This is a genomic window from Streptomyces sp. NPDC103540, from assembly GCF_055584445.1.
In genome coordinates, this window is record NZ_JBVJMA010000011.1 from 227,281 (window position 1) to 273,124 (window position 45,844).

A 45,844-nucleotide genomic window follows, 5' to 3' on the forward strand; every position below is an offset into this window, starting at 1 on the left:
CCGCGCCCGGTGCCGCCGGCGGTGGCCTCGATCACGCCGCGACGATGTTGGCCGGTCCCGCCGTGGTGGGCCCGCCCGGTCCGCCCGGCGCTCCCGGTGCGCCCGGCGCTCCCGGTGCTCCGGGTGGTGGTGCGCCGCAGCACGCCGCGACGATGCTGGCCGCTCCGGGTGCGCAGCAGCCGCCGGCTCCGCCCGGTCCGCCGGGCGCGGCGCCGGCGCCGCCGCGCGGTGGGCCCGCGCAGCCCCCGGCGCCCTCCGGGGTGCCCACCGTCGGCCCCGGCTACCAGGCGGTGCTCCGCTACCGCGCCCCCGACGGCTCCGAGCAGCAGCTGATCCGCCGCTCGGCGCCCGGCACGCCGCACCCCGAGTGGCAGATCCTGTACGAGCTGCGCGCCATGAACGTGCCGCCGCAGCAGGTGCTGGAGCTGCACACCGAGCTGGCCTCCTGCGAGCTGCCGGGCGGCTACTGCGCCCGGATGATCCGGGAGACGTGGCCGCAGGTGCGGATCACGAGCGTGGCCCCGTACGGGACCGACCACGCGGGACGTCAGCAGGGCATGAGGCACCTGCTCACCCATCAGGGTGAGCTGCACCAGGTGGCGGACGGACCGGCGCGCCCCGCGCCGGTGCGGGCGCCGCTGCCCCAGGTCCCGCTCCAGCCGGCGATCCCGATGGACGCCATCGCGCAGGAGCTGGCCGGCGCCTTCGGGCCGCAGGGGGTGTTCCGGTTCGACCAGCGGGCGGTGTCCCGGCAGGGCGTACCGGAGATCGTGGCGCAGACCCTGATGTGGGCCGGCCTGCCGGTCGACTTCGGGCCGTTCTTCTGGGCGCAGGCCGTCCCCGGGCAGCCGGTGCCGACCCTGGCCGAACTGGCCGCGCAGCGGGGGGTGCAGCCGGCCTCCGACGCGGGCTCGTACCTGGTCGTCGGCAGCGACTTCGGCAAGGCGCTGTGCGTGCAGTACGGCACCGCGCACATCGTGGCGGTGCCGGTCGAGGCCGGGCCCGGCGGGACGCCCGTGGCGCCGCAGTTCGTCAATTCGAGCCTGCCGCAGTTCGCGCGCTCGCTGGCGATGCTGGGTCACATGTGGCGGCTACGGCAGCACTTGACGCCGGAGCAGGCCGGCCGGTGGACCGTCGATTTCCAGGCGAATCTGGCGGGCCTCGACAGCGCGGCGCTGGCCTCCCCGGAGAGCTGGTGGTCGGTGCTGCTGGAGCAGATGTGGGACGGACTGCTCTGATCAGGTGATCGGATCATTGGCCGGGCCGGTGCCCCCGAACGGGGTCGCGGCCCGGCCATTCCGGCTTCGGGGAGCAAATGACGCATCCTTGACGGGAATCCCCGCGAGAGAGGCGCTTCCAGGATGAGTGCACCCATGTCACCTCACGGACCTCAGGGTTTCTCGACCGTACGCGGTCGCGGTTACCGGATGGAGGACGTCGACCGGTACCTCGCACGGCTGGCCGGCAGCCGCGACGAGGCCTGGGAACGCGTGGCACGGCTGACGGTCCTGGCCAAGCAGCTGGAGGCGGAGGCGGACCGGCTGCGGGAGGCCGTGGCCGCGCTGGCCCCCCAGACCTACGACGAGCTGAGCGAACGGGCCCGACGGATCCTGGCGTTGGCCCAGGAGGAGGCCGAGGTGCTGCGCGCGGACGCGCGGGCCGACGCCGTCGAGGCGGCGGGCGCGGCGGAGGCGTACGCGGACCGGGTGGCGGAGTCGGCGCGCCACGACGGGGAGGCCGTGCGCGAGCAGACCGAGGTGCGGGCCCGGCAGGGCCTGCTGCGGGCGCAGCGGGAGGCGGACGAGGCGCGGGCCGAGGCCCGCTCCGACGCGGCCGGTTGGCGCTCGGAGGCCCAGGCGGGCCTCGTCGAGACGCGGCGGCGCGCGGAGGCGCTGCTGGCGGAGCGGGAGCAGGAGCACACGGAGCGGTGGGACGCCGCCGAACGCGAGGCGGCGGCGCGCGAGGCCGAGCAGGAGGCCCGGCAGGCCGAACTGGAACGGTACGCGCAGGCCCGGTTGTCGGAGGCCCGGCGCGGCTTCGCGGAGGCCGAGGAGTCGGCGCGGCACGGCCAGGAGGACGCGGAGGCGCGGGCCGCCGAACTCCTCGCGCAGGCACGGGTGCGCGAGGAGCGCACGGGCCGGGAGACGGACCGGATCCTGCGCGAGCACGAGGAGGCGCAGGAGGAGATGCGGGCGCACATGAACCACGTCCGCTCCAGCCTGGCGGCGTTGACGGGCCGGGCGCCGGCGGAGGGCTGACCGGGGCGGCTGTCACCGGCGGATCCTAGGATCGCGGCATGAGCACCGCGTTGAGTCTGTACCTGCTGGAGACGGAGAGGACCCGGGCGTGGGTCGGGTCGGGGGACCAGGGGTTCCTGCGGGCGATCCGCGCCGAGTTCGCCGCGGAGATCGCCGATGACGACGACTGGTTCGCCGACGCGATAGCCGCCGGCGCCCCGACCGCCGCGCAGGCGCTGGAGGCGGTGGTGAACGGGGGGCCGTACGAGGCGGAACACGCCTTCCAGTACGGCTACGCCTACCGGCGGATCTGCGCGATGGGCGGCCCCTTCCTCGACAACTCCTCCTTCAGCCCCTACCGGGGCGACTGGCTGTCGATGGTGGACGAGGGGCTGCGCGCCGTGAACGTCACCGCCGTCTCCGTGGCGGCCTTCGACTCCTGCCGGCTGCCGTCCGGTCTGCCGTACACGCACGTCCCGGGTTGCGGCGCGTGGTCGCCCGAGGAGTGCGAGCGGGCGCTGGAGCAGTTCGAGGAGGGCCGGCGCCTCGGCCTGGCCCCGGTGGCGGATCGTGACGTGGCCGAGGCGGTCGAGCAGGTCGTTGGCTGGCTGCGGCGCGTGCCGCGCGGTGCGGGGTACGGGATCGTCGGCTTCCGGTCCTGAGCCGCGACGCGGGCCCGCGTCCGGGCCGCCGCCGGGGAGGGGGCCGGGGGTACGGGCGGGGTCACGGGCGGGGGTCGTCGGCCGGTCGGTCGGGTGTGGGCGGGGCGGGAGCCGGTCCGGCCGAGGGGGTCGCGGGTGCGGGGCTCCCGGGCGCGGGCACCGGTACGGACACCGACACGGGCGAGGGCGCGGGCGCGGCGTCGGCCGGGCCCGCGTAGGCGTACGGGTCGCTGCGCAGGCCGCGCGAGGTGACGACCACCGTGAACGGGGGGCGGAGCGAGGGCGGCAGCGCGGCGGTCAGGGCGCCGGTCGCGGGGTGGACGTCCGCGACCAGGGGGGTGTCGTCGACGGTGAGGCGGGGTTCGGTGAACCCGCCGCCCTCGACGGTGAGCAGGCCGCCTGTGGCTCCGACGCGGGTGATGACCGGATTGGCCCGGGTGGCCATCTTGTTGACGAGGTAGGCGCCGGCCGGCGCGCCCGTCAGGGCCCAGATCTCGGAGGGCAGTCGGGGCAGCCCGGCGGTCGGGTCCGCGAGGAAGAACAGCACCACGTAGAGCATGGTGACCGCGCTCAGGGCGACGTACTGGAGGTCGACGAGGTCCACGCGCCCGCCGTCGCCCGCGATGAGTTCCCGCAGGGGGCGGCGCCCGTCGGCGGAGGGCTTCGGGGCGGGCTTGGCCATGCTGCCGTGTTCCACGCGCAGGCCCACGACGGCCTTCGCCCCGATCAGGGCCAGGTACGGGCCGCCGAGCAGCGGCAGGTACACCGAGGTCAGGGGGGACAGGGGGCCGTCGGGGCCCCGGAACCAGGAGACGCCGCCGCCCGCCGTCAGCCCGTGGGCGAGGATCGCGAGGAGCAGCCAGACCAGGATGACGGTCCAGGCGAGCGCGAGGGTGGTGGAGGTCGACAGGCGGCCGTCGCGGCCGGTGACGAACCCCGGGGAGCGGCGCAGGCGCAGGCCGACCGGCAGGGTCAGGGCGGCGAGTAACGCCAGGGCGAAGAACGTGGCTGTCATGGGGTCCCCCCGGTGCGGTCCGTGGGTAGAGGGTCACCCACCGGCTCCGTGCATGACAAGCATGACAAGCGAGCGTGACCAGCAGGCGTGGCAGGCGTGACGGGCTTCAGCGCTGTTCGGGGAGGACCGGGAAGCGGCGCGGGGCGATCAGCAGGAGCGCCAGCAGGGCCGCGAGCGCGGCGGCGGTCGCGCCGAGGAAGATGTGGTCCACCGCGGCGGCCACCGCGTCGCGCAGGTGTCGGGCCGCGGCGGGGGACAGCTCGCCCGGCGCCGCCAGGGCCCGCGACACGTCGTCCAGCGTCGTGGGCAGCCCCGCCCCCGGGGCGCCCGCCAGCCGGGCCGCGACGGTGGCGTTGGCCACGGCGCCGAGCAACGCGGCCCCCACGCTCTGCCCGACGGTGCGGCAGAACAGCACCGAGGCGGTGGTGGTGCCCCGCTCGGCCCAGCCCACCGTGGACTGCACCCCGACGATGAGCGGCAGTTGGAACAGTCCGAGGGCCGCGCCCAGCAGCAACATGACCAGCGCGGGCTGCCAGGCCCGGGCGGGGTGGGGCAGCAGGGTGAAGGAGAACAGGACGACGGCTGCCAGGGACATGCCGAGGACGGCGGTGTCGCGGAAGCCGATGCGCCGGTAGACGTGTTGGCACAGGGCGGCCGAGACGGGCCAGCTCAGGGTCATGAGCGCCATCAGCAGGCCCGCGCCGACGGGTCCGAGGCCGAGCACGGTCTGCGCGTACGTCGGCATGAACACCATCGGGGCGATCATCAGCAGCCCCAGCGCGCCCAGGGCCAGGTTGACGGCGGCGATGGTGCGCCGGCGCCAGACCCAGCCGGGCAGGATCGGCTCCTCGGCCCGACGCTCGACCCGGACGACGACGACGGCCGCGACCGCGCTCGCGGCCAGCAGCCCGAGGGAGGGGGCGGACAGCCAGGGCCAGGCGACCCCGCCCTGCACCAGGGCGAACAGCAGCAGCCCGCCGCAGACGAACACCCCGAGCGCCCCGGCCCAGTCGACGGGCCCCCGGCGCCCGGGGGAGCGTACGGGCTCCACGAGCCGGCGGGCGGTCAGCCACAGGGCGAGGCCCGCGAGCGGGACGTTGATCAGGAAGGTCCAGCGCCAGCCCGCGTACTGGGCGAGCAGTCCGCCGAGGGCCGGGCCGACGAGGGCGGACGAGGCCCACACGGTGGTCATCCGGGCCTGGATGCGGGGGCGGTCCTTGAGCGGGTAGAGGTCGGCGGCCAGGGTCTGCACGGTGCTCTGGAGGGCGCCGCCGCCCAGCCCCTGCACGATCCGGAACGCGATGAGCGCGGCCATGTTCCAGGCGAAGGCGCACAGGATCGAGCCGACGAGGAACAGCGCGGTGCCGAAGAGGAGCACGGGCTTGCGGCCCAGGGTGTCGTTCAGCTTGCCGTAGACGGGGAGGGTGACGGTGACGGCGAGGAGGTAGCCGGAGAAGACCCAGGAGAAGACGGAGAACCCGCCGAGGTCGCCGACGATCTGAGGGACGGCGGTGGAGACGATCGTGCTGTCGAGGGCCACCAGGGCCATGCACAGCATCAGGGCGACGACCACGGCGGTGGGCGGCCGCCCCGGCACGCCGGTGACGCCGCCGTCGCCGGCGGTCGTGGCGCCTGAGGTCGCCGCGCCCGCGGGCGCGTCCAAGCCGGCGGAAACCTTTCCCCCGGCCGCCGCGTCGGGGCCGGTCGCGTCCTCGTCGCGGGCGCGCGCCCCGTGCTCGGCTGTCCCCACCCCTGCCTCCCCCGTCCGAAGGAAACACCATCTCACCGGGGGTGCGCCGGAGGGTATCCCCGACCCCGGACGGTCCGAAGGGTGGACATCCCCTAGGGGTGGGTCAGCATTCCGGCCCAGGGGTCTTTCGTCCCGGCGGAGGAGGCCGAAGGTCCTTTCGGGTCTTTAACTGATTCCTACGGGCGGGGCGCCGGGGGGTGGGGTTAACCCCCCGGCGGATACGGCGACGGGCACCAGCGCGTCGGCCGGCCCCGCCGCGCAGACTTCGAGGCGGCGACGCGCGCGCACGCGGGCGGACACGGCCACAGGCACCACGAACAGGGGAGAAGACCGTGACATCGGCGATGACCGAAACCAGGCACGGGGACATCGGCGGCCACGGCGCCGTCGCGGCCCGGGCGCGCAAGGTCGTCAAGGCCTACGGATCCGGCGAGACCCGCGTCGTCGCCCTCGACGAGGTGGACGTCGACATCCACCGGGGGCAGTTCACCGCGATCATGGGTCCCTCGGGCTCCGGCAAGTCCACGCTGATGCACTGCCTGGCCGGACTGGACACCGTGACGAGCGGCCACATCCACCTCGACGACACCGAGATCACCGGCCTGAAGGACAAGAAGCTCACCAGGCTGCGCCGGGACAAGATCGGCTTCATCTTCCAGGCCTTCAACCTGCTGCCGACGCTGAACGCCCTGGAGAACATCACGCTCCCCATGGACATCGCCGGCCGCAAGCCCGACCCGCAGTGGCTCGACCGCGTCGTGGAGACCGTCGGCCTCGCGGGCCGCCTCAAGCACCGGCCCACCGAACTCTCCGGCGGACAGCAGCAGCGCGTGGCCGTCGCCCGCGCCCTCGCCGCCCGCCCGGCGATCATCTTCGGCGACGAGCCCACCGGAAACCTCGACTCCCGCGCCGGCGCCGAGGTCCTCGGCTTCCTGCGCCAGTCGGTGGACTCCCTCGGCCAGACCATCGTGATGGTCACCCACGACCCCGTCGCCGCCTCCTACGCGGACCGCGTCATCTTCCTCGCCGACGGCCGCATCGTCGACGAGATGCACGCCCCCACCGCCGACCAGGTCCTCGACCGCATGAAGGACTTCGACGCACGCGGGCGGACCTCGTGACCGTCATGAAGACGGCGCGACGCAACTTCGTCGCGCACAAGGGGCGCATGGCGCTCTCCGCCATAGCCGTCCTGCTGTCCGTCGCCTTCGTCTGCGGCACCCTCGTGTTCACCGACACGATGAACACGACCTTCGACAAGCTGTTCGCGGTCACCAACTCCGACGTCACCGTCAGCCCGAAGCAGTCCGACGTCGGCGAGGAGATCCCCGACACCGGCAGGCCCCCGACCCTCGACGCCGCCGTCGTCGCCAAGGTGGCGGGCGCCGAGGGCGTGAAGTCCGCCGAGGGCGGGGTCGTCTCCACCGCCGTCACGGTCGTCAACGCCAAGAACGAGAACATGGGCTCCACCACGGGCGCCCCCACCCTCGCGGGCAACTGGAACGACAACGAACTGAAGTCCATGAAGATCACCTCGGGCAAGGCCCCCCGCGGCCCCACCGAGGTGATGATCGACAACGACACGGCGAAGAAGCACCACCTCGCCCTCGGCGACGAACTGCGCACCATCACCTTCAACGGCGACCTCCGCTCGAAGATCAGCGGCATCGCCACCTTCCAGGTGACCAACCCGGGCGCGACCCTCGTCTACTTCGACACCCCCACCGCGCAGACCGGCCTGCTCGGGTCCGCCGGGGCCTTCACCCACGTCAACGTCACCGCCAAGGACGGGGTGAGCGACGAGCAGCTCAAGCAGAACGTCGCGAACGCCCTCGGCGCCGGCTCCCACAAGCTCCAGACCGCCAAGGAGGCGGCCGACGCCAACCGCAAGGACGTCGGCGCCTTCATGGACGTCCTGAAGTACGCGATGCTCGGCTTCGCCGCCATCGCCTTCCTCGTCGGCATCTTCCTGATCTTCAACACCTTCTCGATGCTGGTCGCCCAGCGCACCCGCGAGATCGGCCTGATGCGCGCCATCGGCGCCGACCGCCGCCAGATCAACCGCTCCGTCCTCCTCGAGGCCTTCCTGCTCGGCCTCGTCGGCTCCCTGCTCGGCGTCGCCGCCGGCATCGGCCTGGCCATCGGCCTCATGAAGCTCATGGGCCTGCTGGGCATGGAGATGTCCACCGGCGACCTGACGGTGGTGTGGACGACCCCGGTCGCCGGCCTCGTCCTCGGCATCGTCGTCACCGTCGTCGCCGCGTACGTCCCGGGCCGCCGGGCCGGCAAGGTCTCCCCGATGGCCGCCCTGCGCGACTCCGGCAACCCCGGCGACCGCAAGGCCGGCATGGTCCGCGCCGTCCTCGGCCTCGTCGTCACCGGCATAGGCGGCGCCGGCCTCTACCTCGCGACCGCCGCCGAGAAGGCCGGCGCGGGCTCCCTGTGGCTGGGCGTCGGCGTGCTGTTCACGCTGATCGGCTTCATCATGATCGGCCCGCTGCTCGCCGCCGGCGTCGTCCGCGTCCTCTCCGGGGTCGTCCTGCGGCCCTTCGGCTCCGTCGGCCGGCTCGCCGAGCGCAACGCGCTGCGCAACCCGCGCCGCACCGGCGCCACCGCCGCCGCGCTGATGATCGGACTGGCGCTGGTCGCCTGCCTGTCGGTGGTCGGCTCCTCCATGGTGGCCTCCGCCACCGACGAACTCGACAAGTCGGTCGGCGCGGACTACATCGTCGCCTCCGAGACCGGTCAGCCCGTCATGCCCCAGGCCGAACAGGCGATGCGCGGCAGCACCCGCCTCGACCACGTCACCGCCTACCGCCAGGTCACGGCCAAGGTCACCGCCCCCGACGGCTCCACCGTCGACGAGCGGCTGAGCGTCACCGACCCCACCTACGCCGAGGACATCCGGCGCAAGACGGTGGCCGGCGAGCACGCGGCCGCGTACGGCACGAACGCCATCTCCGTCGGCTCGCTCTACGCCGACGCCCACCGCGTCAAGCTCGGCGACGAGCTGACGGTGGCCCTCACCGGCGGCAACACCGTCCGGCTGAAGGTGGCCGCGATCACCCTCGACGAGGGCAACCTCGACAAGGGCGCGAAGTACGTCAGCACCGCGCTGGTGCAGGCCAACCTGCCCGCCGACCGGATGCCGCGCCCCTTCATGCTGCTGGCCACCGCCAAGGACGGGCAGGCGGCGAGCGCCTACGAGGACGTCAAGAAGGCCCTCGCCGAGTACCCGCAGTACAAGGTCCGCAACCAGGCCGACTACAAGGAGGCCCTGAAGGACCAGGTCGGCCAGATGCTGAACATCGTCTACGGGCTCCTCGGCCTCGCGATCATCGTCGCGGTGCTCGGTGTCGTGAACACCCTGGCCCTGTCGGTGGTCGAGCGGACCCGGGAGATCGGGCTGATGCGGGCCATCGGCCTCTCGCGCCGCCAGCTGCGCCGCATGATCCGCCTGGAGTCGGTGGTCATCGCCCTCTTCGGCGCCCTCCTGGGCCTCGGCCTCGGCATGGGCTGGGGCGCGACCGCGCAGCAGCTGCTGGCCCTCGAAGGCCTGAAGGTGCTGGAGATCCCGTGGCCGACGATCCTCGGCGTGTTCGCCGGCTCGGCCCTGGTGGGCCTGTTCGCCGCACTGGTCCCGGCCTTCCGGGCGGGGCGGATGAACGTCCTGAACGCGATCGCGAGCGAGTAGCCGGCGCGGCGGTCGTACGGGGGGAAACCGCCGGCCCCGGATCGTCCGCGAGGACGGCCCGGGGCCGGCGCCGTGCGCGGGGCGGGTGCGCGGGTGCGGGTGCGGCTGCGCGGCCCGGGGCCGGCGCCGGTCAGACGCGGGCGAGCAGCACCACGCCGCCCGCCTCGCCCACCAGGGCGAACCGGGCCCCGGGGTGCAGCCGGGCCGCGTACTCGACCGGGTCGCCGGCCCATTCGTCGGAGTTGTCGAAGGTCAGGTACGCCGGCAGCACCCCCCGGGTGTCACCGATCCACATCACCCGGCAGCGCGAGGTCAGCCGGCCGAGCGGCCCGTTGTCGGCCTCCACCCAGGCCCCGTCCGGGATCGCCGTGAGCAGCTCCTCGACGGCGGCCACCCGGGCCGGCGTCGTGTACGGGCTCCGCTCCCCGAGCCGGGCCAGCGGCAGGGTGGTGGCGCTCAGGGCGAGGGCGGCGGCGAGCAGGGCGGCGGGCAGCTGGAGGGCGTAGGAGCGCAGCCACGGCCGTCCGCCGCGGCGGACGGTGTCGAGGGCGTCGGCCAGGGCGAGGGCCACGACCGGCATCAGGACGGCGCTGTAGTGCCAGTCGGTGGACCAGTAGTGCGGCTCGCCCGACACGAAGCGCCAGCCGAGGGTGGGCACGGCGACCAGCAGCAGCGGGGAGCGCAGCGCGAGCAACCCGCTGGTGGGCAGCAGCACCCAGGCGAGGGTGGCGATCTTCGTGCCGAGTCCGCGCAGCGGGCCGCCGGGGCGGTCGAGCTTCTCCCAGTAGGCGTAGCCCTCGCCGGCGAAGGAGGGGATCACCACGGTGAACACCAGCGCGGCCACCAGCACGCCCGCCGCGGCCACCGCCACGGCCAGTCGGGCGGCGCGGCGGTCGTCCGCCCGGGCCCGCCAGGCCACCACCAGGGCCAACGCCGCCAGGGTGACCCCGAGGTCCTCCTTGACCAGCAGCAGCGGCGCCCCCCAGGCGAGCGCGGCCCGCCAGCGGCGCGCGAGGAGCGCCTCCAGGGCGAAGGCCAGCAGCGGCACGGCGAAGCAGATCTCGTGGAAGTCGAAGTCGACGGCCCGTTGGACCCCCCAGGACAGCCCGTACGCCGCCCCGAGGGCGAGCCCCCGGGCCTGCCCGAGGAGGCGGATCGAGGCCCGGGTGACGGGCAGGGCGGACAGCGCGAACAGGGCCGCCTGCGCCACGAGGAGGGTGACGGGGCTCGGGTGGAGCCGGTAGAAGGGGGCGATCAGCGCGACGATCGGGCTGAAGTGGTCGCCGAGGATGTTGAAGCCCGGCCCCTTCAGGTCGGCCACGGGCGCCCGCAGCCAGGCGTAGGACCGCACCACCTGCTCGAAGATCCCGAGGTCCCAGGAGTACTCCTCCATCCGCCGGTGGCGGGCCAGGGAGAGCGTCGCGTACGCGAGGAACAGCAGGACCGTCAGCGCGTACGGGGCCAGGCGGGCCGCCCGTCGCCGGTACGGGGCGCGGCCGGTCGCGGCGAGGGGTGCGCGGGACGCCGAGGAGCCCGCGGCCTCGGCGGCGGCGGGCTCCTCGGGGATCGGGGGCGTCCCGGGGGGTATCGGCATACGGACGGATTTTCGCACCCGAACGGGTGAGGCCCCGGACCCGCCCCCGGACCCGCCCCCGGCCGGGCCGTGCGCGCGCCCCCGCCCCCGGCCCGCCTTGGAGCCGCACCCTCCGCTTCCGCCGGTCGGCGCCACCCGCCCGACGCCCCGTCCCGCCCGCGCGCCGGCCCGTGCCGCGACCTGTGCCCCGACCCCGTGCCCGACCCCGTGCCTCGGCCCGTGCCCGGTCGTGCGCCCCCCGTGCCCGCCCCGGGCGCGGCCCCGGCCGCTCCGCCGGCCCGACCGGCGGGGCGGGCGGCCCGGCGTGTCGGGGGTCGGAATCCTTCGCGCGCGCCCGCCGGCCGCGTCGTAGGGTGGGAACCCCCGGCCCGTTCCACGTGTCGGGTCCTTCGCGTTGCCCCTCCGCACTCTTCCAGGACGGAAAGCCCCCTTCATGAGCCTGCACGGACTGCTCGACGCCGTCACCCGGGACCCGGCCCTCGCCGAGGCGGTCACCGCGGCCGGGGACGGCAACCGCATGCACGTGGACCTCGTCGGCCCGCCCGCCGCGCGGCCCTTCGCGATCGCCGCGCTGGCCGCCCGGACCGGGCGGACCGTCCTCGCCGTCACCGCCACCGGACGGGAGGCCGAGGAACTCGCCGCCGCGCTGCGTTCCCTGCTGCCCCCCGACGAGGTGGTGGACTACCCGTCCTGGGAGACGCTGCCCCACGAGCGGCTCAGCCCGCGCAGCGACACCGTGGGCCGCCGCATCGCGGTGCTGCGCCGGCTGACGCACCCGAGCCCGGACGACCCGGCGGCCGGTCCCGTCTCGGTGGTGGTCGCCCCCATCCGCTCGGTGCTCCAGCCGCAGGTCAAGGGGCTCGGGGACCTGGTGCCGGTGAGCCTGCGCCAGCGGGAGAGCGTCGACCTGGGCGACGTGACGCGAGCGCTCGCGGCGGCGGCGTACGCCCGCGTCGAGCTCGTCGAGAAGCGCGGCGAGTTCGCCGTGCGCGGCGGCATCCTCGACGTGTTCCCGCCCACGGAGGAACACCCGCTGCGCGTGGAGTTCTGGGGCGACGAGGTCGAGGAGATCCGCTACTTCAAGGTCGCCGACCAGCGCTCCCTGGAGATCGCCGAGCACGGCCTGTGGGCGCCGCCCTGCCGTGAGCTGCTGCTGACCGACGAGGTGCGCGAGCGGGCCGCCGCGCTGGCCGAGGCCCACCCCGAGCTGGGCGAACTGCTCCACAAGATCGCCGACGGGATCGCCGTCGAGGGCATGGAGTCGCTGGCGCCCGTCCTCGTCGACGACATGGAACTGCTGATCGACGTCCTGCCCGCGCGGTCGATGGCCGTGGTCTGCGACCCGGAGCGGGTCCGCACCCGGGCCGCCGACCTGGTGGCCACCAGCCAGGAGTTCCTGATGGCCTCCTGGGCGGCCACCGCCGGCGGCGGCGAGGCCCCCATCGACGTGGGCGCCGCCTCGCTGCGCGGGATCGCGGACGTCCGCGAACACGCCCGCGAGCTCGGCATGATGTGGTGGTCGGTCTCCCCGTTCGCGGCCGACGAGGCCGACCTGGTCGGCGGGGACACCCTCAAGCTGGGCATGCGCGCCCCCGAGGCCTACCGGGGCGACACCGCCCGCGCGCTCGCCGACACCAAGGGCTGGATCGCCGACGGCTGGCACACCGTCTACCTGACCGAGGGCCACGGCCCGGCCGCCCGCACCGTCGAGGTCCTCGGCGGCGAGGGCATCGCCGCCCGCCTGGAGGCCGACCTCGGCGCCCTGGAACCCTCGATCGTGCACGTCGCCTGCGGCTCGATCGACAACGGCTTCGTCGACCCGGCCCTGCGGCTGGCCGTCCTCACCGAGACGGACCTGACCGGACAGCGCACGGCCACCAAGGACCTCGGCCGGATGCCGACCCGGCGCCGCAAGTCCATCGACCCCCTCACCCTGGAGGTCGGCGACCACATCGTCCACGAGCAGCACGGCGTCGGCCGCTACATCGAGATGGTGCAGCGCACCGTGCAGGGCGCCACCCGCGAGTACCTCCTCGTCGAGTACGCCCCCGCCAAGCGCGGCCAGCCCGGCGACCGCCTCTACATCCCCACCGACCAGCTGGAGCAGGTCACCAAGTACGTGGGAGGCGAGGCCCCGACCCTGCACCGGCTCGGCGGCGCCGACTGGACGAAGACCAAGGCGCGGGCGAAGAAGGCCGTCAAGGAGATCGCCGCCGACCTCATCAAGCTCTACAGCGCGCGCATGGCCGCCCCCGGTCACACCTTCGGCCCGGACACCCCCTGGCAGCGCGAGCTGGAGGACGCCTTCCCGTACGCGGAGACCCCCGACCAGCTCACCACCATCGCCGAGGTCAAGGAGGACATGGAGAAGTCCGTCCCCATGGACCGCCTGATCTGCGGCGACGTCGGCTACGGAAAGACGGAGATCGCGGTACGGGCCGCCTTCAAGGCCGTCCAGGACGGCAAGCAGGTCGCCGTCCTCGTCCCGACCACCCTGCTGGTGCAGCAGCACTTCGGGACCTTCTCCGAGCGCTACAGCCAGTTCCCGGTCAACGTGAAGGCGCTGTCGCGCTTCCAGTCAGACACCGAGTCCAAGGCCACCCTGGAGGGGCTGAAGGAGGGCTCGGTGGACGTGGTCATCGGCACGCACCGGCTGTTCTCCCGGGAGACCAGGTTCAAGGACCTGGGCCTGGTCATCGTCGACGAGGAACAGCGCTTCGGCGTCGAGCACAAGGAGCAGCTGAAGAAGCTCCGCGCCAACGTCGACGTGCTGACGATGTCCGCGACGCCGATCCCGCGCACCCTGGAGATGGCGGTGACCGGCATCCGCGAGATGTCGACGATCACCACCCCGCCGGAGGAGCGCCACCCGGTGCTGACCTTCGTCGGCCCCTACGAGGAGAAGCAGATCGGCGCCGCGATCCGCCGCGAACTGCTGCGCGAGGGGCAGTGCTTCTACATCCACAACCGGGTCGAGTCGATCGACCGGGCCGCCGCCAAGCTGCGCGAGATCGTGCCGGAGGCGCGGATCGCGACCGCGCACGGCCAGATGTCCGAACAGGCCCTGGAGCAGGTCGTCGTGGACTTCTGGGAGAAGAAGTTCGACGTGCTGGTGTCCACGACGATCGTCGAGTCGGGCATCGACATCTCCAACGCCAACACCCTGATCGTGGAGCGCGGCGACAACTTCGGCCTCTCCCAGCTCCACCAGCTGCGCGGCCGCGTCGGGCGCGGGCGCGAGCGCGGGTACGCGTACTTCCTGTACCCGCCGGAGAAGCCGCTGACGGAGACGGCGCACGAGCGTCTCGCGACGATCGCCCAGCACACCGAGATGGGCGCCGGCATGTACGTGGCGATGAAGGACCTGGAGATCCGCGGCGCGGGCAACCTGCTCGGCGGCGAGCAGTCCGGGCACATCGCGGGCGTCGGCTTCGACCTGTACATCCGCATGGTCGGCGAGGCCGTGGCCGACTACCGGGCCGCCGTGGAGGGCGGGGTGGAGGAGGAGCCGCCGCTGGAGGTGAAGATCGAGCTGCCGGTCGACGCGCACGTCCCGCACGACTACGCGCCCGGCGAGCGGCTGCGCCTCCAGGCGTACCGGTCCATCGCCGCGGCCAACTCCGAGGCGGACATCAAGGCCGTGCGGGAGGAGCTCACCGACCGCTACGGCAAGCTGCCGGAGCCGGTGGAGAACCTGCTGCTGGTGGCGGGGCTGCGGATGCTCTCGCGCGCCTGCGGGGTCGGGGACATCACCCTCCAGGGGCCCAACATCCGCTTCGGACCGGTGGAGTTGCGCGAGTCGCAGGAGCTGCGTCTGAAGCGGCTCTACCCGGGCACGGTGCTCAAGCCGGCCACCTCGCAGGTGCTGGTCCCGCGCCCGAAGACCGCCCGGGTCGGCGGCAAGCCGCTGGTCGGCCGCGAACTGCTGGCGTGGACGGGCGAGTTCCTGACGACGATCCTGGGCTCGTGACCGCGCCCCCGGAGGGCCCGGGGCTCCGGGCCCCCCGGGGCGGTCGCCTTCCTCAGGAAGGCTGTGCGCTCGTGCTCGGGGCGGCGGCGGGCTCCCTGGAGAGGCCGGGGAGCCCGAGGTAGTCGGTACGCCCGAAATCGGGCCCCCCGATCTGTCGGTCCACCAGATAGGGGATGCCGTCCATCACCACGCGGTCCGTGATCTCGACCCCGTCGGGCGTGGTCGACTTGAAGACGGCCACCCGCCACTGGTCGTAGGAGCTGTCGGCCTCCCGCCGGACGTTGCGGGTCTCGGGGAAGGCCGTGGCCGGCCGGGCCTGCTCGCAGAGGGCGCGCAGGTGCGCGACCGAGGGGTCGGAGGCGTCGGTGGGCGTCCACCCGTTGGGATCGACCTCGGGCCGGGGGGCGTCCTTGAAGAGGTCCTGGAGGAAGCCCTCGTCCGCCTTGAGGGCGAGGACGTCCTCCTTCAGGTAGAGGTCCGCGGCCCCGGCCTTCATGACGGTGACCTGGCCCTGGCACACCTCCCCCTTGACGCCCAACATGGCCGAGATCCGGCGACCGCCGCTCGTCTGCCCGATGTGCAACTCCTTGACGGAGACGCGTCCCGTCTCCTCGTACGCGGCGCGCAGCACGGCGGCCGGGTCCTTGCCCGCGAACGGGTCGGGTGCGGGCGGCGAGGAGGGCGGGGCGGTGGTGCTCGGGGACGGCTTCGGCCGCGCGGTGTCGGCGGACGGTCCGCATGCCGTGAGGGTGGTCAAGGTCGTCGCGAGTGCCGCGCAGGCGAGCGCGGTGGTGACGGTCGTCGCGGTGGTGCGCACGTCGGTTCCCCCTGGGAATGTTCGAATTCCCAGAGGGTAGCCACGGCGGCGCGGGCGCCGACCGGACGGGGCGGGTCAGGACTTCTTCCAGGGGGCGCAGCCCGTGGTCTTGAAGTAGCCGTCGCCGGCGGTGATGGTGACGACCGCCGGGCCCTCCGGGTTCTCGTTGGCGATGATCGAGTCGATGGTGTGGGCGGCGTCCTTGGAGCGTTCCCAGTAGCAGCCCGTCGAGCCCTCGGCGGGGCCGGTCGACTTGTAGGTGCCGGGCGCGAGGTCGAGTCCGACCTTGAACATGCCGCCGTCGCCCGCCGCCTCGGCCTTGGGGGAGCCGCCCGCGGCCTTGGGGTCGACGGCCTCCCAGTCCTTGCAGCCGCTGGACTTGAAGAGCTTGTCGGTCGCCGCGACGGTCACGTAGCTCGTGCCCGTCACGTTGTCGTTGGCGATGATCGACTCGACCTCGCCGGAGGCGTCCTTCAGGCGCTCCCAGTAACAGCCCAGCTCCTTGTTGCCGGTGGTGCGGTAGGTGCCGGGCTTGACGTCCGAGCCCACCTGGAAGGTGCCGGCGCCCTTGAGGGCGGCCTTCTTCTTCTCCTCGGCCGGCTTGGAGCTCTGGCCGCCCTGGCTCGGCTGCGCCCCGGCCGAGGGCTTGCCGGCCGGGGCGGAGGAGGCCGCCGGCTTCGCCTCGGCGGTGCTCTTGCCGTCCTTCGGGGTGTCCGTGCCGCCGCACGCCCCGACCAGGACGAGGGTGAGGACGGCGCCGCATCCCGTGAGCACCTTGTGACGGGCGATCCAACCGGTGCGCGGGGTGTGGGACTGGGACATGGGAGTGCTCCTGTTCCTGCCGTGTGCGGGGCCCCGGCCGGGTCCCGCGACTGCTCGCCGCCGTTTGACGGGCTCATCACAACAGAGCTTGTGAACCGAGTCAACGGGGTTCACGCGGAATCTCATATTCACGCTGTGAAGGGATCTCTCGCGTGTGTACGGGTATGCTCCGGCCATGCAGGAGGACAGCGCGGCCCCCCACGCCGCAGGCAACCCCGGGCCCACCGCCGAGACCGCCCCCGAGCCGGCCGCCGAGGTCACCGCCGCGGGCATCGCCCGCCTGGCCGGCGTCGGACGGGCCGCCGTCAGCAACTGGCGGCGCAGGCACCCCGACTTCCCCAAACCCGTGGGCGGCACCGAGACCAGCCCCTCCTTCGCCCTGTCCGAGGTGGAGGACTGGCTGCGCTCCCAGGGCAAACTCGCCGAGGTCCCCCTGCGCGAACGGCTCTGGCAACAGGTCGCCTCCCACCCCGGCGGCGCCGTCGCCGCCCTCGTCGACGTCGGCGCCGCCCTGCTCGTCGTACGCGACCGACCCGCCCGGTGGCTGGAGCTCGCCGCGGGCTCCGACGCCCGCATGGCCGCCCTGCTGCCCGACGCCACCGCCGAGGTGCTCACCGACCGCCTCGGCACCGACCGGCCCCCGACCCTCGGCCCCCGCCCCGACGCCACCCCCGTCCCCCTGCTGCGCGCCGCCGCCGAACTCGCCGCCGGCCACCGCGCCGACGGCGCCCGCAAGGCCTTCGAGTTCCTCCTCGGCCGCCACCTCGACGCCAACCCCCGCCAGTACACCCTCACCCCCGACGGCTGCGCCGAGCTGATGGCCGCCCTCGCCGGCCCCGGCGTACGCACCGCCCTCGACCCCGCCTGCGGCACCGGCGGCCTGCTCCGCGCGCTGAAGGGGGCCGACGCCCTCCACGTCGAGGACTCCTCGCCCGAACTGGCCGCCCTCGCCGCCCTGCGCCTGGCCCTGCACGGACCCGCCCGGGTCCGCGCCGCCGCCGCCGACAGCCTGCGCGCCGACACCTTCGCCGGCGCGGCCGTCGACGCCGTCCTGTGCCACCCCCCGTTCAACGAACGGGGCTGGGGCCACGAGGAACTGGCCTACGACCCCCGCTGGGAGTACGGCCTGCCCGCCCGCACCGAATCCGAACTCGCCTGGATCCAGCACGCCCTGGCCCACCTGCGCGAGGGCGGCACCGCCGTGCTCCTCATGCCGCCCGCCGTCGCCGCTCGCCGCTCCGGCCGCCGGATCCGGGCCGACCTGCTGCGCCGGGGCGCGCTGCGGGCCGTCGTCTCCCTGCCCGCCGGGGCCGCGCCCCCGTACGGGATCCCGCTCCAGCTGTGGGTGCTGCGCCGACCCGCCCCCGGCCCGGCCCCGGCCGGGCTGCTGCTCGTGGACACCGCCGGCCTGGTGCCCGAGGGCCCCGGGCAGGCCCCGGGGCAGGCGCGGGCCGCGTGGCCCGCCGTCCAGGAGGCGGTACTGGCCTCCTGGACGGCGTACGACCGCACCGGAACGGCCCCCGAGGTGCCCGGAGTCAGCCGCGTCGTGCCCGTCGTCGAGCTGCTGGACGACGAGGTCGACCTCACCCCCGCCCGCCACCTGCCGCCCCCCGGCACCGCCGGCGGCCTCGCCGAACTGGCCGCCGTACGCGAACGGCTCGACGAGACCCTGACCCGCGCGGCCCGCCTCACCCCGCCGCCCGGCGCGCCCGCCGCCGAGACCGCGCCCAAGGCCGCGCAGACCACCATCGGCGAACTCGCCCGCGCCGGCGTCCTCCTGCTGCGCACCGGCACCGCGAGCCCCTCCGTCGAGGGAACGCTGCCCCTGCTCACCGAACACGACGTCCACTTCGCCGGCCCGCCCTCCGCCACCACCACCGCCGCGTCCGGACCCGGAACCGAGGAGCCGGTCGTCGTGCGGCCCGGCGACGTCGTCGTGCCCGTCGTCGGCGCGGCCGGCACCGCCCGCGTCGTCGGCACGGACCCGGCGAGCGGCGCCGGCGCCGTCCTCGGCCGCAACCTCCAACTGCTGCGCCCCGACCCGGCCGCGCTCGACCCCTGGTTCCTCGCCGGGTTCCTGCGCGGCACCGCCGGCACCCGCCGCGCCAGCAGCCACGCCTCCACCGCCACCCGCCTCGACGTGCGCCGGCTGAGGCTGCCCCGCCTCGCCCCCGCCGAACAACGCCGCTACGGCGACCGCTTCCGCGCGCTCGCCGAGTTCGAGGACGCGCTGCGCCAGGCGGGACGGTTGGGGGAGCGCCTCGTCCAGGGGCTCTACGACGGCCTGTCCGACGGCTCGGTCGCCCCCGACTGAGCCCCGACCGACCCCGCCCCGGCCCCGCACCGACACCGCCCCGCCCCCGGCCGCCCCCGGTCGCCCCCGACCCGGTGGGCTTCGCGACGGGGATGTGCTGCGACCTCGCAACGGTTGCGTCCATCCCCTCACGAACGGCCGGAAAGGCTGTATACGCTCAGACGTCGACCCCTTCCGTACGCCCCGTCAGGAGCAGCGATGCACGCCCCCGGCCTCCCGCCGCAGCAAGGCCCCTACGGCCACCGGCCCGTGTCCGGGGCCGCGATGACGCTGCGCGTGGTGTTCACGGCTCTGCCGGTGCTCACCTGCGGTTTCTTCGCCTGGGGCGCGCTGCTGCGGCTCGCGCTGCTCACCCGCAGGGGCCGCGACTGGGCGCTGTTGGTCCTCAGCGGACTGCTGTCGATCGTCTGGATCGTCTTCATCGAGCTCGACCCGACGGCCGAGACCAACGGCTGGCAGGGCAACGTCGGCGCCGGTGGCTCGATCCTCACCGGCTTCGTGGTCTGCGCCTACTACCTCGTCTGCGACATCCGCCACCACGAGGCGAAGGCCGCCGCGGCCCTCGCGCCACCCGCGCACTGGTACCCCGCCCCGCAGGACCCGTACGCCGGACACCGGCAGATGCCGCAGCAGGCGCCCCAGCCGCAGCACCGGCCCCTGCCGCCCCAGCAGACCGGCCCGTCCTACGGCTACCCGCAGGCCTCCGCGCCCACGCCCGTCCCGCCGCGGCCCGCACCGCCCCAGCCCGGCCCGCCGCAGCCCACGCCCGCCCCGCGCCTGGGCCAGGTCCGCGCCGAACTCGACGAGCTGAGCGAGCTGCTGCGCAAGCAGACCCCGGCGCAGCCGCCGCAGCCGCCCCAGCCCGGCGGCCCGTACCGCGACCCCCATGACACGACGCCCCGCGGACCCGAGCAGTGAGCGAGCCCGAACGCGTCATCGGCGAGCGCTACCAGCTCGCCACCATCCTCGGCCAGGGCGGCATGGGCCAGGTGTGGACGGCCTACGACCGGCGCCTGGACCGGCGCGTCGCCGTCAAGCTGCTGCGCCCCGACAAGGTCGCCGGCCCCGGCACCGTCGCCGAGGAGCTGCGCCGCCGCTTCGTGCGCGAGTGCCGGGTCACCGCGCAGGTCGACCACCCGGGCCTGGTCACCGTCCACGACGCCGGCAGCGACGGCGACGAGCTGTTCCTCGTCATGGGCCACGTCGAGGGCTCCGACCTGGCCGACCACCTCGCCGAGCACGACCCCTACCCGTGGCCCTGGGCGGTCTCGGTGGTGGCGCAGCTGTGCGCGGTGCTGTCGGCCGTGCACGCGGTGCCGATCGTGCACCGCGACCTGAAGCCCCGCAACGTGATGATCCGCCCCGACGGCACCGTGCTGGTGCTCGACCTCGGCGTCGCCTCCGTCATGGACACCGACACCACCCGCCTCACCAGCACCGGATCCCCGATCGGCAGCCCCGCCTACATGGCGCCCGAGCAGGCCATGGGCGGAGCCGTCGGCCCGTACACCGACCTGTACGCCCTCGGCGTCCTGCTGTACGAACTCCTCAGCGGGAACGTCCCCTTCGCCGGCTCCACCGCCCTCGGCGTCCTGCACCGCCACCTGTACGAGCCCCCGCAGCCCGTCCGCGGCGCGCGCCCCGACGTCCCGCCGGAGCTGGAGGCGCTGCTGATGCGCCTGCTCGCCAAGGACCCGCAGGACCGCCCCGGCTCCGCGCAGGAGGTCTACGAGGCCCTCGAACCGCTGCTGCCGGCCCGCGGCGCCCGCCTCCCCACCGGCCCCCTCGACCCGACCCGTCCCTTCCTGCGCCCGCACGCCCCCTGGCCGGACCGGGCCGCCGCCGTCCCGCCCCGGCCGACCGCGCCGCCGACGCCGGCCCGCCCGGACATCCCGGGCGCGGTGGACGAGGCCCGCAAGCTCCTGGACCAGGGCCAGTTGACCCGGGCCGTGGACATCCTCGGCGGGATCCTGCCGGCCGCCGCCGCCGAGCACGGGGAGCACTCCCCGGTGGTGCGCAGCCTGCGCAAGCAGTACGCCGCCACGCTCATGGACGACGGCCAGTACCGCCGGGCCCTGCCCGAACTGCGGCGCCTCGCGGACGAGTTCCCCGCCGGCGACCCGCAGTCCCTGCGCTTCCGCTACGACGCCGCCCAGTGCCTGGAGCAGCTCGGCGAGCCGGCCGCGGCCCTCGCGGAATACCGCTCGCTGCTGCCGCTGTTCGAGAACCACTACGCCAACCCGGACCCGGGCCTGCCCCTGGAGGTCCGCCGCCGGATGGCGCACCTGCTGCTCTCCCTCGGCGACCGGGCGGCGGCCCACGACACCCTGGTGCGCCTCCTGTTCGACGCGGACCGGCTGCACGGGCCCGGCCACCCCCTGCCGGTGGAGGTGCGCCGCACGCTCCAGTGGCTGGGGCAGGTGCGGTGAGCACCCGACCCCCGCGCCCCCGCGCCCGGGCCGGCGCCCTGTTCCTCCTCGACGCCTCGGACCGCCTCTTCCACCTCTTCCCGGGGTGACCTCCGGTTCTCTCGGGCGCCGGCACGTACGAGGCCTTCGGGGGATCCCCGTTCGGCGGCCCGGACGCCGAGGACCACTACGTCGCCCCGGTGGTCGCCCCGCTCGCTGCGGCGGACGCGCCCGCCGTCGGGGCCTGACGGGGCGGCGCGTCCCGCTCCCGCGACCGCCGGCGCGTGAGGGCCGCCCCCGCCACCGCCAGCAGCGCCAGACCCGCCACGGATCCGCCCGCGAGCAGTCCCGGCGGCCGGAACGAGCAGCTCACGCCGGTGTCCCCGGCGTCCAGCGGCACGGCGAGCAGGCCCAGGTGCGCCGAGGCGGGCCGCCCGTCACAGCTCCAGCCGGCGACGGCCGGTACGGAGACCACCGCCGTGCGGGCGCCGCCGGCGGGCAGGGTGGCCCTCAGGCCCGCGTCCGACACGGCCACCGACGTGGCGGCGGAGGCGCGCAGGGTCGCCACCGCCGCGTCGAGCCGGTCCGCGTCCAGGCAGCCGAGCGTCCAGGACGCGGGCGCCGGCCGGTCGAAGATCAGCCTCGACGCCGGTCCGCGCGAGCGCCCCATCGGCTGGAGCGCCGCCCGGTTGCGGGGGGCGTTGCCGTTCAGGCGCTGGGGCCGGCCGTCGGCGAGGCGGGCCGTGGCGTTGTACTCCGGGGCCCACAGGAAGACCTCCGTCCCCGCCCGGCAGACGCCGGGCCCGACCGGTTCCTCGTAGACCCGCGCGCCCAGCAGCAGCTCCTGGTTGGCGAAGGGCGAGTCCCCGAAGGCCGGTACGGGACCGGCCGGTCGGACGGTGACCAGCGGCAGGGCGTTCGCGCGCACGACCGTGCCGTCGGGCCGCAGCCGCGCCCCGACCGCGAACAGGGCGTCCGTCACCGGGTTGTCGAGGCTCTGCACGTTGCGGCCCCGGGAGGTCCAGCCCGCGCCGAGCGCGGCCATCGTGCGCGTGAACACGTCCGGGGTGTGACTGCTGTAGTAGGCGCCGCCCTGGCCGCCCAGCAGCATCGGGTCGTTGCCCGACAGGGCGGGCCGGCCCGCGTCGGTGCGGTACGCGGGCCAGCCGTCGGCGCTCGCCAGCGCGGCGGCCCGCGCGCCGTGGGCGGCGCCCCACGCGGGGTAGTCGTCCAGCCCGGCCAGTTTGCCCCGGTGGCCGTGGGCCGTCGTCGCGGCGGCCTGCGCCACCAGGACGACGCCGAGCACGGCGGCGGCCGGGGCGATCAGCCGGCGGCGTACGAGGGCCCACCAGGCCAGGCCCGCCAGGAGCAGCCCGCCGCAGAACAGGCCGGTTCCCCACGGGGTGGCCAGGGGGCTCGCCGCCGACCACAGGGCGGCGATGGTGAGCAGGCCCGCGCCGCCCGCGAGGGCGCGCGGCGCCGGCGGGCCGCAGGCCAGTCCCGTCCAGGCGGCGATGACCACGATCCCGGCCAGGACGAAGGTCTGCCGGTAGGCGCTGCCGTTCGGGGTGGCGAAGACGTGCCAGGCCAGGTGGGTCGGCGCCCACTGCAAGGACAGGGCCACCGCCACCACGAGCCCGGCCCACCACCACCGCACCCGCGCCGGCGCCGCCCGGTGGAAGGGCAGCGCGGCCACCAGCAGCAGCGTCCCCGTCCCCACGAAGACGGCGGGGGAGTTGAAGGAGTACGTCGCCGGCATCAGCCGGGCGAACAGGTCGGCCCACGGCACCGGTCCGAACTCCCGCGACCACCCCGGGTAGGCCTGCTTCGAGCTGAGGAACAGCGGCACCAGCACCGGCGCCGCCAGGGCGATCCCCAGCAGGCAGGTCACCGCCCCCCGGGCCGTCACCCGGGCGCGCTCGCGCCACCCGTCGCGGGTCAGCACCACCCGTACCACCAGCACCAGGGCGGCGCCCAGCGTCGCCATGTAGGCGGTGTAGAAGTTCGCCGTCCAGCACAGGGCGACCACCAGCGCCCCCGTCACCGGCCGCCGGTCGCGCAGGGCCCACTCGCCGGTCAGGCACAGCAGCGGGAAGGCGATCAGACCGTCCAGCCACATCGGGTTGTAGGACGCCTCGATCACCGACCAGCCGCACAGCGCGTACGAGGCCGCCAACAGCCCCGCCGCCCACCGCGGTCCGCGCCGCTGGGTCAGCAGCAGCCGGGCCATCACGGCCGCGGCGACGGCGATCTTGAGGACGGTGACCACGTACACGGCGAGGTCGATGTCCTCGCGCGGGAACAGCGCGACGAGCACGGCGAAGGGGCTCGTCAGGTAGGTGCCCCAGTCCGGCAGGAAGGAGCTGCCGAAGCCGGACTGCCAGTTGAAGAGGAGACCGCCGTCGGCCCGCCCGTGCAGCAGGTCCCACAGGTGCGCGTGGAAGGGCACGAACTGGTTGCCGAGGTCGTTGACGCTGCGGTGGCGCGGACCGTACGGGAACACCCGCGCGACCGCGTCCCCGGCGCAGACGGCGACCGCCGCGAGCAGCGCGGCCAGGGCCGGGCCCGAGGCGCCGGCCAGGAGGGTGGCCGGGCGGCCGGCGGGGCGCGGGGGTCGGGCGGTCGCGTCGCCTCGGGCGGAGTGGTGCGGGGAGAGCTGCGAAGTCGACATGGTGGTCCCGACCATCGCAGCAACGGAGGGCCCGGCGGTAGCCGGAGGGTGAACTCGCACCCCAACACCCCCGTAATCGTTGGTCGAACCGGTGGCCCGTACCACCCTGACCTCATACCATCGATCACCGCACGGCCTTGTGCACCGACGCACAATCTCCCGGCCCTGGAGGCTCCTTTGCACCGTCGCACAGCGCTCTCCGTCTCCGCCGCCCTGCTCGTGGCGGCCCCCCTGCTGTCCGCCTGCTCCGGCGAGACCCGCCCCGGCACCGCGGCCGTCGTCGGCGGTGAACGCATCACCACCTCCGCCCTCCAGGCCCAGGTCAACGACGTCCGCACCGCGCAGAACCGTTCCGATCAGAGCGCGCAGCTGATCGGGGCGACCGCCGGTCTGGAACGGCTCAAGCTCAACAAGATGATCCAGACCGCCGTCCTGGAGCGCGCCGCCAAGGACGCCGGGGTCAAGGTGAGCACCAAGGAGATCGAGGACGTCCGCAAGGCGCAGCTCGAACAGGCCGGCGACGAGAAGACCCTCGCCAAGGCCGCGCTGGAGCAGGCGCAGCTGGCCCCCGGCCAGATGGACGCCGACACCCGCTTCAAGCTGCTGCGCGACAAGCTGTTCGCGCACTACGGGAGCCAGGAGGCGGCCCTGGCCAAGCTGGGCGAGGCGGCGAAGGCCCTGCACATCGAGGTCAACCCGCGCTACGGGCGCTGGGACGCGCGGCAGATCATCCTGGGCGACCAGCAGACCCCCTGGATCACCCAGCGGACCGTGCCCGAGGAAGCGGCCCCCGCCGGAGCCTGATCCCGCCGGCCGGAGGTAGGTTCGGAGGGTGACCGACCACACCGCCGAACCCGCCCCCGTCCGCGTCCCCGCCGACACAGACACCGACGCCGCCACCGCCACCGCCCCCGACGCCCCGGCCGGCGCGGACACCGGCCGGATCGTCCTGCTGACCGCCAGCCACCGGGTCGCCCCGGGCCTGCTGTCCTGGCCGGCCTGGCGGACCCTGCACGCCGCGGACCGGGTGCTGTGCGCGGACGCCGACCACCCGCAGCTGCCGTACCTGCGCGAGGCGGGGGTGGAGGTGGCGCACGAGGCGCCCGACGCGCACGCGCTCGTCGAGGCCTGCGCCGGCGGTCGCACCGTCGTGGTGATCCCGGGCGGCGAGGGCGACCGGCACCTGACCGACGGGCTGGCCCGCCTCGCGGGCTCCGGCCGCGTCGACATGCCGGACCTCGAGCTGCTGCCCGGCTCCTACGACCTGCCCGGTGCCCGGCTGCTCGACCTGGTCCAGGTGATGGACCGGGTCCGGCGCGAGTGCCCGTGGACCTCGCGGCAGACGCACGAGGGACTGGTGAAGTACGCCATCGAGGAGGCGTACGAGCTGGTCGAGGCCATCGAGGACGGGGACCGGGCGGCGCTGCGCGAGGAGCTCGGGGACGTCCTGCTCCAGGTGTTCTTCCACGCGCGCATCGCGCAGGAGGGCGCCCCGCTGCGCGGCACGGCCGGGCCGGACGCCGAGGCGGCGGGAGCGGGAGAGGAAGAAGGGGAGGAAGGGGACGCGGACACGGACGCGGACGCGGCGCCGTTCTCCATCGACGACGTGGCCGGGGACCTGGTCGCCAAGCTGATCCACCGCCACCCGCACGTCTTCGGCGACGCCGAGGCCGAGTCCCCCGAGGACGTCAACGCCCACTGGCAGGCCACGAAGGCCGTCGAGAAGCGGCGCGAGTCGGTCACCGACGGCGTCCCGCCGGCCCAGCCGGCCCTCGCGCTCGCGGCCAAGCTGGCCGGCCGGGCGCGTACGGGCGGCGTGGAGGTGGAGCTGCCCCGGGGCGAGGGGGTCGGGTACGAGCTGCTGGCGCTCGCGGCACGCGCCGAGGCCCGGGGGATCGACCCCGAGACCGCGCTGCGCGGCGCGGCCCGCGCCTACCGGGACGCGATCCGCGCGGCGGAGGGCGTCGGCCGCTGACGCGCCCGCCGGAGGCCCGCCGCGGCGCCCGGATCCGTCGGGGCCCGGTCGGATCCGTGGGGCCCGGTCGGGGCCCCTTTCGGCTCAGCGCGGGCGCGGGGCGCGGGCCGAGGGGTTGTGCCACTGGGGGGCGGGCCGGTTCAGGAACCACTCGCCGAAGCCCACCGGCCGGGCGCGGCCGACGGCGGCGGCCGGCAGGGCGTCGTGGAAGAGGCGTTCGGGGAGGGTGCCCAGCTCCTCCAGCAGGTGGGCGGTCTCCTCGACGAACTGCGGGGGCCCGCTCAGGTAGACGTCCTGCTCCGGCCACATGCCCCGGTGGCCGAGCGCGGTGGCCAGCCGGTCGGTGGCGTGGTTGCGGTGCTGCCCGGGGGCGGGGGTGATGTAGGTGACGGCGAGCCGCCCGAGGCCGGCGGCGTACGAGTCGATCAGGGGCCGGTCGTAGAGGTGGGCGGCGTCCCGGGCCACCACGAAGAGGCGTACGTCGTGATCGGGAGGGTGCTGGACCAGGTCCTCCAGCATGGCCCGGATCGGGGCCCAGCCCGTCCCGGCCGCGATGAGGGTGACGGGGCGGCCGGTGCGGCGCAGGGTCAGCGCCCCGCCGGGGGCGCCGAGCCGCAGCACCTCGCCGGGCAGCGTCTCGCGGACCAGGGCGTTGCTGAGCCGGCCGCCCTCGATGCGGCTGACGTGGAGGTCGACGGTGCCGTCGGGGCGGGGCGCGTTGGCGAGGGAGTACGTGCGCCAGGTGGTCGGCACCCGGGTGCTGGCGACGCTCACGTACTGGCCCGGTACATAGGGGAGCGGCGTGCGCGGGAGCAGCGTGAGGACGCCGATGTCGCGCCCGTAGCGCAGGTGGCGCACGACCTCCGCTTCCCACCAGGGCGGGTCGGTGCTCTCGGCGGCGCCGGCGGTCATGGCGTCGGCGATCATCGCGTAGGCCTCGGTCCAGGCCTTCTCCACGGTCGGGGTCCAGGTCTCGCCGGAGGTCTCGGCGAGCGCGGCGAGCAGGCTGGCGCCGACGGCGGCGTAGTGCTCGGGGCCGACGAGGAACTTGCGGTGGTCGCGGCCGAGGTCGCGTAGATAGGGGACGAGGGTCTCGGTCTCCAGGTGGGCGACGACGTGGGTGAGGGCGGCGAAGAGCCGGTCCCGCTGCCGTTCCATGTCCTCCAGGGACGCCGGGAAGAGTTCACGTATGCCGGGGTTGTGCCAAAAGAGGTGCGAGTAGAAGAACTTGACCGCGTGCTCGGCCCGTCTCTCCACCACCGCGAAGCTGCTTTTCAAGATCCTCACGTCCACAGAACCGAAAGTAGGAGCGTCGAGGAAGCCGAGGTCAAGCGATGGCCGATCTACGGACAGCCGCGACGAACAGCGCATATGGGGTGGGCGGCGCGGCCCGGGATACGGTCGTCGGGTGCATGAGCAGACCTCCGCGAACCAGCCCACCGCCCCTGACGGGGCCGACGTCCCCGAGGCGCCGACCCTCTTCGACTGGGAGTTCGCCACCGATCCCTACCCGGCCTACGCCTGGCTGCGCGAGCACTCCCCGGTGCACCGCACCCGGCTCCCGAGCGGGGTCGAGGCCTGGCTCGTGACCCGGTACGCCGACGCCCGCCAGGCCCTCGCTGACCAGCGCCTGAGCAAGAACCCGGCGCACCACGCGGAGCCGGCGCACGCCAAGGGCAAGACCGGGATTCCGGGGGAACGCAAGGCGGAGCTGATGACGCATCTGCTGAACATCGACCCGCCGGACCACACCCGGCTGCGGCGGCTGGTGTCGAAGGCGTTCACCCCCCGCAGGGTCGCCGAGTTCACCCCGCGCGTGCAGGAGCTGACCGACCACCTCATCGACGGGTTCTGCGCGAAGGGGGAGGCGGACCTCATCCACGAGTTCGCCTTCCCGCTCCCCATCTACGCCATCTGCGAGATGCTCGGCGTACCGCGCGAGGACCAGGACGACTTCCGCGACTGGGCGGGGATGATGATCCGCCACGGCGGCGGGCCGCGCGGCGGGGTGGCCCGCTCCGTGAAGCAGATGCGCACCTACCTCGGGGAACTGATCCACCGCAAGCGGGACGATCTGGGCAACGACCTCATCTCGGACCTGATCCGGGCCAGCGACCACGGCGACCACCTCACGGAGGCCGAGGCCACGGCGATGGCCTTCATCCTCCTGTTCGCCGGCTTCGAGACGACCGTGAACCTCATCGGCAACGGCGTCCACTCCCTCTTCATGAACCCCGACCAGCGCGCGCGCCTCCAGACCTCCCTCGCGGCGGGGGAGCGGGCCCTGTTGGAGACCGGGGTGGAGGAGCTGCTGCGCTACGACGGTCCGGTGGAGCTCGCCACGTGGCGGTTCGCCACCGAGCCGCTGACCCTGGGAGGCCGCCGGATCGAGACCGGGGATCCCGTGCTGGTGGTCCTCGCGGCGGCCGACCGCGACCCCGAACGGTTCGCCGAACCGGACATCCTGGACCTTTCCCGAAGTGACAATCAGCACCTTGGATACGGGCACGGAATCCACTATTGCCTCGGCGCCCCGCTCGCCCGTCTCGAAGGGCAGACGGCCCTGGCGACTTTGCTGACGCGTCTGCCGGATCTGGAACTTGCCGTTCCCCCTACGGACCTGCGCTGGCGCGGCGGACTGATCATGCGTGGCCTGCGCACCCTTCCCGTCCGCTTCACACCCCGAAACGGATGAGCGGAGCGGCAGGCTCCTGACGGAGGGCGGATCGGGAGCCTCCGGGGCGGCGGTTGACCGTAAGTCAGTCACCGATCGAACTTGTGACATCCGTTCGAAGGCGGCTAGGTTCTGCCGTTACCCCGCCGTTATGCGAAAGGTGCAGCCTCATGCTTCCCGGGAACGGCCGCCACAGACGCCCCCGCCAGGTACCCGCACTGGTGGTCACCGCAGGAGTGACCGGCTCCGCTCTGGCCCTGCCGCTGCTCGCCGCCACGAACGCGAGCGCCGCCGACACCGCCACGTGGGACAAGGTCGCCGACTGCGAGAGCGGCGGCACCTGGAGCGCCAACTTCGGCAGCGGGGCCTACGGAGGCCTCCAGTTCACGCTGGAACAGTGGAAGAACGCGGGCGGACTCGCCTACGCGGAGCGCCCGGACCTCGCCAGCCGCTCCCAGCAGATCGCGGTGGCCGAGCGCGTGCTCGCCTCCCAGGGCCCCCAGGCCTGGCCGCTGTGCGCCGCCTCGGCCGGGCTGACGCAGAACGGTCCGGCCGCCGCCGTCGACCCGGGCGACGCCAAGACGCCCGCTCCGGTGGCCCCCACCCCCTCGCGCCCCGACCACTCGGTGCCGGTCACCGGAACCGACCGGCCGACGGACTTCGGCGCCCCGACGCAGCAGCCGGGCCAGGGCCCGCTGGCGCCGAGCCCCAGCGTGCTGCCGGACTACCCGCTCGGCCCCTCCAGCGGACTGCCCGTCATGCCCGATCCGGACTACACGACGCCGCCGACCACCCCGACGGTTCCGCCGACCACCGCGCCGGTCACCCCGACCGCGCCCGTGGACCCGGCGAACCCGACCGCGCCCGTCACCCCGACCACCCCCGCGGACCCGGCCAACCCGACCGGCACCCCGACGCCCACCGCCCCGGCCGTCCCGGGCGTCACTCCCGCGCCGGGTGCCACGCCCGCCCCGGGCGCCACGCCCACCGCGGGCACCGAGGCGACCGACGGCGCCGGCAAGCACCGCGGCCCGGCGGCCGTCGAGGTCCCCGGCGCCCCTGGCGCCCCGTCAGCGGCCACCCCCACGCCCACGTACACCGTGAAGGCGGGCGACAACCTGGCCACCATCGCGAACGCCAACGGCGTCAAGGGCGGTTGGAACCAGATCTACAAGGCCAACGAGCAGGTCATCGGTGGGGACGCGGACCTCATCAAGCCCGGCCAGAATCTGGATCTAACCAAGAAATAGGGGCAGTTCGGACACCCGTAAAGAGTTGAATGTCCGTTATCGGTAAATGAGACATGCGTCTCTTCCGGTCAACTGGCGTGTCACGTTCCGGAACTTCCGCAAACCGGGCTCTCACCTGCGAAAACACGCCTCTCCGGAGGGCAAGTAGGCCGGTTTCTCCCTGATGTCACACGTTGAACATCGGGGAGAGACCTGTCTACCTTCTGAATCGCTCACCACCGTGGGCACCTTCGACCGCATCGCCGAATCCTGCCGGCGGACGGGGGGAACAGTCGTCGCGCAAGCGCCGAAGGCAGGAGCGGGGGAACCAAGGTAGGCGCCGGAACGGCTCGTCCTCGGACGGGACTTGACCGGCTAGGGGTTAAGCCGTGCGCTCGACGCACGACCGGGCAACTCATCCGCCCGAACCCGACAGCTCACCTCGAAGGCGTCGGTGAGGAGAACCTCATGCTGCTTTCCGGCAAGGGCAAGCACCGCCGCGGCTCCAAGGCCGTCCGCATCGTCACGCTCGCCGGTGTCGCCGGTGTCGCCGTCGCCGCCCCGCTGATGACCGCGGGCACCGCCAGCGCCGCCACCGCCTCCGAGTGGGACAAGGTCGCGCAGTGCGAGTCCGGCGGCAACTGGGCCATCAACACCGGCAACGGTTACTACGGCGGTCTGCAGTTCTCCGCCTCCACCTGGGCCGGCTACGGCGGCAAGGCGTACGCCGCCACCGCCAACAAGGCCACCAAGGCCCAGCAGATAGCCATCGCCGAGAAGGTCCTCAAGGGCCAGGGCAAGGGCGCCTGGCCGCACTGCGGCGTCGGCCTGTCCAAGTCCGCCTACAACGGCGGCGGCTCGACCACCACCCCGGCCAAGCCGTCGAAGCCGCAGACCAAGCCCGAGACCTCGAAGCCGGCGCCGGCCAAGCCCGCGAAGCCGGCCACGCCGAAGGTCGAGAACCAGTCCTCGAAGCCGTCGACCTCGAAGCCGGCCACCCCGGCCCCGAAGCCGTCGACCCCGAAGACCGAGGCCGGCACCGGTGCGGGCACCGTGCAGACCGGCAACGGCTCGTACGTGGTGAAGGAGGGCGACACCCTCGGCACCATCGCCGCCGCGAACAACATCAAGGGCGGCTGGGAGAAGCTCTTCCAGCTGAACAAGGACATCGTCTCCGATGCCGACCTGATCTTCCCGGGCCAGAAGCTGAAGCTCAGCTGAATCCCGGCGTAACGGCCGCCCCGACCGCACCGGTCGGGGTGTCCGGAGCACCACGACGCCCGGCGCGCGAGCACTCGCACGCCGGGCGTTCGGCGTGTCCGCACACCCGGCCCGCACACCCGGCGCGCGTGCCCGTTCCGCACCCGGATCGGAGCCCGATCGGACCGGTTCGCGCCCGCGTCGCTCCCGTCGCGCTCGAAAGAACGGGAGACCTATGTCCGGGAAGAAGGGTATTCGGGCCCTTTTTCGTCCCAGGACCCGGGCGGTCGGCGGGCCCACTGCCCGGAGCCGGTTAGGCTCTAGTCGGCAGGGGCCGTCCCACGGCCCGACACGCCACCGCACACCCAGCGTCACATCCCAGAAGGAGATGCTCGTGCCGTCCATCGACGTCGTCGTAGCCCGGGAAATCCTGGACTCCCGAGGCAACCCCACGGTCGAGGTCGAGGTGGGCCTCGACGACGGCAGCACCGGCCGTGCTGCCGTTCCGTCCGGTGCCTCCACCGGAGCGTTCGAGGCCATCGAGCTCCGTGACGGTGACCCCAACCGTTACCTCGGCAAGGGTGTCGAGAAGGCCGTCCTCGCCGTCATCGAGCAGATCGGCCCGGAGCTCGTCGGCTACGACGCCACCGAGCAGCGCCTGATCGACCAGGCCATGTTCGACCTGGACGCCACCGACAACAAGGGCTCCCTCGGCGCCAACGCCATCCTCGGCGTCTCCCTGGCCGTCGCGCACGCCGCCTCCGAGGCCTCGGACCTGCCCCTGTTCCGCTACCTCGGCGGCCCGAACGCGCACCTGCTGCCCGTTCCGATGATGAACATCCTCAACGGTGGGTCGCACGCCGACTCCAACGTGGACATCCAGGAGTTCATGATCGCCCCGATCGGCGCGGAGACCTTCTCCGAGGCCCTGCGCTGGGGCGCCGAGGTCTACCACACCCTCAAGAAGGTCCTGCACACCAAGGGCCTGTCCACCGGTCTCGGTGACGAGGGCGGCTTCGCCCCCAACCTGGAGTCCAACCGCGCCGCGCTCGACCTCATCATCGAGGCCATCAAGCAGGCCGGCTACACCCCGGGCAAGGACATCGCGCTCGCGCTCGACGTCGCCGCGTCCGAGTTCTACAAGGACGGCAAGTACGAGTTCGAGGGCCAGTCCCGCTCGGCCGCCGAGATGACCGACTACTACGCCGAGCTCGTCGAGGCGTACCCGCTCGTCTCCATCGAGGACCCGCTGTTCGAGGACGACTGGGCCGGCTGGAAGACCATCACCGACCGCCTCGGCTCCAAGGTCCAGATCGTCGGCGACGACCTCTTCGTCACCAACCCCGAGCGCCTGGCCCGCGGCATCGAGGAGGGCTCCGCGAACGCCCTGCTCGTGAAGGTGAACCAGATCGGTTCGCTGACCGAGACCCTCGACGCCGTCGAGATGGCCCAGCGCAACGGCTTCAAGTGCATGATGTCCCACCGCTCCGGCGAGACCGAGGACGTCACCATCGCCGACCTCGCCGTCGCCGTGAACTGCGGTCAGATCAAGACCGGCGCCCCGGCCCGCTCGGACCGCGTCGCCAAGTACAACCAGCTGCTGCGCATCGAGGAGATCCTCGACGACGCCGCCGTCTACGCCGGCCGCAGCGCCTTCCCGCGCTTCAAGGGCTGATTGCCGCCTCGCGGCGCCGGCCTCCGTACGTCCCCGCACTCGGTCCCGTACCGTGTGCGGGGACGTATTGCGTAGCGCGCACCAGGGGAGGCGGGACCATGGCCGGGAACCGGGATCGGTTCTCCACCTTCTCGACGGCGACCCGGCTCCGGCAACTCGGGGAGCGGACCGCCGCGCACGTCTACCGCTCGCAGTCCCGCCGGCACATCCGCCGCAGCCGGCTCACCGGCCGCGCGGCCCTGTTGGTGCTCGTCCTCTGTACGCTGGTCGTCGCCCTCGCGTATCCGATGCGCCAGTACGTCTCCCAGCGCTCGGAGATCGCCCGGCAACAGCGGTCCGCCGACGACGCGCGCAAGCGCCTCGAACAGCTCCGCGACGAGAAGGCCCGCTGGCAGGACCCGGCCTACGCCGAGCAGCAGGCGCGCAGGCACCTGCACTTCCTGCGCCCCGGGGAGACCGGCTACATCATGACCGACCCCGCGGCCGAGGCCGCGGAGCACCGCCGCGCCGGGCAGGCCGGCTCCGACCGCCCCTGGTACTCCAACGTCTGGGACGGCGTCGACAAGGCCGACCGCCCCGGCGACTGACCGACCCACACACCCCGTACGACCGAACGAAGAGACTTCCTCCAGGCATGCAGACGCCCCCGCCCCAGACCGACCGGACCGAGCCGACCGACGCGGACATCGACGCGTTCAAGCAGCAGCTCGGCCGCCCCCCGCGCGGGCTGCGCGCCATCGCGCACCGCTGTCCCTGCGGCCAGCCGGACGTCGTCGAGACCGCCCCGCGGCTGCCCGACGGCACCCCCTTCCCGACGCTGTACTACCTGACGTGCCCGCGCGCGGCCTCCGCGATCGGCACGCTGGAGGCCAACGGCGTGATGAAGGAGATGCAGGCCCGGCTCGCCGACGACCCGGAGCTGGCCGCCGCCTACCGGGCCGCGCACGAGGACTACATCACGCGCCGCGACGCCATCGAGGTGCTCCAGGGCTTCCCGAGCGCCGGCGGCATGCCGGACCGGGTCAAGTGCCTGCACGTGCTGGTCGGCCACTCCCTGGCCGCCGGTCCCGGGGTGAACCCCTTCGGCGACGAGGCCCTCGCGATGCTGCCCGAGTGGTGGGCCAAGGGCGCCTGCGTCACGCCGTGCGCGCAGGAGAAGGCAGAGGTCGACGCGTGACCCGGGTCGCGGCGATCGACTGCGGTACGAACTCCATCCGCCTGCTCGTCGCCGACTGCGACCCCGTCACCGGCGAGCTGGTCGAGCTCGACCGGCGGATGACCGTCGTCCGGCTGGGCCAGGGCGTGGACAAGACCGGCCGACTGGCCCCGGAGGCCTTGGAGCGCACCTTCGAGGCCTGCCGCGCGTACGCGGAGGTGATCGAGGGGTTCGGCGCCGAGCGGATCCGCTTCGTGGCCACCTCGGCCTCGCGCGACGCCGAGAACCGCGACGACTTCGTACGGGGCGTCGTGGAGATCCTGGGCGTGGAGCCGGAGGTGATCTCCGGGGACCAGGAGGCCGAGTTCTCCTTCACCGGCGCCACCCGGGAGCTGGTGGGCGCCGACCACCTGGAGCAGCCGTTCCTGGTCGTGGACATCGGCGGCGGCTCCACCGAGTTCGTGGTCGGCGACGCGCATGTGCGGGCGGCCCGCTCCGTGGACGTGGGCTGCGTCCGGATGACCGAGCGCCACCTGGTCGTCGACGGGGTCGTCACGGACCCGCCGACCCCCGACCAGGTCGCGGCCATGCGCGCCGACATCGAGGCGGCCCTGGACCTGGCCGCGCGGACGGTCCCGCTGGCCGAGGCCCGCACCCTGGTGGGCCTCGCCGGCTCGGTCACCACGGTGGCCGGCATCGCGCTGGACCTGCCCGCGTACGAGAGCGCGGCGATCCACCACTCCCGGATCCCCTACGACCGGGTGCGCGAGATCAGCGAGCGGATGCTGACCTCCACGCACGCCGAACGCGCGGCGATCCCGGTGATGCACCCGGGCCGGGTGGACGTGATCGGCGCCGGGGCCCTGGTCCTGCTGGCCATCATGGAACGCACCGGCGCCCGCGAGGTCGTCGTCTCGGAACACGACATCCTCGACGGCATCGCCTTTTCGATCGCCGAGGCGGCCGGGGCCGACCAGCGGCGCGTCTGACCCGCCGGATCACAAGACGGTGGTGCCCCGGTCGATCGACCGGGGCACCACCGCCGCCGGCGGGAGTCGGACGTCGGCTCAAATACCGCGGTGGACGTCGCGCCGGTCGCCGACCTTGACGACGAGGACGTCGGCTCGCTTCCCGGTCCCGTGGGGGGCCGCCCGTCGCGAGCGGAAAGGGCCGCTCCGGGCCCTGAGCGGGGCTGGATCGGGGCTGGACGGGGTCTGTCGGGAGGCTCGTTCGGAGGCCGAAAGTCCTCTCGTCCACACGAACTTCGTGAAGTTCTTCACAAGGAAAAAGAGTCCACGGGCCCGGCGAAGGGGTCCTTCGGGGCGGTTGTGGGGGTCGGAAGACCGTTTCGGCGCTCGTTTGTGCGATGAACGGAGGCTGCGGGTTTCGTATCGGAGGTAAGGACGAAGCTCGTCCGTGGACTCCGTTTGGGGGGCTACGGGCCAGTTCAGACCGGGTGAACAACGACTCCCGTTGCGGTGTGGTTCCCGTTGCGCGTCATGATCTGGGTCACGTGGGCGGCGGAGTGTAGCAGAGACCCCCCGGCACCTTGTGAAGGGGCTCACGAGCATCACCCCTTGGGGTGCTGGATACTCATTCTCATGAGCACCACGGAGCGTCCCAGGATCCTCGTTGTAGGAGGTGGGTACGTAGGCCTGTACGCAGCCAAGCGCATCATGAAGAAGATGCGCTACGGCGAGGCGACCGTCACGGTCGTCGACCCGCGCTCGTACATGACCTACCAGCCCTTCCTCCCCGAAGTGGCCGCAGGCAGCATCTCGCCTCGGCACGTCGTCGTCCCGCTGCGACGCGTGCTGCCCAAGGCTGAGGTTCTCACCGGCCGGGTCACGACCATCGACCAGGACCGCAAGGTCGCCGTCGTCACGCCGCTGGTCGGCGAGGCGTACGAGCTGCCCTTCGACTACCTGGTGATCGCGCTCGGCGCCGTCTCCCGCACCTTCCCGATCCCCGGCCTGGCCGAACAGGGCATCGGCATGAAGGGCGTGGAAGAGGGCATCGGCCTGCGCAACCACGTCCTCGAGCAGCTCGACAAGGCCGAGTCCACGACGGACGAGAACGTCCGCCGCAAGGCCCTCACCTTCGTCTTCGTCGGCGGCGGCTTCGCCGGTGCCGAGACGATCGGCGAGGTCGAGGACATGGCCCGCGACGCCGCGAAGTACTACTCCACGATCAAGCGCGAGGACATGCGCTTCGTCCTGGTCGACGCGGCCGACAAGATCCTCCCCGAGGTCGGGCCCAAGCTCGGCACCTGGGGCAAGGAGCACCTCGAGTCCCGCGGCATCGAGATCTACCTCAACACCTCGATGGACTCCTGCGTCGACGGCCACGTCGTGCTGAAGAACGGCCTCGAGGTCGACTCCAACACCATCGTGTGGACCGCGGGCGTCAAGCCCAACCCGGCGCTGGCCCGCTACGGCCTGCCGCTCGGCCCGCGCGGTCACGTGGACACCGCCCCGACCCTCCAGGTCCAGGGCAGCGACTACATCTGGGCCGCGGGCGACAACGCCCAGGTTCCGGACGTCGCGTCCCGCAAGGCCGGCGTCGAGAACGCCTGGTGCCCGCCGAACGCCCAGCACGCGCTGCGTCAGGCCAAGGTCCTCGGCGACAACGTGGTCTCCGGCATGCGGGGCTTCCCGCAGAAGGAGTACTCGCACTCCAACAAGGGTGCGGTGGCGGGCCTCGGCCTCCACAAGGGCGTCGCGATGATCGTCATGGGCAAGATGAAGATCAAGCTCAAGGGCCGGCTCGCCTGGTACATGCACCGTGGCTACCACGGCATGGCCATGCCGACCTGGAACCGCAAGATCCGCGTCTTCGCCGACTGGACCCTCGGCATGTTCCTCAAGCGCGAGGTCGTCTCCCTCGGAGCACTGGAGACCCCCCGCGAGGAGTTCTACGAGGCCGCCAAGCCGGCGCCGGCCCCGGCCGCCGCCGCTGCCCCGGCCGAGAAGGCCAAGGCTTCCTGACCCGGGTCCGGCTTCGCCGGCACCTCCACCGGGTCCGGCTTCGCCGGAACTGGAGCTTCAACGGAACCTCACCGAAGGGGCCGTCCGCCATCCGTGGTGCGGACGGACCCTTCGGCATGTCCGGCGCGCGCACCGGGTAGGGCGTTCGATCGGAGCTTCCAGGAGGTGCCCACCATGACCGACGCCGCGCCGCGGCTGGCCGCGCTCGCCGAAACCCTGCTCGGCGCCCCCGTGCCCGTACGCATACGGGCCTGGGACGGCAGCGAGGCCGGCCCGCCCACCGCCCCCACGCTGGTGCTGGCCCACCGCCGGGCCCTGCGCCGGGTGCTGTGGAAGCCGGGGGAGCTGGGCCTGGCCCGCGCCTGGGTGGCGGGCGACCTGACCGTCGAGGGCGACTTCTTCGACCTCCTGGACCGGGTCGGCGGCCTGCTCTGGGAACGCGAGGCCGCCGCCGCGCCGGGCCCCGCCCCCGAGCCCCGCGGCCGGCTCGACGCCCTGCGCCCCCGTCTGTCCCCGCGGGCCGCCGGCACCGCCGCCCTGCTGCGCGATCCGGCCGGCCGGGCCGCCGTACGGGAACTGCTCGCCCTGGCCCGGCCCTGGCCCGCGCCCGCCCCGCCGGCCGAGGAGGTCGCGGGCCGCTCCGGCGCGCGCCACTCCAAGCTCCGCGACCGCGCCGCCATCAGCCACCACTACGACGTCGGCAACGAGTTCTACGGCCACGTCCTCGGCCCCTCGATGGTGTACTCCTGCGCCTACTGGACCCCCGGCGGCACCCTGGAGGAGGCCCAGCGCGACAAGCTCGACCTGGTCTGCCGCAAGCTCGACCTCGGGCCCGGCGACCGGCTCCTCGACGTGGGCTGCGGTTGGGGATCCATGGCCCTGCACGCGGCCCGCTCGTACGACGTCCGCGTCACCGGCATCACCCTCTCCCGCGAGCAGGCCGCCTACGCCCGCAAGCGCGTCGCCGAGGAGGGCCTGGCCGACCGCGTCGAGATCCGGGTCCAGGACTATCGGGACGTCAAGGACGGTCCGTACGACGCCATTTCCTCGATCGGGATGGCCGAACACGTCGGAGCCGACCGGTACCGCGAGTACGCCCGCACCCTGCACGCCCTGCTGCGCCCCGGCGGCCGGCTGCTCAACCACCAGATCGCGCGCCCGCCGGAGGCCGACGAGGAGGCGTACCGGATCGACGAGTTCATCGACGCCTACGTCTTCCCCGACGGGGAGCTGTCCCCGCTCGGGACCACCGTCGGCGAGCTGGAACGGGCCGGCTTCGAGGTCCGCGACGTCGAGAGCCTGCGCGAGCACTACGCGTTGACCCTGCGGGCCTGGGTCGCGCGGCTGGAGGAGCGCTGGGAGGAGGCCGTACGGCTCACCTCGCCGGGCCGGGCCCGGGTGTGGCTGCTCTACATGGCGGCGTCCGCGCTGGGCTTCGAGCACGGCCGCCTGGGGGTCAACCAGGTGCTGGCGGTGCGCCCCGGCCCGGGCGGCGCCTCCGGACTGCCGCTGCGGACCCGGACCTGGGGCGCGTAGGGGTGTGCAGGGGCGCGTGAGAGCGCGTCAGGGCGCTTAGGGGCGCACAGTGGTGCGTCAGGGCGAGTGCGAGGTCGTACGGGGCCCGTGGGGCCTGCGGGGCCGTGCCGCGGGGCCCCCGGGATCCGGGAACGCGACAGGGCCCCGGGGGTGTGCCCCGGGGCCCTGCCGTATCGTTCCCGCGCCTTTCGCCGGGCGGGCTACTCGGTCTTGATGGCGGTCAGCATGTTCAGCCGGGCGGCGCTGCGGGCCGGCCACATGGCGGCGAGGACGCCGACCACACCGGCCAGCAGGAGGAAGATGCCGATCCGGTCCCACGGCAGGACCAGCGCGTAGTTCGGGACCGACTTCGCGAAGGTGGTGCCGACCGCCCAGGCGAGGAAGATGCCGATGGCCACGCCGAGGACGGCGCCGAAGAGGGAGATGACCACGGCCTCCAGGCGGATCATGTTCTTCACCCGGGAGCGGTCCAGGCCGATGGCCCGCAGCATCCCGATCTCCTGGGTCCGCTCGAAGACGGACATCGCGAGGGTGTTGACGACGCCCAGCACCGAGATGATCAGCGCCATGCCGAGCAGGCCGTACATGATGTTCAGCATCGTGTTGATGATGCCGCCCAGCTCGTTGCGCATGTCCTGCTGGGTGGCGACGGTCATGGCCGGGTTCTTGCCGAGGGCGTCGACGACGGACTGCTGGGCGGCCTTCGAGGCCCCGCCGGCGGCGTTGACGTACACCTCGCGGATGTACTGCTCCTCGCTGTGCTCCGCGAGGATCCGGTTGTCGAGGACGTAGGGGGACAGCAGCCCCTCCAGGTCCTTGTAGACGCCGCCGACCTTGAGGGTGCCCTTCTGGCCGTCGTCGAACTGGATCGGGAAGGTGGAGCCGACGGTGAGGTTCTGCTTCTTCGCGGTGGACTCGGCGACGAGGACCTCGCCCTTGGTGAGGGAGTCCACCGAGCCGCTGACGGTCTCGATGTTCAGCAGGCGGCCGATGGCGGCCGGGTTGACGCCGGAGGCGGCGCGGTAGCTCTCGCCGACCTTGAAGTAGCCGTCGGCCTGCGGGGAGACGTCCTTGATCGCGGGGGACTTGGCCAGGGTCTCGGCGACCGACTTGTCGAGGCTCATGCCGTCGGCGGCCATGGAGACCCGGTAGTCGGCCTTCAGCTTGTCCGTGCTCATCCGGTCGACGGCGTTGCCCATGGTGATGCCGAGCACCGACAGGGTGGTGACCAGGGTCAGGCCGATGGACAGGGAGGCCGCGGTGACGGCGGTGCGGCGCGGGTTGCGCACGGCGTTCTGCGCGGCGAGCTTGCCGGGGACGCCGAACACCTTCTGGAGCACGGGGCGGACCGTCGCGATGACCGGCTTCGACAGCAGCGGCAGGATCACGATCAGGCCGACGAGCAGCAGGAAGGCGCCCCCGCCGATGACCATGCGGCCGTCACCCTTCATGGACACGCCCAGGAAGACCACGCCGATGCCGCCGAGGCTGATGATCGAGCCGAGGACGTTGCGGACGACCAGGGACTTCGCACTGGCCGGCAGGTGGGCGCTGCCCATGGCGGCGACCGGGGCGATCCGGCCGGTGCGCCAGGCCGGCAGCAGGGCGGCGAGGGTGGTGACCAGGACGCCGATGACCAGGGCCGCGATGATCGTGGCCGGGGCGATCACGAGGTCGCCGGCCGGGAGCTTGGCGCCGAAGGACTCGATGACGGAGCGCATGCCGACCGCCAGGCCGACACCGGTGACCAGGCCGATCGCGGCGGAGACGACACCGACGACGAGGGCCTCGGCGAGGACCGAGCGCATGACCTGGCCGCGGTTGGCGCCGACGGCGCGCAGCAGGGCCAGCTCCTTGGTGCGCTGGGTGACCAGCATGGTGAAGGTGTTGTAGATCAGGAAGACGCCGACGAAGAGGGCGATGCCCGCGAAGGCCAGGAGCATCTGGTTCATGTTGGTCATCCCCTTCTCCACGTCCCTGGCCTGCTCGGCGGCGAGCGCCGCGCCGGTCTGGGCCTTGGTGGTCTTGGGGTCGAGCAGCGGCTTGACGTCGGCCAGCAGGCGGTCGGCGGAGACGCCGGCCTTGGCGCTGATCGAGAGCTCCTCGTAGAAGCCGGGCTTGAGGTACAGCTCCTGGGCGACCGCGGTGTCGAACAGGACGAGGCTGCCGCCCGCGCTGACCGCGCCGTCCTCGGTGGTGAAGACGCCGGAGAGGGTGTACTCCTTCACCGGGCCGTTGGTGGCGACGCGGACCTTGTCGCCGACCTTGTAGCCGCCCTGGGTGGCGGTCTCCTTGTCGAGGGCGACCTGGTCGGCCTTGGCGGGGCCGCTGCCCTCGGTGAAGGCGTAGCGCGGGTCCTTGCCGTCCTTGACGGGGGCGTAGTTGGAGCCCTTGTTGGACCAGCCGGAGCCGATCAGCTTGCCGTTCTCGTCGCCGACGCCGGCGAAGCCGGAGACCCGGCCGGAGACGGCGTCGACGCCGCCGAGGGCCTTGACCTTGTCGAGGGTCTGCCGGCTGATGCCCGGCTCGCCCTCCTTCTGGCCCTCCTCGTTGCGGGTCTGGCCCCAGGAGGTCACGGAGACGGCGACGCCCTCGTAGCTCTTGGCGGACTGGCTCGACAGGGCCTTGCTGAGGGTGTCGGTGAAGACGAGGGTGCCGGAGACGAAGGCGACGCCGAGTGTGACGGCGAGCACCGTCATCAGCAGCCTGGCCTTGTGCGCGAGGACGTTGCGCAGGGCGGTACGGAACATGGGGATCTCAGTCCTGGGGCTGGAAAGTCTGGAGGAAGCCCCGCTGCGGCCTCGGCGGCAGGGGGTGGTCAGGGGCTTCGGAGGGCTTCGGGGGCGCGGGCCTCGCGGCCGGTCGGGCCCGGATCAGCTGGTGCGGCCCTTGGAGTCGAAGGCCTTCATGCGGTCGAGGACGCCGTCGGCGGTGGGGTGCGCCATCTCGTCGACGATGCGGCCGTCGGCGAGGAAGATGACGCGGTCCGCGTAGGAGGCGGCGACGGGGTCGTGGGTGACCATCACGACGGTCTGGCCGAGCTCGCGCACCGAGTTGCGCAGGAAGCCGAGGACCTCGGCGCCGGAGCGCGAGTCCAGGTTTCCGGTGGGCTCGTCACCGAAGATGATCTCGGGGCGGGAGGCGAGGGCGCGGGCGACGGCCACGCGCTGCTGCTGACCGCCGGAGAGCTGGGTGGGGCGGTGGGAGAGGCGGCCGGACAGGCCCACCATCTCGATGACCGTGTCGAGCCACTGGCGGTCGGGCTTGCGGCCGGCGATGTCCATCGGCAGCGTGATGTTCTCCAGCGCGGTCAGGGTCGGCAGCAGGTTGAAGGCCTGGAAGATGAAGCCGATCTTGTCCCGGCGCAGCTGGGTGAGCTGCTTGTCCTTGAGGGAGGACAGCTCGGTGTCGCCGATGCGCACCGAGCCGGAGCTGAAGGTGTCCAGGCCCGCGACGCAGTGCATCAGCGTGGACTTGCCGGAGCCCGAGGGGCCCATGATCGCGGTGAACTCCCCCTGGGCGAAGTCGACGGACACGTTGTCCAGTGCGACCACCTGGGTCTCGCCCTGGCCGTACACCTTCGACAGCTGCGTGGCGCGGGCGGCCACGGCCTGGGTGGTGTGCGGGGCGTAGTTCATGGCGGTCACGGGGTACTCCTGTCGAGCGGCTGCTGCCTGGGGCGGGACCTTTCCATCCTCACCGGCGCCCACCCCGCCGGGGATCAGCCGCGGTGCCCGTTCCCGGGCCCACTGGAGTCTGATCGCGGCGGGCCGCGCATCCTCCTCTGGTATGACGGGACCGGGTCTGGACCGGTGCCTGGACCGGTGCCGGGACCGCCGCCCGGACCGGTGCCGGGACCTTCGGGCCGGGGCCGGCGCGCCGGAGTGGGTGCAGGAGTGCGTGCAGGGCGGCCCCGGGGTGGCGCGCGGGGTGGCGCGGGGCGGCGAAATTCCGTCAATCCCTGGTCGACGACGACTCGTGTCCGGAAGGGGGCCGACCGTGACTTATCGGGTCTGACGCCCCCTCAATCACCAATAAAATCAGACAACATCGGATAGACGTCCGTCTGGGTGCCCGGAGGTTGCGGATAGGCTCCGCATAGCGTTCAAGGCTTTTCTGCAGGGGCCCGCCGCGCCTTGCCCGGATGGTGGAATGCAGACACGGCGAGCTTAAACCTCGCTGGCCCTCGGGCCGTGCCGGTTCAAGTCCGGCTCCGGGCACTTCAGCACATCCTCCTTTTATCCTCCGCGCCGCGCCGCGTCTTCTCCTAAGATCCTCCTCCAGCAGTAGGGTGCTTTCTTTGCGAGCGCATTACTCTTGACGCAAGGCTGCGCAAGGTGGCCATGGAGGAGTGAGATGAGGAGCAGTAACCCGGTCTTCTCGCGACGGGGGTTCAGCCGCGACAACGGCGGCTACGCGGGCTTCGAGGCGCAGACCGCGCAGGCCGGGACCGCGACCAACCCGTACGCGACGAATCCTTACGCCACCGACCCGACCACCGGCATGCCGGCGGCCCCGGTCCGCGGCAACGCGATGACCATCGACGACGTCGTGACCCGTACGGCCATGACGCTCGGCACCCTGATCGTCACCGCGACCATCGCCTGGATCGCCCTGCCCGTCGACCCCGCCCGCATGGGCGTGTCGTACGGCATCGCGATCGTCTCGGCGATCGTGGCCTTCGTCCTCGCGATGGTCCAGAGCTTCAAGCGCAAGGCGTCCCCCGCGCTGATCCTGGGCTACGCGGCGTTCGAGGGCGTCTTCCTCGGCGTCATCAGCATGGTGACCAGCACCTACATCAGCCCCGGCGTGGTCGTCCAGGCCGTCCTGGGCACGATGTGCGTCTTCGCGGCCGTGCTGTTCGCCTACAAGATGCGCTGGATCCGCGTCACGCGCCGCTTCACCGGCTTCGTCATGGCGGCCGCCCTCGGCTTCGTCCTGCTGATGCTCGCCAACTCGCTGTTCGCCCTCTTCGGCGGCGGTGACGGCCTCGGCTTCCGCAGCGGCGGCCTCGGCATCGTCTTCGGCATCGTCGGCGTCATCCTCGGCGCCTGCTTCCTCGCCCTCGACTTCAAGCAGGTCGAGGACGGCGTCACCTACGGCGCCCCGCGCGAGGAGGCCTGGCTGGCGGCCTTCGGCCTCACCCTGACCCTGGTGTGGATCTACCTGGAGCTGCTGCGCCTGTTCCAGATCCTCTCCGGCGACGACTAGTCGACCCGGCCGGCCCCGCCGGCACGCGGCACCACGCATGGGGAAGGCCCCGCGAGCACACCGCTCGCGGGGCCTTCCCGCGTAGAGGGTCGGATCGGGCGGGGCTCAGCCGAACCTGCGTGCCGCTCTGCGCAGGTCGTACTCGTGGATGATCGCCTTGGCCTGGCCGTACGACAGCTCGTGCGCGCCGCGCAGCCAACTGACCTTCTCCTCGAACCGGACGAGCGAGGGACCCTCGTCGACGGTGCGCAGCCAGTCGGACATGGCACGACCGGTGGTCTGGGGGATTCTGTCGATCATGTTGCGATGGGTCTGCTCGGAGAACTCTACGGACATGGGCGCCTCCGGAACGTGTCGCCGTGCTGTTCTCTTCACGTCACCGTGCCGGAGAGTTCGCCCGTTGGCAATGGTGCCCGGGCGCCGCGTAGGGTCGGCCGCGTGCTCGATACCTCACCGCTGACCGACGCCGTCGAACGATTCGCCGACCGGCTGCGCGCCGCCCCGCAGAGCCGTCTCCAGCGCGGCGCCGCGGCCGAGGCCCTGGAGCTGGCCCGCGAGCTGGCCGAACGGGCCCGACGGCTGGAGGAGGCGCCGCAGGGCGCCGTCCGTCAGGTGCCGGACGCGGGGCCCTTCGTCGTCGGCGACCAGGTCGCGGTGACCGGACGGGACCTCGCCGAGGCGCTCGCCGCGGCGGCGGCCGGGGCGGACGGGGCGGACGGGGCGGACGACGCGAAGGCCCCGTCCGAGATGCTGGACGAGGCCGTGGCGCTGGTGGAGCGGGCGGAAGTCAGAGCGATGCGATGACGCGGTCCGCGAGGATGTAGACGTTGCTGTCCGGGTCCTCGGCGTCACCGCAGGAGAAGGTCAGGGCGTAGGCGCCGGAGATGCCGGAGCCGCCCAGCAGGACCGGCGCGGTACCCGAGCGCAGGGCCTGCGCCAGCCGCTCCGCGGTCTCCCGGTGCCCCGGGGTCATGCAGAGCGTGGTGCCGTCCGTGAAGACGTACACGTCGAGAGTGCCCAGCGGGCCCGGGCGGACGTCCGCGAGGGCCGTACGGGCCTCCGCGAGCTCCTCCAGCCGGTTGACGGTGCGCTCGTGGTCGGCGCCGGGGTGCGGCTGGACCGGGACGAAGTCGGGGTGCGACGGGTGGCGCCGGCGGGCCGCGGCCAGCTCGGCCGAGTCCTCCGGGTACTCGTCGGCGAGGTCGTCGCCCAGGACGGGCTCCAGACCCACCAGGTCCGCCTGCCGGGGCAGGAAGACCGGGTTCTCCTCGCCGAGGCCGGGCAGGCCGCCCAGCAGCGAGGGGGCGTCGGCGGCGTCGCGGGCCTCCTGCGCGGCCCAGAAGGCACGCGCCTCGGCCAGCTCCCGCTCCCGCTCCTCGGCGAGGGCTTCGGCCACGGCGGCTCGTATCTCGGCGGCGGGGGACTCCACGGCGCTGCGGGCGTGGGGGACGGTCGTGGCACGCGCAAGGGCCGACACCGTCAGCTCACCGCGCAGGGCCGTGACCTGCTTGCGCAGTCCGTGTACGGCGTGCAGCGCAGCAGCGCCCACGGCCGTGGCAGCGGCCGTGGTCAGCAGCAGGGCAAGAGACATGGCGCTCACTGACTAACTCCTGATTGATTCGATCCCCCGACTTCCTACATCAGCTTGTCCTGTGCTGTGAATGGCGTGCAGTGCATTACGTCATGAATTGGACAGGTCTTTCGGCCCAGCGGCCGTCGGGGGATGCCGTTTGACCTGGGCAAATACCGAACCCCCAGGACAAAGGTCACATCCTGGGGGCGATTCGGTCACAGGTCGGCCGCGACGGGATTGGAATCGATGTCAGTACAGCGCATGGATCTAGAGGATTCCTTGCGGCGTCTGAGGGCCGGACTCGACCGGCATCCGAACCCTCACGCTCCGCTATGACACGGGTTCAAACATTCGTTCCGCCTCGAACCGGCTCGGCTCGGCTCGGCCGCTCGTTTCTTCGGTCGCGCTGAGCTTCGCCACCGCTGCGGGCAGGTGCCGCCCTCCTTCGTCGGGCGACCCCTACCCTCCGCTCCGGCTCGGCTCAGCCGCTCGTTTCCTCGGTCGCGCTGAGCTTCGCCACCGCTACGGGCAGGTGCCGCCCTCCTTCGTCGGGCGACCCCTACCCTCCGCTCCGGCTCAGCTCAGCCGCTCGTTTCCTCGGTCGCGCTGAGCTTCGCCACCGCTACGGGCAGGTGCCGCCCTCCTTCGTCGGGCGACCCCTACCCTCCGCTCCG

32 protein-coding genes, 1 tRNA gene, 1 pseudogene and 1 riboswitch are annotated in these 45,844 nt (G+C 73.3%); of the genes and pseudogenes, 23 read left to right on the forward strand and 11 right to left on the reverse strand.

What is annotated here, in order from left to right:
* The 3 genes and pseudogenes from ACZ6ZI_RS26540 to ACZ6ZI_RS26550 all read left to right on the forward strand — a co-directional run.
* A pseudogene (locus ACZ6ZI_RS26540) lies at positions 1-1,238 on the forward strand (SUKH-4 family immunity protein); the annotation flags it as partial.
* 123 nt (positions 1,239-1,361) lie between these two features.
* Complete coding sequence (locus ACZ6ZI_RS26545) at positions 1,362-2,258, forward strand: DivIVA domain-containing protein (RefSeq protein WP_363055052.1); 897 nt, start codon at positions 1,362-1,364, stop codon at positions 2,256-2,258.
* A gap of 38 nt (positions 2,259-2,296) precedes the next feature.
* On the forward strand, positions 2,297-2,899 hold the full coding sequence (locus tag ACZ6ZI_RS26550; RefSeq protein WP_469524737.1) for a DUF7691 family protein: 603 nt from the start codon (positions 2,297-2,299) through the stop codon (positions 2,897-2,899).
* Between the two features lie 61 nt (positions 2,900-2,960).
* On the opposite strand, the gene ACZ6ZI_RS26555 is transcribed toward ACZ6ZI_RS26550, so the two are convergent.
* Both ACZ6ZI_RS26555 and ACZ6ZI_RS26560 read right to left on the reverse strand, forming a co-directional pair.
* A complete protein-coding gene (locus ACZ6ZI_RS26555) occupies positions 2,961-3,914 on the reverse strand; it encodes a hypothetical protein (protein ID WP_469524738.1) in 954 nt (317 codons plus the stop codon).
* A gap of 106 nt (positions 3,915-4,020) precedes the next feature.
* On the reverse strand, positions 4,021-5,577 hold the full coding sequence (locus ACZ6ZI_RS26560) for an MFS transporter (RefSeq protein WP_469524906.1): 1,557 nt from the start codon (positions 5,575-5,577) through the stop codon (positions 4,021-4,023).
* Positions 5,578-6,008: 431 nt separating this feature from the next.
* On the opposite strand from ACZ6ZI_RS26560, the gene ACZ6ZI_RS26565 reads away from it, so the two are divergent.
* Together ACZ6ZI_RS26565 and ACZ6ZI_RS26570 are read left to right on the forward strand one after the other, a co-directional pair.
* Positions 6,009-6,785, forward strand: a complete 777-nt coding sequence (locus ACZ6ZI_RS26565) for an ABC transporter ATP-binding protein (protein WP_469524739.1) — start codon at positions 6,009-6,011, stop codon at positions 6,783-6,785.
* Positions 6,782-9,358 carry an ABC transporter permease gene (locus tag ACZ6ZI_RS26570; protein ID WP_469524740.1) on the forward strand — a complete coding sequence of 859 codons (2,577 nt, stop codon included), beginning with the start codon at positions 6,782-6,784 and terminating at the stop codon, positions 9,356-9,358. Before ACZ6ZI_RS26565 ends, ACZ6ZI_RS26570 begins: the two co-directional genes overlap by 4 nt.
* Positions 9,359-9,488: 130 nt before the next feature.
* Here the strand turns inward: ACZ6ZI_RS26570 and ACZ6ZI_RS26575 are convergent, their stop codons facing one another.
* Positions 9,489-10,952, reverse strand: a complete 1,464-nt coding sequence (locus ACZ6ZI_RS26575) for a DUF2079 domain-containing protein (protein WP_469524742.1) — start codon at positions 10,950-10,952, stop codon at positions 9,489-9,491.
* A gap of 433 nt (positions 10,953-11,385) precedes the next feature.
* Here ACZ6ZI_RS26575 and mfd point away from each other — a divergent pair, with 433 nt between their 5' ends.
* Positions 11,386-14,922 (forward strand): transcription-repair coupling factor, encoded by a 3,537-nt coding sequence (mfd, locus tag ACZ6ZI_RS26580; RefSeq protein ID WP_469524745.1) that lies wholly within the window; start codon positions 11,386-11,388, stop codon positions 14,920-14,922.
* Between the two features lie 52 nt (positions 14,923-14,974).
* Here the strand turns inward: mfd and ACZ6ZI_RS26585 are convergent, their stop codons facing one another.
* Together ACZ6ZI_RS26585 and ACZ6ZI_RS26590 are read right to left on the reverse strand one after the other, a co-directional pair.
* Complete coding sequence (locus ACZ6ZI_RS26585; RefSeq protein WP_469524746.1) at positions 14,975-15,739, reverse strand: hypothetical protein; 765 nt, start codon at positions 15,737-15,739, stop codon at positions 14,975-14,977.
* Positions 15,740-15,814: 75 nt separating this feature from the next.
* Positions 15,815-16,561 carry a hypothetical protein gene (locus ACZ6ZI_RS26590; RefSeq protein ID WP_469524751.1) on the reverse strand — a complete coding sequence of 249 codons (747 nt, stop codon included), beginning with the start codon at positions 16,559-16,561 and terminating at the stop codon, positions 15,815-15,817.
* A 175-nt stretch (positions 16,562-16,736) separates the two neighbouring features.
* Between ACZ6ZI_RS26590 and ACZ6ZI_RS26595 the strand changes: the two genes are divergently transcribed.
* From ACZ6ZI_RS26595 to ACZ6ZI_RS26605, 3 genes are all read left to right on the forward strand, one after another.
* The gene (locus ACZ6ZI_RS26595; protein WP_469524752.1) at positions 16,737-18,875 is read left to right on the forward strand and encodes an N-6 DNA methylase; all 2,139 of its coding nucleotides are present in this window, start codon (positions 16,737-16,739) and stop codon (positions 18,873-18,875) included.
* 198 nt (positions 18,876-19,073) lie between these two features.
* A complete protein-coding gene (locus ACZ6ZI_RS26600; RefSeq protein ID WP_469524754.1) occupies positions 19,074-19,793 on the forward strand; it encodes a hypothetical protein in 720 nt (239 codons plus the stop codon).
* Entirely contained in the window at positions 19,790-21,304 is a 1,515-nt protein-coding gene (locus tag ACZ6ZI_RS26605; RefSeq protein WP_469524756.1) for a protein kinase domain-containing protein, read from the forward strand. Before ACZ6ZI_RS26600 ends, ACZ6ZI_RS26605 begins: the two co-directional genes overlap by 4 nt.
* Before the next feature lie 166 nt (positions 21,305-21,470).
* On the opposite strand, the gene ACZ6ZI_RS26610 is transcribed toward ACZ6ZI_RS26605, so the two are convergent.
* Positions 21,471-23,954, reverse strand: coding sequence for a YfhO family protein (locus tag ACZ6ZI_RS26610; RefSeq protein WP_469524758.1), 2,484 nt, complete (start codon positions 23,952-23,954; stop codon positions 21,471-21,473).
* Between the two features lie 177 nt (positions 23,955-24,131).
* On the opposite strand from ACZ6ZI_RS26610, the gene ACZ6ZI_RS26615 reads away from it, so the two are divergent.
* Positions 24,132-24,758 carry a SurA N-terminal domain-containing protein gene (locus ACZ6ZI_RS26615; RefSeq protein WP_469524761.1) on the forward strand — a complete coding sequence of 209 codons (627 nt, stop codon included), beginning with the start codon at positions 24,132-24,134 and terminating at the stop codon, positions 24,756-24,758.
* A gap of 139 nt (positions 24,759-24,897) precedes the next feature.
* Positions 24,898-25,929: a nucleoside triphosphate pyrophosphohydrolase gene (locus ACZ6ZI_RS26620; RefSeq protein ID WP_469524909.1), complete on the forward strand. Its 1,032-nt coding sequence runs from the start codon at positions 24,898-24,900 to the stop codon at positions 25,927-25,929.
* A gap of 84 nt (positions 25,930-26,013) precedes the next feature.
* On the opposite strand, the gene ACZ6ZI_RS26625 is transcribed toward ACZ6ZI_RS26620, so the two are convergent.
* The gene (locus ACZ6ZI_RS26625; protein WP_469524763.1) at positions 26,014-27,216 is read right to left on the reverse strand and encodes a globin domain-containing protein; all 1,203 of its coding nucleotides are present in this window, start codon (positions 27,214-27,216) and stop codon (positions 26,014-26,016) included.
* Positions 27,217-27,337: 121 nt separating this feature from the next.
* Between ACZ6ZI_RS26625 and ACZ6ZI_RS26630 the strand changes: the two genes are divergently transcribed.
* From ACZ6ZI_RS26630 to ACZ6ZI_RS26670, 9 genes are all read left to right on the forward strand, one after another.
* A complete protein-coding gene (locus tag ACZ6ZI_RS26630; RefSeq protein ID WP_363055036.1) occupies positions 27,338-28,624 on the forward strand; it encodes a cytochrome P450 family protein in 1,287 nt (428 codons plus the stop codon).
* Positions 28,625-28,773: 149 nt separating this feature from the next.
* Positions 28,774-29,853: a transglycosylase family protein gene (locus tag ACZ6ZI_RS26635; RefSeq protein ID WP_469524765.1), complete on the forward strand. Its 1,080-nt coding sequence runs from the start codon at positions 28,774-28,776 to the stop codon at positions 29,851-29,853.
* Between the two features lie 274 nt (positions 29,854-30,127).
* Positions 30,128-30,298, forward strand: a riboswitch (cyclic di-AMP (ydaO/yuaA leader).
* Between the two features lie 2 nt (positions 30,299-30,300).
* Positions 30,301-31,053 carry a transglycosylase family protein gene (locus tag ACZ6ZI_RS26640; RefSeq protein WP_363055034.1) on the forward strand — a complete coding sequence of 251 codons (753 nt, stop codon included), beginning with the start codon at positions 30,301-30,303 and terminating at the stop codon, positions 31,051-31,053.
* Positions 31,054-31,420: 367 nt separating this feature from the next.
* Positions 31,421-32,707 (forward strand): phosphopyruvate hydratase, encoded by a 1,287-nt coding sequence (gene eno / locus ACZ6ZI_RS26645; RefSeq protein ID WP_363055033.1) that lies wholly within the window; start codon positions 31,421-31,423, stop codon positions 32,705-32,707.
* A gap of 98 nt (positions 32,708-32,805) precedes the next feature.
* Positions 32,806-33,294, forward strand: a complete 489-nt coding sequence (locus ACZ6ZI_RS26650; protein ID WP_363055032.1) for an FtsB family cell division protein — start codon at positions 32,806-32,808, stop codon at positions 33,292-33,294.
* 47 nt (positions 33,295-33,341) lie between these two features.
* The gene (locus ACZ6ZI_RS26655; protein WP_469524767.1) at positions 33,342-33,884 is read left to right on the forward strand and encodes a DUF501 domain-containing protein; all 543 of its coding nucleotides are present in this window, start codon (positions 33,342-33,344) and stop codon (positions 33,882-33,884) included.
* Complete coding sequence (locus ACZ6ZI_RS26660) at positions 33,881-34,852, forward strand: Ppx/GppA phosphatase family protein (protein ID WP_469524768.1); 972 nt, start codon at positions 33,881-33,883, stop codon at positions 34,850-34,852. Before ACZ6ZI_RS26655 ends, ACZ6ZI_RS26660 begins: the two co-directional genes overlap by 4 nt.
* Positions 34,853-35,464: 612 nt before the next feature.
* Complete coding sequence (locus ACZ6ZI_RS26665; RefSeq protein WP_363055027.1) at positions 35,465-36,850, forward strand: NAD(P)/FAD-dependent oxidoreductase; 1,386 nt, start codon at positions 35,465-35,467, stop codon at positions 36,848-36,850.
* 174 nt (positions 36,851-37,024) lie between these two features.
* Complete coding sequence (locus ACZ6ZI_RS26670) at positions 37,025-38,386, forward strand: class I SAM-dependent methyltransferase (protein WP_469524772.1); 1,362 nt, start codon at positions 37,025-37,027, stop codon at positions 38,384-38,386.
* 200 nt (positions 38,387-38,586) lie between these two features.
* Here the strand turns inward: ACZ6ZI_RS26670 and ACZ6ZI_RS26675 are convergent, their stop codons facing one another.
* Positions 38,587-41,136 carry an ABC transporter permease gene (locus ACZ6ZI_RS26675; protein ID WP_469524775.1) on the reverse strand — a complete coding sequence of 850 codons (2,550 nt, stop codon included), beginning with the start codon at positions 41,134-41,136 and terminating at the stop codon, positions 38,587-38,589.
* A gap of 123 nt (positions 41,137-41,259) precedes the next feature.
* Positions 41,260-42,024, reverse strand: a complete 765-nt coding sequence (locus ACZ6ZI_RS26680) for an ABC transporter ATP-binding protein (protein WP_469524911.1) — start codon at positions 42,022-42,024, stop codon at positions 41,260-41,262.
* Between the two features lie 500 nt (positions 42,025-42,524).
* Here ACZ6ZI_RS26680 and ACZ6ZI_RS26685 point away from each other — a divergent pair.
* Both ACZ6ZI_RS26685 and ACZ6ZI_RS26690 read left to right on the forward strand, forming a co-directional pair.
* Positions 42,525-42,606 (forward strand) — tRNA-Leu (locus ACZ6ZI_RS26685).
* Between the two features lie 136 nt (positions 42,607-42,742).
* Positions 42,743-43,597, forward strand: a complete 855-nt coding sequence (locus ACZ6ZI_RS26690) for a Bax inhibitor-1/YccA family protein (RefSeq protein WP_363055024.1) — start codon at positions 42,743-42,745, stop codon at positions 43,595-43,597.
* Between the two features lie 105 nt (positions 43,598-43,702).
* Here ACZ6ZI_RS26690 and ACZ6ZI_RS26695 read toward each other — a convergent pair whose 3' ends face one another.
* Complete coding sequence (locus tag ACZ6ZI_RS26695; RefSeq protein WP_363055023.1) at positions 43,703-43,933, reverse strand: DUF4287 domain-containing protein; 231 nt, start codon at positions 43,931-43,933, stop codon at positions 43,703-43,705.
* 102 nt (positions 43,934-44,035) lie between these two features.
* On the opposite strand from ACZ6ZI_RS26695, the gene ACZ6ZI_RS26700 reads away from it, so the two are divergent.
* On the forward strand, positions 44,036-44,401 hold the full coding sequence (locus ACZ6ZI_RS26700) for a hypothetical protein (RefSeq protein WP_469524777.1): 366 nt from the start codon (positions 44,036-44,038) through the stop codon (positions 44,399-44,401).
* Here the strand turns inward: ACZ6ZI_RS26700 and ACZ6ZI_RS26705 are convergent.
* Complete coding sequence (locus tag ACZ6ZI_RS26705; protein WP_363055164.1) at positions 44,385-45,188, reverse strand: hypothetical protein; 804 nt, start codon at positions 45,186-45,188, stop codon at positions 44,385-44,387. The genes ACZ6ZI_RS26700 and ACZ6ZI_RS26705 overlap by 17 nt on opposite strands.
* Positions 45,189-45,844: the final 656 nt, after the last annotated feature.

Bases quoted from the DNA above. Each gene is read 5' to 3' on its own strand.
- ACZ6ZI_RS26545 (WP_363055052.1), top strand. From the start codon at position 1,362: ATGAGTGCACCCATGTCACCTCACGGACCTCAGGGTTTCTCGACCGTA.
- ACZ6ZI_RS26550 (WP_469524737.1), top strand. From the start codon at position 2,297: ATGAGCACCGCGTTGAGTCTGTACCTGCTGGAGACGGAGAGGACCCGG.
- ACZ6ZI_RS26555 (WP_469524738.1), bottom strand. From the start codon at position 3,914: ATGACAGCCACGTTCTTCGCCCTGGCGTTACTCGCCGCCCTGACCCTG.
- ACZ6ZI_RS26565 (WP_469524739.1), top strand. From the start codon at position 6,009: ATGACCGAAACCAGGCACGGGGACATCGGCGGCCACGGCGCCGTCGCG.
- ACZ6ZI_RS26575 (WP_469524742.1), bottom strand. From the start codon at position 10,952: ATGCCGATACCCCCCGGGACGCCCCCGATCCCCGAGGAGCCCGCCGCC.
- mfd (WP_469524745.1), top strand. From the start codon at position 11,386: ATGAGCCTGCACGGACTGCTCGACGCCGTCACCCGGGACCCGGCCCTC.
- ACZ6ZI_RS26590 (WP_469524751.1), bottom strand. From the start codon at position 16,561: ATGTCCCAGTCCCACACCCCGCGCACCGGTTGGATCGCCCGTCACAAG.
- ACZ6ZI_RS26595 (WP_469524752.1), top strand. From the start codon at position 16,737: ATGCAGGAGGACAGCGCGGCCCCCCACGCCGCAGGCAACCCCGGGCCC.
- ACZ6ZI_RS26600 (WP_469524754.1), top strand. From the start codon at position 19,074: ATGCACGCCCCCGGCCTCCCGCCGCAGCAAGGCCCCTACGGCCACCGG.
- ACZ6ZI_RS26610 (WP_469524758.1), bottom strand. From the start codon at position 23,954: ATGTCGACTTCGCAGCTCTCCCCGCACCACTCCGCCCGAGGCGACGCG.
- ACZ6ZI_RS26635 (WP_469524765.1), top strand. From the start codon at position 28,774: ATGCTTCCCGGGAACGGCCGCCACAGACGCCCCCGCCAGGTACCCGCA.
- ACZ6ZI_RS26640 (WP_363055034.1), top strand. From the start codon at position 30,301: ATGCTGCTTTCCGGCAAGGGCAAGCACCGCCGCGGCTCCAAGGCCGTC.
- eno (WP_363055033.1), top strand. From the start codon at position 31,421: ATGCTCGTGCCGTCCATCGACGTCGTCGTAGCCCGGGAAATCCTGGAC.
- ACZ6ZI_RS26650 (WP_363055032.1), top strand. From the start codon at position 32,806: ATGGCCGGGAACCGGGATCGGTTCTCCACCTTCTCGACGGCGACCCGG.
- ACZ6ZI_RS26655 (WP_469524767.1), top strand. From the start codon at position 33,342: ATGCAGACGCCCCCGCCCCAGACCGACCGGACCGAGCCGACCGACGCG.
- ACZ6ZI_RS26665 (WP_363055027.1), top strand. From the start codon at position 35,465: ATGAGCACCACGGAGCGTCCCAGGATCCTCGTTGTAGGAGGTGGGTAC.
- ACZ6ZI_RS26670 (WP_469524772.1), top strand. From the start codon at position 37,025: ATGACCGACGCCGCGCCGCGGCTGGCCGCGCTCGCCGAAACCCTGCTC.
- ACZ6ZI_RS26675 (WP_469524775.1), bottom strand. From the start codon at position 41,136: ATGTTCCGTACCGCCCTGCGCAACGTCCTCGCGCACAAGGCCAGGCTG.
- ACZ6ZI_RS26680 (WP_469524911.1), bottom strand. From the start codon at position 42,024: ATGAACTACGCCCCGCACACCACCCAGGCCGTGGCCGCCCGCGCCACG.
- ACZ6ZI_RS26690 (WP_363055024.1), top strand. From the start codon at position 42,743: ATGAGGAGCAGTAACCCGGTCTTCTCGCGACGGGGGTTCAGCCGCGAC.
- ACZ6ZI_RS26695 (WP_363055023.1), bottom strand. From the start codon at position 43,933: ATGTCCGTAGAGTTCTCCGAGCAGACCCATCGCAACATGATCGACAGA.
- ACZ6ZI_RS26705 (WP_363055164.1), bottom strand. From the start codon at position 45,188: ATGTCTCTTGCCCTGCTGCTGACCACGGCCGCTGCCACGGCCGTGGGC.